Source organism: Corynebacterium sp. HMSC11D10, assembly GCF_001806995.1.
Lineage (GTDB): Bacteria > Actinomycetota > Actinomycetes > Mycobacteriales > Mycobacteriaceae > Corynebacterium > Corynebacterium coyleae.
The window spans coordinates 115,343-171,923 of sequence record NZ_KV787053.1; the positions used below are offsets into that span (position 1 = coordinate 115,343).

Genomic DNA, 56,581 nt, shown 5'->3' on the forward strand with positions numbered 1-56,581 from the left:
TGATGGGCGCATCCGCGCACAGCGGGGCTGGGTCGTGGAAAAAACGGGCGATGAGCCCGGAGCCGCAGAACGTCTGGAGGAAGGCCAGACCGACCCAACGTTGCCAACGTTGATGCAGAACTTCCTGGTCCAGTACTACTCGGATGCGGTCGAGCGAGTGAAGCAGGAGCGTGAAGAGGATCGCAAGATCGAAGCGCAGAAGGTTCGTCGCCGAGGCGTAGATCAGGAGTCACGTGCACAGGCGGCGGCACCGATGCCGGTGCCGCGTGAGATTCTCGTCGAGACGCTGCCCGCGGAACTGCCGGAAGTGACCCAACTTCTCGAAGAACTACGTGGCGGGCCTGTGGACCTTCGCGTGCCGCAGCGCGGTGATAAACGTGCACTGATGGAAACAGTGCACAAAAACGCCGCCGAAGCGCTCCACCAGCACAAGTTGAAGCGGGTCGGTGACCTGACCGCACGATCGCAGGCCCTGCAAGATATCCAGGACGCGCTCGGGATGGACGAAGCGCCGCTGCGTATTGAATGCACCGATATTTCCCACATCCAAGGCACCGACGTTGTAGCCTCCCTCGTGGTGTTCGAGGACGGTTTGCCCAAAAAGAACGACTACCGTCGATACCGCATCAAGGAAGCAGCCGGCGATGGTCGATCCGACGACGTCGGGTCCATCGCCGAGGTCACACGCCGGCGCTTCAAGCGCTACAACGAGGACAAACTCGCCAACCCTGATGAGGTCGCTGAGGCGCAGACCTTCGAGGACGAGGCCGACGAATCGACCGGTGCGAAACGCTTCGCTTACCCTCCTCAGTTGTTCATCGTCGACGGTGGCAAACCCCAGGTTAATGCCGCACAGGCTGTGTTCGACGACCTCGGCATCGTCGATGTACAACTCATCGGATTGGCCAAACGCCTCGAGGAAGTGTGGGTGCCGGACGACGACGAGCCGGTGATCCTGCCGCGAAACTCCGAAGGCATGTATCTGCTCCAGCAGGTGCGTGATGAGGCCCACCGGTTCGCCATCACCTACCACCGCCAGCAACGCTCGAAGCGCATGCGAGCGTCCGCCCTCGACGCAGTCCCGGGACTAGGCCCCGCGCGGAGAACCGATTTGGTGAAGCACTTTGGCTCGGTGAAGAAGATCAAAGAGGCTTCTATCGAGGAGATCCAGGAGGTTAAAGGCGTCGGTCCGAAACTCGCTGCGACGATCTACGAGCACCTTCATACGTAGCTGGTTGTGAGGCTGGTTGTGAGGCAGCTTTTGCGGAACCGCGACGCGGCTCGCTGCGCTTCGTTAGGATGAGCGCCATGTCCACAGCTTCTGCTCAAGCATTGCCACACGATTTGCGTTCCGCCAGTTGGCGTCCGGTGATCATCACCGGCTTGTCCGGTGGCGGATTGTCCACTGCAGCGAAAGTATTCGAGGACAAAGGTTTCTTCGTTTCTCAGAATCTGCCACCCCAGTTAATTCTGGAGCTTGTGGACCTTGCAGCAGCGGACGATTCCCCAGTGGAACGGCTGGCGGTCGTGTCGGACGTGCGCGCAGACCGGTTCAACGGTTCATTGGCCGACACCCTTGAGGGGCTCCGTCGACGTGGTTACTCACCGTTCGTGCTGTTTCTTGAGGCGCGTGACGATGTGCTGATCCGCCGATTCGACTCCGTGCGGCGCACGCACCCGCTGCAGGGCGATGGTACCTTGCAGGACGGCATCGATCGCGAACGCGAGGAAATGGAAGGCATCCGTTCGGCCGCAGATGTCATCATCGACACGTCCAATTTGTCTGTGCACGACCTACGCCGCGCTGTTGAGGCATCGGTCGGCGAGCTGCCGGTGGAGCGTCAACACGTCACTATTGAGTCTTTCGGATTCAAGCATGGTTCGCCACGTGACGCTGATCTAATCATTGATATGCGATTCCTACCCAACCCATACTGGGTTGAGGAGCTGCGCGACTTCCGCGGTATCGACGCACCTGTAGCAGACTATGTCCTGTCGCAGGATGGTGCGAAGGAATACGTGGATCATTTCGTTGATCTGTTGTCGAGCACGTTGAAGGGCTACCGCCACGAAGGTAAGGACTTCATCACTGTGGGCGTTGGCTGCACAGGTGGGCACCACCGCTCGGTTGCGGTCGCAGAAGCGATCGGGAGGCGACTGCGACAGCAGGGCCAAGTTGATGTCAATGTCATCCACCGTGATTTGGAGAAGCACTAATGCGCGCGACTGATCCCGCGGCGATGACGTACACATGCCTCGGGGGAGGGCATGGGCTCTACCAGACGCTCACGGCCGCGCGCGTTGCCGGCGCAGCTCGTATTAACGCTGTGGTGACAGTTGCCGATGACGGCGGCTCGTCGGGCCGCCTGCGTCGCGAGATGGAGATTGTTCCTCCGGGAGATCTCCGCATGGCGCTGGCAGCGCTTACCGACGACAGCGGGGACGGCGCAATGTGGCGCGACACGCTCCAGCACCGCTTCGGTGGGCATGGCGCAATGGCTGGACACGCCTTGGGAAACTTGATCATCGCCGGACTTGCGGAGCGCCTTGGTGACACACAAGCGGCGCTGGACCAGGTTGGCAAATGGACCGGCTCCCAGGGACGAGTCATTCCAGTGAGCCCACAACCCCTCGACATTGAAGCTGATGTTGCAGGGCTTGACGACGACCCACGGGTGCTGCGCTCTGTACACGGCCAAGTCGCCGTTGCGACGACACCGGGCACTGTGCGCCGTGTGCGGCTGACTCCGTCCGAACCGCCAGCGAGCCGGGACGCCATCCAGGCGATTATGGACGCGGATCTGGTCACCATTGGGCCTGGTTCGTGGTTTTCCTCTGTGATCCCGCACCTGTTGGTGCCTCAAGTGCGCGATGCGCTGAACGAGACCGAAGCGAAGGTGGTTGTGGTACTCAACCTCTCCCCAGAAGCAGGGGAGACCCATGGGTTTACCACCGAGCGTCATATCCATGTCTTTGCGCAACACGCCCCCAACCTGCGGGTTGATTGCTTCCTGGCGGACAGTGACATGGTGACTACGCACGGTGAACGTGAAAACGTCCGCCGTGCGGCGGAACGGCTCGGCGCGGACGTCGAGTACCGCTCCTTACGCGTCGAAGGCGACGATGGTGTGAAGCGCAACCTTCATGATCCGTTGAAGCTTGCCGCGGCGCTCAAGGACCTCTCGACGAGCAGCTAACAGCTGCAAGCTAGACTGCTCCGGGTTGAAGGGGGCGATGAAAGGACGGAAACATTGGCGCTTACGGGCAAGGTGAAAGAAGAGCTACTCGCCGTTTCTTGTGGTACCACCGAGGCTCGGGCGGCGGAAGCCACCGCGCTTATTCGTTTCGCCGGCTCGATCCAGCCTTCCGATAACGGTCTGGCCATCGTCGCAGAATTCGGCGAGAAGCCGGTGGCGGTGAGGCTCGCGGAATCCATTCAAGAACTCTGCGCAGTCCAGCCTGCCATCGAGACCGTACCCCCTGTCCAAGGCAGTAAAGACACCACGTATGTCGTTCGGGTGGAACGTGACGTGGCTGATGTCATCCGCCGGCTGAGGCTTGTGACAGCGTCTGGTCACCCGGTGGTTGGTATGCCGCGACAGGTGATTTCAGGATCAATGGCCGGCGTTGAGGCAGCTTGGCGTGGCGCGTTTCTCGCGCGAGGAAAGCTGATGGAGCCTGGCCGTACCGCGACCCTTGAAGTGGCGTGCCCGGGCCAGGAAGCTGCGCTCGCACTCGTTGGGTTGGCCCGTCGTCTGTCGGTGACCGCGAAGACCCGTGAAACCCGAGGTGTGGAGCGAGTGACTATCCGCGACGGCGAGACCATCGGAATCCTGCTGAGTCGTATGGGGGCACCACTGACCCGCCTGGAGTGGGACCGCAAGCGCGCGGCGAAGGCTGTGACAGCGAAGGTAAACAACCGCTTGGCTACCTTCGATGACGCCAATACGCGCCGTTCGGCGCAGGCTGCAGCAGCTGCTGCAGCACGGGTGGAGCGTGCGATGGACATTCTTGGCGACGATGTTCCTGAGCACCTTGCGGAAGCGGGCTACCTCCGCGTGGAACACCGCCATGCTTCACTCGAGGAACTTGGTCGTTTGGCTGACCCGCAGATGACCAAGGACGCCGTTGCAGGACGTATTCGACGACTGCTGTCGCTCGCTGATCGTCGAGCAGCCGAGATGGGGGTCCCGGACACACACGGAGTGGAAACGGCTCCGAATCCTGTGAATTCAGATTAACGCCCAGAACGTGTTCGGAATCACAGTTTCCTCTGGGGTACATGAGATGCCCTGAGCGGGCGGTATTTTCCCCAGGGGGAGTGGGGGTGCTGAGGTGTCGTGGTGTGGGAAACCACATTCAGAATCGGCACGGCGGGGGAATGCTCCCCCTGGTTGCGGGGAGGGGGCCTTGGGGCGAATTTGCGCCCTGCAGGCTGTGAGAGGCGCAGATACACTGGCTTGCGTACGAGGTTTTCTACAACCATCGAGGAGAAAATACAGTGACTACGCGCATTGGCATTAACGGTTTCGGTCGTATCGGACGTTCCGCGCTCCGCATCATCGAGGACGAGTACAAGGGCGAGCTCGAAGTCGTCAAGATCAATGACTTGACGAACAATGAGACTCTCGCACACTTGCTGAAGTACGACACGGCCTACGGCCAGTTCAAGCACGACATCGAGTACGACGACCACTCGATCTCTATCGATGGCCGCCGTATTGAGGTCTCCGCTGAGAAGGACCCGGCAAACCTCGCCTGGGGTGACCTGGATGTTGACATTGTGCTGGAGTGCACCGGCGTATTCCGCAAGGGGCCGGAGGCTCAGGCGCACATCGATGCCGGCGCGAAGAAGGTCATCATCTCCGCACCGGGCAAGGAAGTTGACGGCACCTACGTGTGGGGCGTGAACCACGCCGACTACACGGGCAAGGAGAACATCATCTCCGCGGCATCGTGCACCACGAACTCGCTCGCGCCGGTTGCGAAGGTCCTCGACGAGGCGTTCGGTATCGAGCGTGGCCTGATGACCACCATCCACGCTTACACAGGTGACCAGCGCATCCAGGATGCTCCGCACAAGGACCTGCGTCGCGCCCGCGCGGCAGCGCAGAACATCGTTCCGACGACCACCGGTGCAGCTAAGGCTGTGGCGCTCGTGCTCCCGAGCCTTGAGGGCAAGCTCGATGGCTTCGCAATGCGTGTGCCGACCATCACCGGTTCCGCCACCGACCTCACCGTGACCCTGGGCAAGGATGTCACTGTCGAGGAGGTCAATGCGGCAGTGAAGAAGGCTGTGGAGGACAGCGAGTTCGGCCAGGCGCTGAAGTACACCGAGGACCCGATTGTCTCTTCCGACATCATCGGTGACCCGCACGGCGCTATCTTCGACGCTGGCATGACTCGCGTCATCGACGGCAACCTAGTCAAGATCATCTCGTGGTACGACAACGAGTGGTCTTACACCGCCCAGTACATCCGTCTGACCAAGCTGGTTGCGGACAAGCTCTAAGTTATGGCACCCCCGGGTCCGTGGCGCTTCCAGCGCGGCGGACCCGTTTTTCATACGATGGGATGCGTTCACCGAACTAAAAGGAGAGACCCCTTGACTAAGAACTTGCAGCAGCTTCTCGACGAAGGCGTCGACGGCCGCCACGTCCTCGTTCGTTCCGACTTCAACGTTCCGCTCGACGAGAACGGCAACATCACCGATGCCGGTCGCATTGACGCGTCGCTGCCTACGCTGAAGGCGCTTCTCGACGGCGGCGCGAAGGTCATCGTTATGGCACACCTCGGCCGCCCGAAGGGCGAGGTGAACCCGAAGTTTTCTCTCGCACCGGTTGCAGAGGCACTGTCGGAACGTCTCGGGCAGTTTGTCCCGCTGGCAGGCGACGTCAGTGGCGAGGACGCCCACGAGCGTGCCAACGGCCTGACCGAGGGCGAGATTCTGCTCCTGGAGAACGTCCGTTTCGATCCGCGCGAGACTTCAAAGGACGAGGCGGAGCGCGCGGAGTTCGCAGCTGAGCTCGCTGCGTTGGCGGCTGACAACGGCGCGTTCGTCTCTGACGGTTTCGGCGTTGTGCACCGTGCCCAGGCGTCTGTGTACGACGTTGCGAAGAAGCTGCCGGCGTACGCCGGCTTCCTCGTCGATAAGGAAGTAGAGATCCTGTCTGCGGTCAAGGACAAGCCAGAGAACCCCTACATTGTGGTGCTCGGTGGCTCGAAGGTGTCCGACAAGCTCGGTGTGATCGAGGCGCTTGCAGAGAAGGCAGACAAGATCATCATCGGTGGTGGCATGTGCTTCACCTTCCTTGCGGCCCAGGGCCACAACGTGCAGAAGTCGCTGCTGCAGGACGACATGATCGATACCTGCAAGGAGCTCATCGCACGTTTCGGCGAGAAGCTGCTTCTGCCGGTTGATGTCGCTGCGGGTGCTGGCTTTGACAAGGACACCGAGAAGAATGTCGTCGGTCTGGATGAGATTCCGGAGGGCTGGATGGGCCTGGATATCGGACCGGAGACCGCAAAGAACTACGCCGAGGCAATCAAGGGCTCCAAGACGGTGTTCTGGAACGGCCCCATGGGTGTGTTTGAGTTCCCGAACTTCGCCGACGGCACCAAGGCAGTGGCTGAGGCAATGATCGCAGCGACCAAGGACAACGGTTCCTTCACGGTTGTCGGCGGCGGCGACTCGGCGGCATCCGTGCGCACTCTGGGCCTCGACGAAGAGGGATTCTCCCACATTTCGACCGGCGGCGGCGCTTCCCTTGAATTGATTGAGGGTAAGGACCTGCCTGGCGTTTCTGTTCTGCAGTAAGGAGGTCTATCCATGGCACGTACACCACTCATCGCGGGCAACTGGAAGATGAACCACGATCACCTTGAGGCGATCCAGAGCGCGCAGAAGCTTGTCTTCGCGTTCCCGAAGGATGGTTACGAGGTAGTCGATATCGCCCTGACCGTCCCGTTCACAGACCTTCGTTCAATCCAGACGTTGGTGGAAGGCGACAAGCTCCAGATCACCTACGGCGCGCAGGACGTGTCTGAGCACGACAACGGCGCGTACACCGGCGACATTTCTGCCGCGATGCTGGAGAAGCTGGGCTGCACCTGGGTGGTCGTCGGCCACTCGGAGCGTCGCGAGTACCACGGCGAAACCAATGAGCAGGTCGCTGCCAAGGCGAAGAAGGCCCTTGAACACGGCATCACGCCAATCGTCTGCGTCGGCGAGCCACTCGAGGTCCGCGAGGCGGGCGACCACCTCGACTTCGTGGTCAAGCAAACGCGTGAGTCGTTAGCTGGTGTGGATGCGTCCAAGGTCGTCATCGCCTACGAGCCCGTCTGGGCAATCGGTACTGGCAAGGTAGCCTCCGCCGCAGACGCCCAAGAGGTCTGCCACGGCATCCGTGAACTTGTCCGTAAGCTTGCGGGCGACGACGCAGCCGAGCAGGTCCGCATCCTCTACGGCGGTTCGGTGAAAACGGACACCGTCGCAGAGATCGTGGGCCAGCCCGACGTCGACGGTGGACTCGTCGGCGGCGCCTCCCTGGATGGCCAGGAGTTTGCGAAGCTTGCCGCCGCTGCCGCGAACGCGTCGATGTAAGTTCCCACCAGAAAGTGGTGTAGGCTCAACAGAGTTTGCACCAATGTGATTTGGAAAGGTATCGCAGATGGCTCTTGCTCTCGAGATCGTGCTGGTGATTTCGGCGATCCTCATGACCGTGTTCGTCTTGCTGCACAAAGGCAAGGGCGGCGGTCTGTCCAGCCTCTTCGGTGGCGGTGTTCAGGCGAACCTGTCCGGCTCCACCACCGTGGAGCGCAACCTGGACCGCGTGACCGTGCTGATGGCGATCATCTGGATCGCCTGCATCATCGGTCTGAATCTGATCCAGACGTTCGCGTCCTAACAGCGAATTAGTTCAACGGTCCTGCTGCATCCTCGGTGATGCGCAGGACCGTTTCTTTACGCCCAACTGCGCCGGCGACCGGCCAATCCTGAGCTGCCGTAACACCGTCACCTGCGTGGGAGGCAGCCTCGGCTTTCTCTGCGCCGGAAACGAGCAACCACACACGGTCGGCTGACTGGACCGCAGGCAGGGTCAGGGTCGCCCGCTCGGCTGGTGGCTTGGGGGAGTCAGTAACCGTGACGACCATGGCATCATGTTCGCGCACGGCGCTGGTGTGAGGGAACAGCGAGTTGATGTGACCCTCGCCGCCCATACCGAGCAAGTGGAGGTCGAAGCCATCCGGCGCAAACTCCGCTAAGGCTGCTTCATAACGCGCTACCGCGGCATCCATGGGCCCACCGTCCAACCCGTAGCCGTGGATGTTCGCTTCGGGTATGTCGACATGGTCAAGCAACGCCTCCCGGGCCTGGCCCTCGTTGGACTCGGGGTGGTCTACCGGTACGTTGCGTTCATCGCCGAAAAACACGTCTACGTTTGCCCAGTCGATCGCTTCGGTGCGCAGACGTCGCAGGAGAGCGATGCCCGCAGTTCCGCCGGTCAGTACCACTCGAGCGCGGCCGTCGCCTGAGCGCTGAGCGTCGCGGATGACGGCCGCAACGTCGGCGGCGGTGTCGTCGATAAGAGCCTCGAGATTCGGGTAAATCATGCGTGTCGTACCTTTCCTAAGCCGTTCAAAGCGTTGCCGTAGATGGCATCGGGACCGAGGTGGCGAAGTTCTTCGGCAAGACATTCGGCGTCAGTGCGCTCACCCATTGCGACGCGCGAGTCAGCCATGTCTGGTACCGAAATGCGTACCGTGTACTCACCCTCAGCAACGACTTCAACATCGCCGCCGTCAGTGTGGATGATGGTGTGGGCGATGGGGAAGCCGGAGATATGCTCATCGCAACGTGTTACCTCCACATCGAGGCTGTCAGCGAGCCAGCCGGCCGCAAGATCCACGCTGGGGTCTCCAGGAGCACCGGCGACCTCTGCACCCGTGATTGTGTGCTCAGGGAACCGGTCAAGCGCCGAAGCGAGAATTCCCCTCCAGGGAGTGATTTGAGACCACAACATATCGGAATCGCCGGGCGTATAGCCTGCCGCCAACTCCGCGAGCGATCCATCGCGGCTCGCACCACGAATGTTGGTAATGCGACGTTGCGCAATGTGTCCCAACTGATCTTCGGCGGGCCGTTTTGGAGCAGCGCCTGGCCAATATGAGACGACGGGGGTGTCGGGAAGCAGAAGGGGTGTCACCACGGCACCGAGGTGCTGCGTCAATTCCCCGCGCAGATGCATGACGACGACCTCGGAGGCGCCTGCGTTAGACGCAACCATCACTTGGGCGTCGAGACGCGATTCCTTAGCCGGGTCGCCGGAGACCAGCACGAGTACACGTGCTGGGTGCTCGAAAGAGGCGTCCCGGAGGGTGGACAAGGTGTCGTCGAGAAGCTCGCTGTCTTCATCTACCGCAACCAAAAGCGTCAGGACGCGACCGGTAGCTAGCGAATGGCTCTCGCGCACGCGTGCGAGTGACGTCTCAATCAGTTTCGTGGTGGTGTTAGGAAGATCGATGATCATACGTCGAACCCTTTCTGCTCCGTTACGGACGACGCCACGCCCGGCCCTCGCGGGCAAGCATCTCATCAGCGGACGCAGGACCCCAGGTGCCTGCCTCATAGTCTTCAGGGGCGCCATGTTCCGCCCAGTAGTCCAACACCGGATCCAGAATCTGCCAACTGCGCTCCACCTCGGCGTTGGTGGGGAACAGGCTGGACTCGTCAAGCAGCGCATCAAGGATGAGACGCTCGTACGCCTCTGGGGACTGTTCCGTGAACGCCTCCGAGTAGTGGAAATCCATGTTCACGTCCCGAAGCTCCATACCCGCACCAGGGACCTTCGAACCGAAGCGCATGAGAACACCTTCGTCGGGCTGGACGCGGATGACCACTGCGTTGTTGGTCAGCAAATCCGTCTGGCCTTCTGTAAACGGCTGGTACGGGGGTTGTTTGAAGACAAGCGCGATTTCGGTCACCCGTCGGCCTAGGCGCTTGCCGGTGCGCAGATAAAACGGCACACCAGCCCAACGTCGCGACGCGATTTCTAGCGTGCATGCTGCGTACGTCTCAGTTGTCGAATTCGGATCGAATCCGTCTTCCTCCCGCAGCCCTACGACGCGTTCAGAGCCCTGCCAACCCGCGGTGTACTGGCCACGTGCCGTCGTCTCAGAGAACGGACCGACAGCGGTGGTGGCTCGAAGCACCTTAAGCTTCTCCGCGCGCAGCTGCCGTGGCGAGAACGATGTCGGCTCCTCCATGGCAACCAACGCGAGCAGCTGAATCAGGTGGTTCTGGATAACATCGCGCGCTGCGCCGATGCCGTCGTAGTAGCTCGCCCGACCACCGAGGCCGATGTCCTCGGCCATGGTGATCTGCACATGGTCGATGTAGTGCGAGTTCCACACGGGCTCGAAGAGCTGGTTAGAAAAGCGCAGGGCCAAAATATTTTGGACGGTTTCTTTGCCCAGATAATGGTCGATGCGGAACACGGAGCGCTCGTCGAACACGGCGCCTACCACCTCGTTGAGCTGGTGTGCTGACTGCGCGTTGTGCCCAAATGGCTTCTCGATGATCACGCGCCGCCACTCGCCTTCACCTGCGTGGGCCATACCACTGCGATCAAGTTGGTGGATCACATCCGCGAAAAAATCGGGAGGTACCGACAGGTAGTACGCCCAGTTGCCAGCAGTGCCGCGTTCCGCGTCGCTGCGTTTCAACGTGGCCGCAAGGGCGTCGAAGGCGTCGTCGTCATCAAAGTTGCCCTTGACAAACTGAAGACCTTCAGCGAGGCGCTGCCACACATTCTCGTGAAAGCTAGTGCGCGCGCCCGCATCGATTGCTTCACGGACATAGGCCTGAAAATCAGCCTGTGTCCAGTCCCTCCGCCCGTAGCCGACGAGCGTGAACCCGCCGGGGAGCAGACCGCGATTCGCTAGATCATAGATCGCGGGAAGAAGCTTTTTGCGGGCCAGATCGCCGGTCACACCGAAGATAACCATGCCGGAAGGTCCGGCGATCTTGGGCAGCCGCTTGTCCTCAGGGGAACGGAGTGGGTTAGTCACATTAGGCGAGTTTAGCTGTCATCGAATCGAGCAGCTCCTGCCACGCGTCCACAAACTTCTCTACGCCTTCGCGCTCTAGCGTGGCGACGACATCCTCAACGTCAATGCCAACCTCACGCAGCGCCGCAAACACCTCGCGGGAGACAGCTTCGGTGCCGGTGAGCGTGTCGCCGTGCACACCGCCATCCGCGAGCGCCGCGTCAAGAGTCTTCTCCGGCATCGTGTTTACAGTATCCGGTCCGGCCAGCTCCGTGACGTACATCGTCGCAGGGTACTCAGGGTTCTTCACACCCGTTGACGCCCAGAGCGGACGCTGCTTGTTCGCGCCGTTAGGCAGTTCGTCGATGAGCTCCGCCTCGAACTCCTTTTGGAACAGTGCATACGCCAAGCGGGCGTTCGCAATGCCTGCCTTGCCACGAAGCGCGAGAGCCTCGTCGGTGCCGATGACCTCGAGGCGCTTGTCCACCTCGCTATCCATACGGGATACGAAGAACGATGCCACCGAATGGATAGTGCTGACATCGTGGCCGTTCGCGGCAGCCTGACGGATGCCTTCCTTGTACGCGTCGATGACCTGCTGGTAGCGCTCTACCGAGAAGATCAGCGTCACATTGACCGAAATGCCTTCAGCGAGGGCGGCGGTGACGGCCGGAAGCGACTCGTCGGTCGCGGGAATCTTGATCATCAAGTTCTCCCGGTCGACCTGGTTCCAGAGCTCCTTTGCCTGTTCGATGGTCTTTGCCTCGTCGGCTGCGTAGCGAGGATCGACTTCAATGGACACGCGACCGTCCTTGCCACCCGTTGCCTCGAACGTATCGCGGAACAGGTCGCACGCATCTTGAACGTCCTTGACGCTCATTGCGTAAACCGCTGCATCAGCAGCAGATCCAGCAGCCTTCAACTCGGCGAGTTGCTCGTCGTAGTGTGTGCCCGAGCTCATCGCCGCAGCGAAGATCGCCGGGTTAGTGGTTACGCCGACAATCGATTTCGATGCCTTCACTTCAGCAAGGTTGCCGGTAGCAATGCGTTCACGCGACAGATCATCCAGCCACGTTGACGTGCCTACGTTGTACAGATCGTCGATAGCAGTCATGCACTCCTACTTTCCGTCGCCGCGGGTTGGTTCGGACTCAGTTTCGCCGACACGCTGGCTCGTTGGCACGCTGCGGTTATCTCGCACGCATGCAAGAGTCTCGCGGGCGACGCGGACAACGTTGTCGGTGGTGAAACCAAAGCGTTCGAAGAGCTCCGCGCCCGGGGCAGAAGCACCGAAGTGCTCCAGCGACACAGCGCGGCCGAACTCGCCGAGGAAGCGGAACCACGGCATGGAGGTTGCTGCCTCGACAGACACACGGGCCTTGACCTCGCGAGGCAAAACAGCGTCGATGTAGTCTTCGTCCTGTTCCATGAACCAATCAATGGACGGCACGGAAACCACACGCGTTGCGGTGCCATCTTCCTCGAGCACCTTGGCGGCCTCAACCGCGTACTGCACCTCGGAGCCGGTCGCCATGATGATCAGGTCCGGAGTCTCCTTCGAACTCTCAACCAGGACGTAAGCGCCGCGGGCGACACCGTCGAACGCCTTCTCCTTGGTGCCCTCGAGCACCGGCAGGTTCTGGCGCGACAGGGCCAGGGCCTTCGGCTGTTCCTTCGCCTCGAGTGCCGCGATCCACGCAGCAGAAGTCTCGTTCGCATCTGCCGGACGAATCACTGCAACGTCCGGGATAGCGCGCAGCGCAGCCAGAGTCTCCACCGGCTGGTGAGTTGGGCCGTCCTCGCCAAGGCCGATCGAGTCGTGCGTAAACACGTAGTAGCCATCGATGCCGGACAGTGCGGCAACGCGGATGGCGGGGTAGAGGTATTCAGAGAAGATGAGGAAGGTGCCACCGTATACGCGAGTACCACCGTGCAAGGCAATGCCGTTCATGACAGCGCCCATCGCGTGCTCACGAATACCGAAGTGGAGGTTGCGGCCGTACGGGTTCGCCGTGAACATCTCCGTAGAGATCGACTCAGGACCGAACGACGGCTCGCCCTTAATGAGGGTGTTGTTGGAACCAGCAAGATCCGCAGAACCGCCCCAGAGCTCAGGCAGCATAGCGGCCGCAGCCTGGATCGCAGCTTCAGAAGCCTTTCGGGTAGCTAGGCCCTTGGCATCCGGTTCCCAAGTGGGGAAGTCCTTCTTCCAATCCGCAGGCAGCTCACGGGCAGTGAGGCGATCCAGCAGCGCCTTGCGTTCCGGGTTTGCCGCAGCCCAGGCGTTGAACTTCTCATCCCACTGGGCACGCTTTTCGGCTGCGCGCTCACGCAGCTTGCGGGTGTGGTTGATCACGTCGGCTTCCTCAGGGAAGTGAACGTCGGTATCGAAGCCGAGTTCAGCCTTCACCGCAGCTACCTCGTCCGCGCCGAGAGCTGCGCCGTGGATAGCACCAGTGTTCATCAGGTTCGGGGCCGGGTAGCCGATGACGGTCTTCACACGGATAATGGTCGGCTTCGTGGTCTCGGCCTTCGCCTCTGCGACGGCTGCTTCGATTGCCACGACATCCTCGCCCGACTCGACGGTCAGCGTCTGCCAACCGTAGGCCTCGTAACGCTTCATCACGTCTTCGGTGAACGCGATTTGGGTGTCGTCCTCAATGGAGATCCGGTTGTCGTCCCAGAACAAGATGAGGTTGCCCAGCTGCTGGGTACCTGCAAGCGAAGATGCCTCTGCGGTGACGCCTTCTTGGAGGCAGCCGTCGCCAGCGATGACATAGATGTAGTGATCGAACGGGGACTCGCCAGCAGGCGTCTCAGGGTCGAAGAGGCCGCGCTCTCGTCGAGAAGCCATTGCCATGCCCACAGCGGAGGCAAGGCCCTGGCCGAGTGGACCCGTAGTGATCTCCACATGGTCCGTGTGGTTGTACTCCGGGTGCCCCGGCGTCTTTGCACCCCAGGTGCGCAGATCCTTCAAGTCCTGCAGCTCGAGGCCGAAACCACCGAGGTAGAGCTGCACGTACTGGGTTAACGACGAGTGGCCGTTGGACAACACGAAGCGGTCGCGGCCAACCCAATCCTTGTCGGACGGGTCAACATTCATCACACGCTGGAACAGGGTGTAGGCGAGCGGCGCCAGGGACATCGCCGTACCCGGGTGTCCGGACCCGCAGTTCTCCACCGCGTCGGCCGCCAGCACGCGGGCGGTATCAACCGCGCGGGTGTCAGTATCGGTCCAATCCGACGGGTAGTTGCGGACAGTCATGGCTTGCAGCTCGGGTGGCAGCGTCACTTCATTCCTCGCTTAAGTTGAGTCTGATGAGGTCTCCCAAGAGCATACTGCGTGACCCTTATGGCGTGTTCGATTCGTGCCTACAGTGGGGGAACGGCTACCATCGTCCAAAGGTATGAGTGCCCTGCGCCACCTGAAGAATAAAAAGGAGAGAGTTGTTGGAGACCATTAAGGCATATTTCGCGTTGACGAAGCCGAGGGTCATTGAACTACTCCTGGTCGCCGCAATCCCGGCGATGCTCCAGGCTGACCGCGGCGACGTTCACGTTTGGCTCGTCTTCGCAACTCTCCTCGGAGGCTGGATGGGTGCCGGCGCCGCAAACACGTTCAACATGGTGGCCGACTACGACATCGACCAGAAGATGGGGCGTACGCGCGCCCGCCCGCTGGTCCGTCACAAGATCACCAAGCAAAAGGCCGCCGTCTTTGCATGGGCACTGCTGATCATCAGTGTGCTGTGGCTTGGTTTGCTCTGTAAGTCCTGGTTGGCGGCGTTCTTCATCATCTTGACCAACGCGTTCTACATCTTCGTCTACACGAAGTGGCTCAAGCGCCGCACGTGGCAAAACGTGATTTGGGGCGGCGCGGCTGGCTGCATGCCGGTGCTCGTCGGTTGGGCCGTGATCCGCGACAACGTCACCGACGGAACGCCAGACCACTGGTGGCAGGCCATCGTGATGTTCCTGATCATCTTCTTCTGGACGCCACCGCACACCTGGGCGCTAGCAATGAAGTACAGGGAAGACTACGCGCGTGCGAATGTGCCGATGCTGCCGGTGGTGGCCTCGCCAGAAGAAACCAGCCGTCAGATCGTGCTGTACTCCTGGCTGACCGTCATTGTCTCGTTTGGCCTCGTGCCGGCTGCGTCGTGGATTTACCTCGTGATTGCCGTGGTATCCGGTGTCGCATTCCTCGTCATGGCGACCAAGCTGCACAACGGCATCGTCCGTGGCGAGAAGGTCAAGCCGCTAAAGCTGTTCATCTTGTCGAACAACTACCTCGCGGCCCTGTTCCTCGGTCTGTCCTTTGACGCCGTGCTTGGCTGGGAGACTATAGGAGAACTGCTCTTCTAATCCCGCTCGATTAATCCCGCTCGATCTTGAGCACCACAGAACCTGTGGTCTTACGCGCCTGCAGATCCTCATGGGCTTTGCGGGCGTTCTTGAGCTCATACGGCGGGTGGACGCGCATCCTGACGGTGCCGTCCTCGATCGCACGGACAACTGCCTGTGCGCGCATGAGGAACCCCTCGTCTGTGGCAACGTAGTGCTTCAGCGAGGGGCGGGTGAGGAACAGTGCTCCGTGCTGGTTCAACTCTTGAATCTTGAACGGCTCCACGTCGCCCGACGCGGAACCGAAGGAGCACACGAGGCCACGCGGACCTGTGACCTCAAGGGCAAACTGGAAAGTGTTCCTGCCAACGCCGTCGTAGACCACGTTGACGCCCTTGCCACCGTTGGCTTCCTTGATTTCCTCTGCGAGAGCGGAGCCCTTGTCTCCGTATCGGAACACCTTGGTCGCTCCGGCTTTGTACGCGAGATCCTCTTTCTCGTCACTAGAAACAATCGAATAAACCGTGGTTTCGAGCGCCGCAGCCATCTGGGTCAGGATAAGGCCGACGCCACCGGCGCCAGCAGTGATGACCATGGTGTCTCCCGGCCTGGTATCTCGAACACCGTGGAGAAGGTAGTGCGAGGTCATCCCCTGTAGAAGCATGGATGCCGCAACCTCGGGCTGCACGCCTTCCGGCACTGCGACGAGACGGTTGCGGTCGACGGCAACCTTCTCTGCGTAGGACCCTGGAGCGTCGTGCCAAGCGACGAGCGTACCCGGCGCGATTTCCCCCAATGGGTCGTCGACCACTCGCCCGCAACCTTCGGTGCCGGGGATGTAGGGAGGCTCAGAGGCGTACGTTCCGGAGCGGAAGTACGTGTCTATGTAGTTGACGCCGGCATAGTCGACGTCGACAAGCAATTGCCCCTCGCCTGGAACGGGATCGGCGATCTCGGTGTATTCGAGTACCTCCGGGCCGCCATGTTTGGTAACAAGAATTGCCTTCATGTCACACTAGCGTAGGCAAACGACGCTTTCCGTGTGCGAAAAGGAATGCACTAAATGCCACGACCGTTGATGACATGCCGATGTGGACTGGGATTGTCCAGCGTGGAACACCCATCCTGAACTGGATGACGCCGATGGCCCACTGCACAAAAATCAATGCAATGAGCACCCAGACGGTTCGTTTTGCGTCTGCGGGGGCATCAGAGCGGCGCAAGATGAAAGCGACGACGAAGGTTGCGATGAGGTAGACGTACATGCAGATGGCGTGGACATAGGCGAGCATCCGGGTGTCGAGGTCGAGACGACCTTCCATGCCAACACCGGAATCACCCGAGTGTGGACCCGAGCCGGTAACCATAGTGCCGGTAACGAGGACAAAGCAGAGCGCGACGGCGGCGATGACGGTCCAGGTCTGAGCATGTGCGGGGAAGCGGCGCGTCAGCTCGGCCGCATCGGTTTCTGCGATGCGCATGTAGAGCACTGCCGCAACCCACACGAGCAGCATCGACGGCAGGAAGTGCACCGCGACGGACCACCATTGCAGGTCGAGGCGTACTGAAATGCCGCCGATGATGGCCTGGACAACAACGCCGAGGAAGGAAACCCAAGCCATCGTCTTGATTGCGTCGCTGCGCTTCGCTTTGTATACCGCAATTAGGACAAGGACTGCGGCAGCGGCGACGACGAAGGCGAGCAGGCGGTTACCAAACTCGATTGTCTGGTGAATCCAAGGTGCAGCGCCCGCAACCGGCACGAGTGAGCCCTCGTGGCACAGCGGCCAGGTGTCGCAACCGAGACCGGAACCGGTCACGCGGACAAGCGAGCCGGTGACCGTAATGCCACCTTGGCAGATGAGCAGCACCATGCTGAGAACACGCTGCAGGTGAAGCGAGGGATCTTCCCAGGCCTCTTTGAACCGGCTTTGGGACTTTGGTTGGGCAGTGGCGGTCGACAAAACTTCTCCAACTTTCGGATGAATAACGGCTTGAGTGTATCGCGGTTAGTCGTCAAAGCGGAACAGGCGCACCGCCCCGATGATCGCTAGGACAGTCCATACTGCGAGCGAGACCCAAGCCGACACGTTAAAACGCAGGTCAACAGCATCTTCCAAAGCACCGGCTAGCGCGACCGTGGGCACAGCATTCCATACACCGGCACTAGAAAGGTCCCCGGAATAGACCACCCATCCAACGATGCCCATGAACGCAATCCAGATCAGGTTTGCCAGCGCAAGGACTAGCTCGGAGCGCAACGTGCCGCCCATCAGTAGTCCCATGGCGGTAAACGCCGCCACGCCGAACAGCAGGGTAATCAGGCCGAATCCAGCGCCTGCGACCGAAACTCGCCAGCCCAGGTACAGGGCAATTGCGCCGAGGACGACGATCTGTACCAAAACGGTGGCGAGAACACCGAAGATTTTCCCGGCGACGATGGTCCATGGTGGCACGCCCGAGGCGCCCACGCGCTTGAGCGCTCCGTATCGACGATCAAACGCAAGGGCAATCGCCTGGCCCGTAAAGCCAGCCGAGGTAGCAGCAACAGCAAACACCATCGGAACGAGTGCGTTGAAGTCGGTGTCGTCGCCAAACATCGGCATGTGCGTGGCTGCGATGAGCACCGCAGCAGGGATGATGAGGTTGACGAGGAGCTGCTCGCCGTGGCGCAGCATCAGCCTTGCTTCAACGCGGCCTTGTGCCAGTGCCATCTGTGCAAGTGATGCACGTTGCGGGTTCGGCGTGAAAATACCAGGGGTAAGAGCTCGGTCGGTGGTCTGGGCTTGCGTGGTCATTGCGTTAGCTCCTCAACTCTCGTCCGGTGATATCCAAAAAGACGTCCTCAAGGTCGCGGTGCGACACCGACAAATCCCGGATCAGCACGTTTTGCTGGGCAGCACTTCGCGCAAGCGCTTCGATGACGGCCGGGGAACCGGCGCCAAGAATCCGGTAGCGCCGAGGGCTGACTGCCTCGGCGGTAATGCCGAGCGCTCGGAGTTCGTCGTTAAGCAGGTGCACATCGAGCTCACGGTCCGTGCGGACAGCAACAACCGGGTACTCCTCATGACTGGTCAACTCCGCTGGGGAGCCTTGGACGACGAGTTTGCCATGGTCAATGATCGCAACGTCGTCGGCGAGCGTTTCCGCTTCGTCCATCAAGTGGGTGGTAAGGAGCACAGTGGTGCCGTCACGCTTCATCGCCTGGATGATGTCCCATACTGCGAGGCGCGACTGGGCATCCATGCCCGCGGTGGGTTCGTCGAGGAAGATGAGTTCCGGGCGACCAATCATCGCGAGCGCGAGCGACAGTCGCTGCTGTTGGCCACCCGACAGGCGGCGGTACGTGGTCTTCGCTACGCCTTCGAGCCCGAGCAGCTCTATAAGCCAGTCCGGGTCGTGAGGATTGGTGTTGTACCGCGCAGCGAGCTGCAGGATCTCGCGAACCTTTAACGACGCATAGGATCCGCCCCCTTGCAGCATGATGCCGATGCGGTCACGGACCTTCTGCGGTTGCGTGACAGGGTCGATGCCAAGCACCCGGATAGACCCGGAGGTTGGTTTGGTAAACCCCTCGCACATCTCAATCGTCGTCGTTTTGCCGGCACCATTCGGGCCGAGCAGTGCCAAAAGTTCACCACGGCGCGCGGTAAACGTCAGTCCGTCGACAGCCCGCTTTTCGCCGTACTCCTTGACGACATTGTCGACTTCAAGAGCAAGATCACTCATGGCCGATCAGTCTAGCCCGCGGCCCCGCCAGTACCGGAAACCCAACCAGGCAACAAGCACTAACGCAGCGAACGCAACAGCAGCTGACCCGTAGATTGTCACCACAGCAAACGGCGGCAGTGCCAGCCCGCGCGGGAGCACGAGGAAGCTAAAAACCGCGCTATAAGACGCCACAATCACCCGGAAAAAGAACCGGTTCGCCCAGGCCGCTAGCGGCAAGATCGCCCAGAGCGGATACCAGGGGTGCACCACCGGGAACAGGATCACGAGCACCAGCATGGATACGCCGAGCCCGCCAACGGGGTGGATCGTGCCTTTAAACGTTGCCCACAACATTCGCACCGCGAACGCCGCCGCGACGGCGAGCCCTGCGCCACGCGTCATGACGAGTATCGCCTCGGTCTGATCGCCAAGTCCCAGCAGCATCCCAATGAATCCACTGATGACGCCGATGTCGGTGGTCAGCGAGAGCCAACTGCGTATCGACGCAGCACCGCCCTGTCCCGTCACCCACCCGAACCCGATGCCGGTACCGAGGGAGACGAGTGTGATCGTCGCTAAGAAAATAAGCGTTTGCACGGCGACTGCCCGCGCAATGGAGCGCACCGTAGAGACTCCCCTGAGGTGAAAACTGCGCGCGAGCGCCATGCCAATAAACCCCAGCGGGATGAACCCGGTCACCTTCACCAACCCCGCACAGGAGAGGAGGGCGCCCGATGCTATCAGGATGATCCAAGTACGGAAGGTTGCATCGCCAGTTCGGATCGGATCGACTGCTCTGAGCCCGAGCTCGAGGCCGACGAGGACGAAGCCGACCAGTAACGCCTCGTTGTGAATACCTCCGACCAGGTGCAGGATGGTCAGTGGGTTGAGCAGGCCGAGCCACAGCGCAGCCGAGGCGTTGACGCCACACCGTTGCGCAAGGGCACGCAACCCCCACGATGCTGCGAGCAATCCCGCGACAGAAAGCACACGGTGCAGGAAGACCCCCCAAAACACTGCATCGGCGGTAGCAATGGAAATTAACGCCGCGATGCCGAGTGCAACCGGCCCGTACGGGCTTGGAGAGTGCGCCCAAATGAACGGCACGGACCTGGCCAGTGGGTGGTCGACGCCGAGGATCTCTACTGGCCCGGCGGCGTACGGGTCAAGGCCCATGCGCACAATCGCGCCGTTAGCCAAATAAGAATAAATGTCCTGAGTGAACAGGGGCGCGGTCAACATTAATGGCAGCACCCATGCGACGAACGTGCGCTGCAGCGCCGGTGCTCCGATGCGTGGTGCGTGCCCACCTGCACCGACAAACGGCGCCATAATCAGCCATGACGCGACAAGCATGCCCACGCCGATGAGCACGATGGCGTTAGAAGCCAGCATCATTCGGCTCATGGTGGCCCCAAAGGGGAAGGCGAACCACGGATTATCGACGACTGGGAGCGCCCCGCCACCTAAACCACCTAGCGCGATGAGACACGCGCCCAGGGCTCCGAGCCAGCGCAAAATGAAAAACCGGTCCCGCTCCCGGTAAGACGGTTGTGGAATGGACGAACCACCATCAAACCCGGGCGACGGATTGTGCAGTTCCGAGGAACGCGAACCGGGCCGCCCCATGTGGGGAAACTCCGCAAGGACCGCACGACCAGGGCGCCGCAGACGCGGCAATCTCGGCGAGCGGGGAGGCTGGGCAGTCACGTCGCTAGAGCTTACTTGGTGCACGCCACGCCAAGGAGACCCGCTTCGGCGGGAATAATTACGACACACTAGTGTTGTGTAAAGGCGAGCAGAGAGCCAAGGAAAGGGGTTGCATGGTGGCAGAGAAAGACACTGCATACCGCGCGAACGGAACAACCCGTTCGCAGGTGATGTCTATCCTGCTCAAACAAGGGCCCGTTGCGGCGGCCGAAATCGGCACCGAGCTTGGACTTTCGCCCGCCGGCGTACGACGCCATCTGGACAAACTCGTTGAAGAAGGGATGGCAGAAACCTGCCCGCCGCGTGCGGTAGCAGGGGATCAGGCATCCCGCGGCCGTCCGGCAAAGCACTTCCAGCTCACCGTCAAGGGCAGGGAAGAGTTCGGTACGAGCTACGACACCATCGCACTTGAGGCCGTTGATGTGATCGAATCTATCGGCGGCGAGGAAGCGGTGCGTGAATTCGCTCGCAGGAGGGCCGAACGCATCTTCGCAGATGTCCAGACTGGTGCTGACAGTGACGACCCGGAAGCAGCAGTGCAAGCTGTTGCTGCCGCGCTCGAAGCCCACGGATACGAGCCCACCGTCAGGCGTACGCCAGCAGGTATCCAACTGTGCCAACACCACTGTCCAGTCTCCGCGGTAGCGGCTGAGCATCCAGAATTGTGCGAGGCGGAACACGAGGCCATTGCGCGCATCGTCGATACGCACGTGCAACCGTTAGCCCTTATCGTGGACGGACACGGCATCTGCACGACTAACATCCCTCTCGCCCCAAAGGCGGGAAACGAAACGAAAGGAGCGGCTGACAATGACTGAAGCGAAGCCAACGCCAGGTCTTGAAAAGCCGATGAACGACGACGAGATCATCGAGTCCATCGGCGCTTACAACTACGGCTGGCACGACTCCGACGTTGCCGGCGCATCCGCGCGACGCGGCCTCAACGAGGAAGTTGTCCGCGACATTTCCGGCATCAAGGAAGAGCCGGAATGGATGCTGAACCAGCGTCTCAAGGCGCTCGAGATCTTTGAAAAGAAGCCGATGCCGACCTGGGGCGCAGACCTCTCCGGCATCGACTTTGACAACATCAAGTACTACGTCCGCTCCACCGAGAAGCAGGCGACCTCCTGGGAAGATCTGCCGGAGGACATCAAGAACACCTACGACAAGCTGGGCATCCCCGAGGCAGAGAAGCAGCGCCTCGTTGCAGGCGTTGCAGCACAGTACGAGTCCGAGGTTGTCTACCACCAGATCCGCGAGGACCTGGAGGAAAAGGGCGTCATCTTCGTCGATACTGACACCGCGCTGCGTGAGCACGAGGACCTATTCAAGGAGTACTTCGGCTCCGTCATTCCGGCCGGCGACAACAAGTTCTCCGCGCTGAACACCGCAGTGTGGTCTGGTGGCTCCTTCATCTACGTCCCGCCGGGGGTCCACGTGGACATCCCGCTGCAGGCCTACTTCCGCATCAACACCGAGAACATGGGCCAGTTCGAGCGCACGTTGATCATTGTCGACGAGGACGCGTACGTGCACTACGTCGAGGGCTGCACCGCCCCGATCTACAAGTCGGACTCCCTGCACTCCGCGGTGGTGGAAATCATCGTGAAGAAGGGCGGCCGCTGCCGCTACACCACCATTCAGAACTGGTCGAACAACGTCTACAACCTGGTCACCAAGCGTGCCAAGGCTGAAGAGGGCGCGACCATGGAGTGGGTCGATGGCAACATCGGATCCAAGGTGACCATGAAGTACCCGGCCGTCTGGATGACCGGTGAGCACGCCCGTGGCGAGGTGCTCTCCGTCGCCTTCGCAGGTGAGGGCCAGTTCCAGGACACCGGTGCGAAGATGACGCACATGGCTCCGCACACGTCGTCGTCGATCGTGTCCAAGTCCGTCGCCCGCGGCGGTGGCCGTGCCGCATACCGTGGCTTGGTCCAGGTCAACGCCAACGCGCACGACTCCGCATCTAACGTGGAATGTGACGCGCTGTTGGTTGACAACATTTCCCGCTCGGATACATACCCATACAACGACATCCGCAACGACCGCGTCACGCTCGGCCACGAGGCGAAGGTGTCCAAGGTCTCCGAAGATCAGCTGTTCTACCTCATGTCCCGCGGCATTGCCGAGGAAGAGGCGATGGCAATGATCGTGCGCGGCTTCGTCGAGCCGATCGCCAAGGAGCTGCCAATGGAGTACGCCCTCGAGCTGAACCGTCTCATCGAGCTGCAAATGGAAGGATCGGTGGGCTAAATGGCTGAAACCGTCAAGAACGCCACCACACACAACAACAAGGGCGACCTGTACTCCTCCTTCAATGTCGAGGATTTCGAGGTCCCAGGCGGCCGCGACGAGGTCTGGCGCTTCGTCTCCCTACGTCGCCTGCGCGGCCTGCACAACGGCCAGTTCGCGCCGCAGGCTCCCGCCCAGATCACAGTTGACGCTCCGTCTGAGGTCACCGTTGAGCAAGTTGCGCTTGACGACGACCGCGTGACCGCCGCCGGAGCCCCCGTCGACCGCATCGCCGCCCAGGCGTGGACCTCCTCCGAAAACGCCACCCTGGTATCGGTGCCAGCAAACGTCGAGCTCAACGACACAATCACCATCACTGTGACCGGTGCAGGCGCAGACGTCACGACGTTTGGCACCATCGTTGTCGAGACCGGCGCAAACTCCGGCGCAACCGTGCTGGTGCGCTACGAGGGCTCCGGCACTCACGCCGACAACGTCAACTGGGTCATCGGCGAGGGCTCCCGTGTGAACGCCGTCATCGACGCCAATTGGGATCTTGATGCGGTGCACGTTGGCCAGCAGGCGATCGTCGTCAAGCGAGATGCAACCCTGCGCCACCATGTCGCCACCTTCGGCGGCGAGGTCGTGCGAATCTCCCCACGCGTGTCCTTCGAAGCACCGGGCGGCGACGCCGAACTGACCGGCGTGTACTTCGCCGACGCTGGCCAGTACATCGAAAACCGCCTGCTCGTCGATCACGGTGTACCGAACTGCCGCTCCAACGTGCTCTACAAGGGCGCCCTCCAAGGCGACAAGGCTTCCGGCTTGCCCGAGGCACGCACCTGCTGGGTCGGCGACGTGCTCATCCGCGCCGAAGCGCAAGGCACTGACACCTACGAAACCAACCGCAACCTGGTGCTTACCGACGGTGCACGCGCCGACGCGATCCCGAACCTGGAAATCGAAACCGGCGAAATCGCTGGTGCAGGCCACGCAGCAACCGTCGGCCGCTTCGACGACGACCAGCTGTTCTACCTGCGCTCCCGCGGTATCCGCGAGGAAGACGCCACCCGTCTGATCATCCGTGGCTTCTTTAACGAGGTCCTCAACCAGATCCCAATCGAGTCGGTCCGTGAAGACCTCATCGCCCGCGTCGCCGGCGAACTCGAGCGCAACGAAAACTAAAAGGAGCTTCTATGTCCACCCTCGAAATTAAGAACCTGCACGCCAACGTCCTTCCGTCCGAGGAAGGCCAGGAGCCGACGCCGATCCTCAAGGGCGTCAACCTGACCATTAAGGGCGGCGAAACCCACGCCATCATGGGCCCCAACGGCTCTGGCAAGTCCACCCTTGCCTACACCTTGGCCGGCCACCCGAAGTACGAGGTGACCGAAGGCGAGGTTCTCCTCGACGGCGAGAACATCCTGGAGATGGATATCGACGAGCGCGCACGCGCAGGCCTCTTCCTCGCCATGCAGTACCCGGTCGAGGTACCAGGCGTGTCCTCCTCGAACTTCATGCGCTCCGCTGTCACCGCAGTGCGCGGTGAGGCTCCGAAGCTGCGCGAGTGGGTTTCCGAGCTCAACGCCGCCCGCGAGGCACTCCAGATGGATGCTTCCTTCTCCGAGCGTTCCGTCAACGAAGGCTTCTCCGGTGGCGAGAAGAAGCGCCACGAGGTCATGCAGCTTTCCCTGATGAAGCCGAAGTTCGCCGTTATGGACGAGACCGACTCCGGCCTTGACGTCGACGCGCTTCGCATCGTCTCTGAGGGCATCAACCGCTACCAGGACGAAACCGGTGGTGGAGTGCTCATGATTACGCACTACAAGCGCATCCTGAACTACGTCAAGCCGGACTTCATCCACGTCTTCGCGGACGGCAAGATCGTCAAGACCGGCGATGCTTCCCTCGCTGATCAGCTAGAGGCCGAAGGCTACGAGAAGTTCATCTAATGACGCTCGACGTATCTGCAATCCGGCAAGAGTTCCCGATCCTGGGGCGCACCGTGCGCGGCGGAAAGCCGTTGGTGTACCTGGATTCGGGGGCGACGTCGCAACGCCCGCAGCGGGTGTGGGACGCTGAGCGCGACTTCGTGCTCGGCTACAACGCTCCCGTGCACCGCGGTTCATACCTTCTCGCAGAGGAGGCGACCGACGCCTACGAATCAGCCCGCGAGGCGATCGCGGCGTTCGTAGGCGCGCGTAACGACGAGATCGCGTTCACCAAAAACGCCACCGAAGCCCTGAACTTGGTTGCGTACGTCCTGGGTGACTCGCGGGCGGGCTCGCTCGCGGTCGGGCCCGAGGACACGATCGTGATCACCGAGCTTGAGCACCACGCGAACCTGGTGCCATGGCAGGAGCTCGCCCGTCGCACAGGCGCGACGTTGAAGTGGTACAAGATGACCCCGGACGGGCGCATCGACCTCGACTCGCTCGAGCTCGACAACTCCGTCAAGGTGGTCGCCTTTACCCACCAGTCAAACGTCACCGGTGCGGTTGCAGATGTCGAGGAGATGGTGCGCCGCGCAAAGGCTGTCGGGGCTCTCACCGTGCTCGACGCTTGCCAATCCGTGCCGCACATGCCGGTCGATTTCCACGCCTTGGACGTTGACTTCGCTGCCTTCTCCGGGCACAAGATGTGCGGCCCCAGTGGTGTGGGCGCGGTGTACTCCAAGCACCTCAACGAGCTGCCGCCGTTCTTGACCGGTGGATCCATGATCGAGGTCGTGCGCATGGAGGAATCCACCTTCGCTCCCGCCCCGCAGCGCTTCGAGGCGGGGACCCAAATGACCTCGCAGGTTGTCGGGCTCGGCGAGGCAGTGCGCTTCCTCACCGAGATCGGCATGGACGAGATCCAAGCCCACGAGCATGAGCTCACCGCCTACGCCTTGGAGCAGATGCAGGCGATCGACGGCCTGCGCATCGCCGGGCCGTTGACCGCAGAGAACCGAGGGGGTGCGATTGCCTTCACGGTCGAAGGTGTTCACCCCCACGACTTGGGCCAGGTGCTCGACTCTGAAGGCGTTGCGATCCGCACCGGCCACCACTGTGCGTGGCCAGCGCACCGCGGCCTCAATCTGCAGTCGACCTCGCGGGCCAGCTTCTACCTGTACAACACGCTTGACGAGGTAGACACGCTGGTGGCCTCTATTGCCAAGGCGAAGGAGTTTTTCGCACGATGAACCTCGAATCCATGTACCAGGAAGTCATCCTGGACCATTACAAAAACCCGCAGCACGCCGGGCTTCGCGAGCCTTATGAGGCGGAGGTGCACCACGTCAACCCGTCCTGCGGCGACGAGCTGACCCTGCGCGTGCACCTGTCCGAAGACGGCTCCACCGTCGAGGACGTTTCCTACGAAGCAGTGGGGTGTTCCATCTCCCAGGCTTCGACCTCAGTGATGGCCGAGGAGGTCATCGGCCTGCCGGTCGCCGAGGCAATGAAGAAGCTCGAAGCTTTCGACGAGATGATCACCTCCCGCGGCACCGTTGAAGGCGACGCGGAGATGATCGGCGACGGAGTCGCCTTCTCGGGTGTGTCGAAGTTTCCGGCCCGCGTCAAGTGCGCGCTGCTCGGCTGGAAGGCATTCCAGGCGGCAACGTCGGATGCATTGGAAGAAAAGGAGTAACTGTGACCGAATCGAACAAGCAGTCCGAGCGACCACAGCAAACCGAAGAGCAACTCAAGTTGGTCGGTGAAGTAGAGGAGTACCTCCACGATGTCATCGACCCGGAGCTGGGTATCAACGTTGTTGACCTCGGTCTGGTCTACGACCTGTGGATCGAGGAGCGCGAGGGCAAGACCGTCGCGGTGCTCAACATGACGCTCACCTCGCCGGCGTGCCCGCTCACCGACGTGATCGAGGAGCAGGCCACCTCAGCCGTGGTTTCGAACACTGCCGTCGACGAGCTCGAGCTCAACTGGGTCTGGATGCCGCCGTGGGGCCCGCAGTTCATCACGGAAGAGGGACGCGAGCAGTTGCGCGCGCTCGGGTTTGCTGTGTAGAGACCTACAAAAGTCAGAAGCTCCGCCGTACCGTAGAAAAGGTACGCGGGAGCTTCATTCTGCGTTGAGGCTATGTCTTAGAGGTCCTCAATACCGTACTCGGACTTGCCGCCGTATACGACGATGAAGGCATACTTGCCATTACGCTCAGCCACCGCGGTGCCTGCGTAGTGCCAGTGGTAGCCTCCGGGATTGAAGTACTCTTCATTGCCGGCGCGCAGCTTGTCTTCCATTTCGCTGTGGGGTTTGTCGCTCGTCTCCCAGATTGCGGCGTGGAATTCGAATGGTGCAGGCGTCCGGTAGTTTTCGATTAATCCGTTGATATTTGTGTTGCCGTTGACAGCCTCATTCGCTATTCGCTGTGCCATTGCGTCCAGCTGCGGGCTGCGCTTCATTGTACTCGGACGGGAAAACGCGCCCACTGTTGGCACTGGGTGCGCCCGGTTGTAGGTATCGACGCCCGCATTGATCGCGTTGAAGAGAGAATTTGCGGTGGTCCTCGGTCCTGCGACAGGCTTCCGGGGAGGGAGGAACTGTGCGACCAGCGGATCGAGGACCGGCTTGAGCTGCGGGAAGGTACGAATCAGCTGCTCGTAGGGGCCCCACAGATTCATGAGCGCGTTGCGGGTAGTGGCGTCAATCTGCTTCTGGATCTGTTGGAAATTCGGCGCTGCCGGCTGAGCTTCAGCAGGTGTGACAACCAGCGTGGTAGACATGGCCACGCTCAGCGCGAGCGCGGAAAGGGGGGGTCTTCTTCATGGAAACCTCTCGAAAAGGAGAACAAGACGTGCCGACGACACGTAAAGAAGATTATGAATTGATGCACAGGCTGCGTCAAGCGGTTTTACAGATTCTTTTTCGTGGTTTGACCGGGCTTGTAAGGTAGCAACCCGTGATTGTCACCAATGATCTCGAGGTCCGCGTCGGCGCGCGCACGCTTCTCGACGCACCAGGCCAGCACCTCCGCGTCCAACCCGGCGACCGCATCGGACTCGTCGGCCGCAATGGTGCCGGTAAGACAACGACGATGCGCATCCTGGCGGGGGAGACCGAACCATACGGCGGCTCGGTGACCCGGGCGGGCGAGATCGGCTACCTTCCGCAGGACTCCAAGGAAGGCGACATCGAGCAGACCGCTCGGGACCGTGTGCTTTCGGCCCGTGGGCTTGATCAGATTCAACGCTCCATGGCGAAGCAGCAGAAGATCATGGAGGAGACCGACGGGACGGAGCGCGACAAGGCGATTGCGAAGTTCTCTCGCCTGGAGGAGCGCTACCAGGCTCTTGGCGGTTACGAGGCCAACGCTGAGGCTGCGCAGATCTGTGACAATTTGGGGCTGCCGGCGCGGGTGCTTGATCAGAAGCTCAAGACGCTTTCGGGTGGCCAGCGTCGCCGCGTCGAACTGGCCCAAATCTTGTTTGCTTCCCGGCAGGGCTCGGGTAAATCGAAGACGACACTGCTTCTCGACGAGCCCACCAACCACCTCGATGCCGACTCCATCACTTGGCTGCGTAACTTCCTGTCCAAGCACGAGGGCGGGTTGATCATGATCTCGCACGACGTCGAGCTTCTCGACGCTGTCTGCAACAAGGTCTGGTTCCTCGACGCCGTCCGCGCGGAGGCCGACGTGTACAACATGGGCTTTTCCAAGTACAAGGACGCACGCGCCCTCGACGAGGCCCGGCGGCGCCGCGAGCGCGCCAACGCGGAGAAGAAGGCCTCGGCCCTGCAGAAGCAGGCCGCCAAGCTCGGTGCGAAAGCCACTAAGGCGGCCGCCGCGAAGCAGATGCTGGCGCGTGCCGAGCGCATGATGGGCGAGCTCGATGAGGTCCGCGTCGCCGACAAGGTCGCCTCCATCTCCTTCCCGGAGCCGGCGCCGTGTGGCAAGACCCCGCTCTTCGGCAAGGGGTTGACAAAGATGTACGGTTCGCTCGAAGTCTTCGCGGGCGTCGACCTTGCGGTGGACAAGGGATCCCGGGTGGTTGTCCTCGGCACGAATGGTGCGGGTAAGACCACGTTGCTCAAGCTGCTCGCCGGGGTGGAGCGCACCGACGGGGAGGGTGGCGTCGTATCCGGCCATGGGCTCAAGATCGGGTACTTCGCGCAGGAGCACGACACGATCGATGGCTCGAAGTCGGTGTGGGAAAACACGATCGAGGCTTGCCCCGACGCTGGTCAGCAGGACCTGCGTGGTCTCCTGGGTGCCTTTATGTTCTCCGGCGACAAGCTCGATCAGCCAGCAGGTACGCTCTCCGGCGGTGAAAAGACCCGTTTGGCGCTGGCGACGCTTGTATCGTCGCGCGCGAACGGGTTGCTTCTCGACGAGCCTACTAACAACCTCGACCCACAATCCCGCGAACAGGTCCTCGACGCGCTGAAAACCTATACGGGCGCGGTGGTGCTGGTCACGCACGATCCAGGGGCGGTGCGGGCGTTGGAGCCTGAGCGCGTCATCATCATGCCAGAGGGCGATGAGGACATGTGGAGTGACGAGTACATGGAGATCGTCGAGCTGGCGTAGCAATTCGCCATTGGGGCTTGGGCAGGCTAGCGCCCACCAACGTTCGAGGCAGGCGAGTTTCCGGTGGCAGCCTAAAACGGCGGGTAAGGGGATTGGTGTTTAGCCCATGATGGCGGCTCGGCAGGCTCGCGCGGTGGTGGTTTCGCTGTGGCTGTGTTCAGTCGGTGGTTTCGTTTACGGATCCGATTGACGGCTGAGTTTTCTGCCGCATCTGCATGATTGAACCTAATCTTGGTGGATCCGGGTTGCTTCACACCCACGCGGCCAGTTGCGTGGTCCCGTTCGATGTGACTCGTGTTGCCTCTGTGGTCTTTGAAGTCGTTGTTACATCGGTGATGGGTTCTACAAAGTGCGGCGAGGTTGTCGATGTTGGTATCGCCGCCCCGAAGCCACGAGGTGATGTGGTGGATCTCGGCCTGGGTCAGCGGGGCGGTGCACCCCGTCCAGGCACATACGCCCTGCACCGCGAGCAGTGTGATCCTCTGCGCCAGTGATGCAAGGCGGTTTGTGCGGTAGAGGTTCAACGGCAGTGCGGTGGCGCCATCAACGGTCAGGATGAAGTCAGCGGTACCGTCCATGCCGAGGCGGACGAGGTCGAACGCGGTGAGGTCGATGCCGGTATTGGTTTGAAACCTTGTGGTTGGGGAGGCATCGGCGATCTCGTCGAGCGTCACGGAGACGACGACAGATGCGCAGCCGCCACCCGTTGGCTTCTGGCACGTGTCGTAGTGCTTCAGCATTTTTGCGAACTGGTCGTAGGCCCGTTGTGCTGGGGACCGGTAGTCGTCGACATCCTTTGGCATGTTTGAGTTTGGCGCTAGCCCCTTATCGGTGAGCGCCTTGAACAATGCGGTGTCGCTGGCGGTTGCGTCGATGGTGATCTTGTGGGTGCCGTCGGCACGCTGCGGCCCGATATGGAGTCCGCGCTTTTCCATCCCTGCGTTCGGATTCGCCGGGTCGAGGTGTTCGCGGTTGGCTTCTTCGACCCAGCGTCGTACGGTTGCGCGGAGGTCTTTGACGGTACGGCGCGGAGCCTCCTCGAGCGCCTTAGCCTGGAGGCGAGCACGAGCACCTTTAGCAGCCTCAACGAGGCGATCCAGTTCGAGGCGGATCACGCGCTGTTTCTCGGCGTTAACGCGCTCGGCGTTTCGGCGTGCCGTTTCCTGCTCGCGGCGCGCCTGTTCGCGTGCCGCTTGCTGCGCAGCTGCTTTCGCTGCCGCCTGTGCGGCATCGTCCGACGTGGAATCTGCGTTGGAGTCGAAGAGGTCAGCATCAGCAGCGTCGTCTGCGGTCTCCTCGACGGCCGGCTCCCCGTAGTAGTCGCGGCCACGGGCGAGACGGTCGTAGGCCTCCTTGGGCTCAAGGCCAAGCTTCTTCTGTAAGTACTGGGTCGGATGTTTCGCGCCGACGGTGCGGCCAGCTTCATCGCGCTCGCAGAGGAATGCGAAGAAAGCGTCGAGGCTTGCCTTTACGTTGAAGGCTGCTTCGAAGCGTTCCATCTCTTTGTGGATGTCGTCGAAGTGCAGCGTTGCTGGGTCGTGAAAGAGGTCCTTGATTGCGAAAAGGGCATGGGAGATGGTGTCGACGTGGCGCGAAAGCTCCGTTGACATGGTTTCTCTCCCTTAACGCAATCGGAATTAGTGTTAGAACGGACCTTTAACAGTTGTAGGGCTGGAGTCAGCCCAGGATGTGTCGGCAAGAAAGTCAACTGTGATGGATTCTCGGCGTGGTTGTGTCAGCCGTTCATGTACGCGCTTCATCGAGTCTTCGTTGACGTCGACTACCATGATCAACCTGCCGGAACTATCGCTCAGGCGCAATGAATTTTCCGGCGAATCAATGGTGAGGAATGGATAGTCGCTCGGGAAGTGTGGCTTCACTACCGTCTCGTATTCGTCGCCAAGCAATGCGTCCTGGAAGGGGCGAATCTGGACGTGTGGTGGCTTCCAGTGGAATAGGTATTGCGCCAAAATCTCCGCAGTAACGGATCCTTCATCCCGGAGTGAAAGCAGATTGGTCAGGATCCTGTCTCCGCCGGCGGGGAGCAGGATATCCATGCCTGAACAGTACTCGCCGTTGCGCTTTGAGATAACCCGTATGACTTTGCGTTCAAGAAGTGGCGGTAGCTGCAAGTACATGTCCGTGTTGCTAGCGCGAGCCAATTCGTAAAGGGGCTTAACGTTTTCATGATCAAACGTGCAGCGGTCCGGCTTATAGTTGTCGATCCTGAGCGTCACTTCGCGTCGGGCGTAGTCGAGGATGAGGTAGTCTTCGCACAGCTCGTCGAGGTACGGGGTGTCCACATATTGCGTGGATAGTGGCGCTGGAAATTGGGCGAGAAGATTTGCGATGTCTCCGAGTCCCCGAGTGGGATTTCTTGTGTCGATCCTATATGCGTAAATAGATTCGAGTATGAATGCGAATCCATCCCCGTGAAGATGAAATGTTGCGCCGACAGGCTCGCATTCATTGCGTTCGGTTATGACATGTAGCAGCGGTTCTGGGAATATTATTGCGCTCCTTGGGGTATGGAAATTGTGTTACCAGCGACCGTAATCAACTAAAAGCAATTCGCACAAGTGTTTGCTCATTATATTGTGCATTAACCTCTAAATAAACGCAATATCCAAAATGGATGGGATAAGGGCAGTACACTTATCGACGATCCACCTGACCGGCTACACTCACCTCCATGGCAATTAGCAATGAGTTCATCGACACCATCAAGGACGCATGGAACAGCTTGTCCTCGGATCAGAAGACAATCGCTGGCGTCCTGGCCACAATCGATACAGCAGGCAAAGCCTTTGCGCTTCGCGACCTCGCTCGGACCAATTCCAAGAGGATTCGTGGCCCGAAGTGGCTGTGGACTCCGATTATCGGTGCGGTGAACACGTTGGGCTGGGTCGGCTACTTCATCATTGGGAAGAAGCGCTAGGTCCCACGGCAGAGGATCCGCGGTAAAAGCGGATCTTGCTGATGTTTTGGGGGTCGGGCCGCTGCCAGGGATAGCGGTCGGGGTAGGCCCGTACCTCTTCGCTCAGGCGCATGAGTGTGTCTGTTCCAGCAGGACCGCCCAGAGTAAGCACTCCGTCGACGATCTCGACCGCCGATGAGTAAGAAGGTTCGTCCGACATGCTTTGCACCGAAGCCGTTGGGAATTCCGCGAAGAGTGTCCGGCCGCGCCTGAAAACGAAGACGTTCTCGTCGTAATAGCTAGGACGAATTCGCTCCGCGGCGATCAAGCCCCACACGTACACCACTGCCCACAGCGACACCAGCAACGCGGCAATACGAAGGGCCCCTGCAGGCAGTACAAGGTGGACAACGACTGTCTCGACGGCAAGCACCGCTGTGACCATCCCAAGCAATTGCAATCGACCAGGTTGATGGGGCAGCGCCGTAGCCTCTTCGGGGATGAGTGTCTCCCGGCGGATCCAACGCAAGAGATCTCGGTATAGACCGAGTTCATACTTGGCCAGGCGGAAGCCGGGGTGTTTTCGGAACAAGCGGAGGAAGCTACGCAAGGGGATCACCTGCCAGCACTTGAAGCACTAATCCCTGTGCGCCCTTCGTAGGTACATCCGACGACGCAAGTGGCACGTCTCCGGGGCTGAGGGTGGGGAAAATGTCTCGCATCAGTCCGGCTTGCGCCAGCGGGCGCAGCCTATCGACGATTACTTCGACGGAAGGGTCTCCAGGCCGCAATTCACCGAGTTTTAGCCAGAGGTCCGCAGCCTTTCGAGCTGCGGCGAGACAGCTGGGATCTTGAAGATTCTTCCGGAGCTGCTCCCAAGTGTCCGGCGTAGCAACGCCGGTAAGGGCCATGAGATCCCATGAATCCAGTTCGATCCGCAAAAGTGACGAATCATCGATTAAGGAGCCGAGCGAAAAACGGATGTCGTCCGGGGTCCCATGTGGCGATATAGACAGAGCGAGAAGGCGCCGTTTCTGGCGCTGGAGCTGTGCAATGCGCTCGTCGAGAAGTGCGAGCGATTCCTCAACAGCCTTCGGGCTTCGGACTTCGGAAACGGGAACTCCGGCGTCGATAAGTGCTCTCGCACGAAGGACCGCCGCGAGATCGGATACGGAATAGTTGCGGTAGTTACCACTGGTCCGAGCAGGTTCGGGAACTGCGCCACTCGTATGCAGGTGACGCACGGCCCGCACGGAGCAGCCTGCGACTGCAGCGACTTCTGAAATCTTCACACGACCATTCTCAACCCTGACACTGTGTCAGGGTCAAGAAGTCGGAGGAACTAATTAGTTCCTAAACCCGTGCACCGGTGCGGGGATGAATCCGCCACGGTGGATGAATTCGTCGTTGCCCACCTTGTTTACCGGAATGACCGGTGCGTAGCCGAGGAGGCCGCCGAAGTTGACTTCGTCGCCAGGCTTGGTGCCCGGCACGGGGATCAGGCGTGCTGCGGTGGTCTTATGGTTCATGACACCGATTGCCGCTTCGTCGGCAATCATGCCGGCGATGAGTTCGGCAGAAGTGTCGCCTGGGATTGCGATCATGTCGAAGCCGACGGAGCAGATGGAGGTCATTGCCTCGAGTTTGTCCATGGAGATCGCACCGGAGTTTACGGCGTCGATCATGCCTTTGTCCTCGGAGACCGGGATGAACGAGCCTGACAGGCCACCGACGCGGGAGCATGCCATCATGCCGCCCTTCTTCACGGCGTCGTTAAGCAAGGCTAGCGCTGCGGTTGTGCCGTGGGTGCCGACCTGGTCGAGCCCCATGCGTTCGAGGACGTGTGCGACGGAGTCGCCCATTTCGGCGGTCGGTGCAAGCGAGAGGTCGACGATGCCAAACGGGACGCCGAGGCGCTCAGCAGCAAGAGTGCCGACGAGCTGGCCCGCACGGGTGATCTTGAACGCGGCCTTCTTGATCTCCTCGGCGACTTCGTTGAGCGTCGCGCCCTTGAGCGGAGCGATCGCATTGTCAACGACACCTGGGCCCGACACGCCGACAGAGATGACGGTGTCTGGCTCTTCGATGCCGTGGAATGCGCCGGCCATGAACGGGTTGTCGCCGACCGCGTTGGCGAAGACGACGAGCTTCGCACAGGCGATGGAGGAGCGGTCCTTGGTCAGTTCCGCCGCTTCCTTCACAATCTCGCCCATCTTGGCCACGGCGTTCATGTTGATGCCGGCGCGCGAGGATGCGATGTTGACGGAGCTGCAGACGTTGTTGGTCTCCGCCAGAGCTTCCGGGATGGAGTAGATCAGGTTCTTGTCGGCACGCGTGCCGCCCTTTTCTACGAGCGCCGAGTAGCCACCGACAAAGTTCACACCAAGTTCGGCTGCAGCGCGATCGAGAGCTCGCGCAATCTCGACCGGGCTACCCTCTACACCTGCTGCAACAAGTGCGACGGGGGAGACCGAGATGCGTTTATTCACAATCGGGATGCCGAGCTCGCGCTCGATGCCTTCACAGACGGGAACGAGGTCGCGGGCGCGTTCGGTGACGCGGTCGTAAACCGCCTGTGCGGTGGCCTCCATCGTGGCGCGGGTGCAACCGATGAGTGAGATGCCCATGGTTACGGTGCGGATGTCCAGGCGGTAGTCCTCGATCATCCGGATGACGTCGAGGAATCGTGCGTCAGAAAACTCGAGTTTCACGGAACTCCCTTAGATGTCGTTGATAGCGCTGAAGAGTGCTTCAGATTGGATCCGGACTACCATGCCGAGCGGCTTGCCGCAGGCGTCGAAGGCGTCCTGGAGGACACCCATGTCAACATTTCCTTCGGGGAGCTCGACGCGCATGATCATGGTGAAGAAGTCATCCATGATGGTTTGCGATACATCTACGATGTTAAGGCCCTGGTCGGCTGCGGTTTTCGATACCGCTGCAATCACGCCCGGGCGATCCTTACCTGTGGTTGTAATAATTGCATGCATGCGAAAAGTATAGATCGAGAATCGTCGTTAGAGTCGGGTTTATGAAAACTCAGCATGTCCTCGTTCTTGGTGCAGGCGGTAACGTCTCGCGCTTCACTGTGCCCAAACTAGTGGGCAATGGCCATAACGTTAGTGCTCTTGTCCGGAATCCTGACCACGCCAAGCAGCTTATCGACGATGGCGCCACCGTCATCGTTCGCGATCTCACCACTCTCGACCAGGAGGGATGGGCACGCCTCCTTACACCATTCGATGTGGTTGTCTGGTCTGCGGGCGCAGGCGGGGGTTCTGCGGAGCGGACCTGGGCGGTGGATCGCGACGCTGCGATGACGATGATCGACGCGCTCGAAGAGCTAGACGAGTTCGCCCCTTTTCTCGTCATGGTGTCCTATGCAGGTGCTACCGAGGCCTCCACTGAGGATGATGGCGGTCCGTGGTACGCCTACGTTGAGTCAAAGAAGGCCGTTGATCGGCGACTGCTTGATTCGAGCCTGCCACACCAGATCCTTGGCCCAACGCTGCTGACCGATGACCCAGCAGAGGGCATCGCGCTTCTCGACGAACCACGTGGCACCGAATCCGAAACCCCTCGAGAGCTCGTAGCAGATGTGATCGTCGAATCGGTTGGCCGTGGCGAGCCGTTTGCACGTAACCCGCTGGACTTTGAGGGTGGCAGCGGGTCAGTCGCAGGACTTTAAATGTCGAGGGAAAAGTAGTCCTCGCGGCACAGCCGGGCGAAGTTGCGAAGAAGCAGGTTTGCCCGGCTGACGTCGTGATTGGGCAGATCTGCGACGATGCGGGCGTACTCCTCGGCAGGGAAGTAGCCGTAGTCGTGGAAGAAATCCATACGTGTACGCATGGCGTCGGCGTCCATTTCGGCGTGAAACTGTGTGGCCCACACGTGGTCGTCGTAACGCACCATCTGCACTGGGCAGGAGGGACCTGTAGCGAGTACGGTCAACGAATTGGGCAACTCTACAGGGTTCTCTGTATGTCCCGTCAGCGCGGTAAACGTGCCGGAGCCACTGACTACGGGGTCAAGTTCTCCTTCGGCTGTCACGTCAACGATGGTAGGTCCAGAAGGCTCAGGCGAGGTGCGCCCAACGGTGCCGCCGAGGTGGTCGACGAGCCAGGAGATGCCGAAGCAGACGAAAAAGACAGGCTTGCCAGATGTAACCACGGTGGATAGCACGTCGTCGATATGCAGGTGCCAGGCACCACGTTCTTCATTGGTGACGTTCAGCGAGCATCCGCCGACGATAATCCCGCTGACCGTGTCGAGCGGGCCTAATTCAGGGTCAGGCGAATTGATGATGCGAAGCTCCATATCCAATTCGCTCAGGCCAGTTGCGCGCAGCGTGTCGTGATACTCGGCGTGCGCGACATCTGGGCCGATCTCGCCGTTGCGAAGTGAAAGGAAAAGGAGCTTAGCCATGCCGGCTACTCTATACCGCTCGGTCTAGTCCTGATTCATTGGGTGCCGAACGGCTTGCTCCACGATGTCAAGCATCGATTCGAGGCGTTCCACAGGATCACCGGCAGCGAGTTTGGTGATAAACCCTTCGAGAACAGTCTCCAGGTAGGTCTGCACTACCTCCACGGGGACGTCGTCGCGCATATGCTTGTTCGATTCCAAGCGCGTGCGCACCGCCTGGTCGAGCACCTCTTGATGTTCCCGCCAGCGTGCTTCGAACTTCGGGTCAGTTCGCAGTCTCCGCAGGATTTCCGCACGGGTGGTGAACCAATCGTTTGCTTCAGTGTCGTGGAGCATCCCACGCATGACCTCAACCAAACCCTGCTCACTGACCACTTGTGCCTGGCGCTCCGCGTCCGCTTTCGCAATAGCAAGGAACAGTGATTCCTTGTCGCCGAAGTGATGGAAGATCGCGCCACGGGTTTTACCGGTGGCTTCCTCGAGCCGTGCAACAGTGGCGCCCTCGTAGCCGTAATGGGCGAAGCATTTGCGTGCGGTATCGATAATCTCGCTACGGCGGCGTGCGAGCTCGGCCTCGCTCACGATAGGCATGTCAGTGCTCCTTGGCGTAGTTCTAGGTCAAAAGTGGTCGAAGACTAGCGGAGTGCGGAAACAAAGGATTAGGGGGTAAAAATGCGGAAGGGGCCCCGCGTAGTGCGGTGGCCCCTTCGCGGCGATGGCGTCAGGAGAGCTGACTAGCTCTTGACCATCTGGCGAAGCACGTACTGCAGAATGCCGCCGTGGCGGTAGTACTCAGCCTCACCTGGGGTGTCCACGCGGACAACAGCGTCGAACTCGACAGCGTCAGCGCCGTCCTTCTCAGCCTTGACGTGAACCGTTGCCGGGATGTCACCCTTGTTGAAGTCGGTGATACCGGACAGGGTGAAGGTCTCGGTGCCGTCGAGGCCGAGGGACTCGTGGGACTGGCCCTCCGGGAACTGCAGCGGCAGAACACCCATACCGATCAGGTTGGAACGGTGGATGCGCTCAAAGGACTCGGCGATAACTGCCTTCACACCAAGCAGGTTGGTGCCCTTAGCAGCCCAGTCACGGGAAGAACCGGTGCCGTATTCCTTACCAGCAAGGACGACGAGCGGAATGTTCTTCTCGGCGTAGTTCATCGCAGCATCGTAGATGTATGCCTGCGGTGCACCCTCCTGGGTGAAGTCGCGGGTGAATCCACCCTGCTCATCAACCAGCTGGTTGCGCAGACGGATGTTTGCGAAGGTACCGCGAACCATGACCTCGTGGTTGCCACGACGGGAGCCGAAGGAGTTGTAGTCCTGGCGTTCAACACCGTGGGAATCGAGGTAGTTCGCAGCCGGGGTGCCCGGCTTAATGGAGGAAGCAGGGGAGATGTGGTCCGTGGTGACCGAGTCGCCCAGCTTCGCCAGAACGCGAGCACCCTCGATGTCCTTGACATCCTCCGGCTCCTCCGGCATGCCGTCAAAGTACGGTGCCTTGCGGATGTAGGTGGAGTCTTCGTTCCACTCGAAGGTCTTGCCGGTCGGGATGTCGAGACCCTGCCACTGTGCGTCGCCCTTGAAGACGTCGGCGTAGTCAGCCTCGTACATCTCACGGGAGATGGTGCCAGCGATGGTCTCTTCGATCTCCTCGGTGGACGGCCAGACGTCCTTGAGGAAGACGTCGTTGCCGTCTGCGTCCTGGCCGAGCGGCTGGGTTTCGAAGTCGAAGTCCATGGTGCCGGCGATTGCGTATGCAATGACCAAGAGCGGGGACGCGAGGTAGTTCATCTTCACGTCCGGGGAGATACGACCCTCGAAGTTGCGGTTGCCGGAAAGCACTGCGGTTGCGGTGAGGTCAAACTCGTTGACAGCCTCGGAGACCTCAGCCGGCAGCGGGCCAGAGTTGCCGATGCAGGATGCGCAGCCGAAGCCGGACAGGTAGAAGCCAACAGCCTCGAGGTCCTTCCAGAGGTCTGCGCGCTCGTAGTAGCCGTCGACAACCTGGGAGCCCGGAGCCATGATGGTCTTGACCCACGGCTTAGCCTTCAGGCCCTTCTCAGCAGCCTTGCGTGCGAGCAGGGCAGCGCCAACCATGACGGACGGGTTGGAGGTGTTGGTGCAGGAGGTGACTGCAGCAATTGCGACGAAGCCGTGGTCGAGGGTGTACTCGCCACCCTGCGGGGACTCGACGATGACCGGCTTGGAAGCGCGGCCCTCAGCACCCACAGCAGCGGACTCGCCGTTTGCCGGCCAAGACTCGTTGTAGGAGACGCTGTCGACCTTTGCTGCACGAACCGGCTCGGACGTGCCCTCGCCAGCGGTGTTGTAGTCCGGCAGCTGCTTGCGGAAGGTCTCCTTGGACTCCGCGAGCAGGATCCGGTCCTGCGGGCGCTTCGGGCCAGCGATAGACGGCTTGACGGTGGAGAGGTCGAGCTCGAGGTACTCGGAGTACTCAGCTTCCTCAGCGTCCTGCTCAAGCCACATGCCCTGTGCCTTGGCGTATGCCTCGACGCGGTCGATGTCCTCCTGGTTACGACCGGTCAGGTGCAGGTAGTTGATGGTCTCCTCGTCGATCGGGAAGATCGCGCAGGTGGAGCCGAACTCTGGGGACATGTTGCCGATGGTGGCGCGGTTTGCCAGCGGGATCTGCTTGACACCGTTGCCGTAGAACTCGACGAACTTCTGGACCACGCCGTGCTCACGCAGCATCTCGGTGATGGTCAGCACCACGTCGGTTGCGGTCACGCCGGTCGGAATCTCGCCGGTGAGCTTGAAGCCGACAACGCGCGGGATGAGCATGGAGACCGGCTGGCCAAGCATCGCTGCCTCAGCCTCGATACCGCCGACGCCCCAGCCAAGGATGCCCAGGCCGTTTTCCATGGTGGTGTGGGAGTCGGTACCAATGCAGGTGTCCGGGTATGCAACGCCGTCGTTGTCAAAGACAACGCGGGAGAGGTACTCGATGTTGACCTGGTGGACGATGCCGGTTCCCGGTGGGACAACGCGGAAGTTAGAGAAGTTCTCTGCACCCCAGCGCAGGAACTGGTAGCGCTCCTCGTTGCGCTGGTACTCAATCTCTACGTTCTTCTCGATGGCGTCGGTGGAACCAAAGGCCTCGATGATCACAGAGTGGTCAATAACCATCTCTGCCGGGTTCAGGGGGTTGACCTGATCCGGGTTGCCGCCGAGCGACGATACGGCCTCACGCATGGTGGCAAGGTCGACGACACACGGCACGCCCGTGAAGTCCTGCATCAGCACACGTGCTGGGGTGAACTGGATCTCAACGCTCGGCTCTGCCGACGGGTCCCAGTTTGCAATGGCCTTGATGTGGTCTTCGGTGACGTTCTTGCCGTCCTCGGTGCGCAGGAGGTTCTCGCCCAACACCTTAAGGGAGTAGGGGAGTTTCTCCATGCCTTTAACAGCATCGAGAGCGAAGTAGTCGTAAGACTTACCGCCAACCTCGAGCGTCTTCTTGGCACCGAAGGAATTCTTGCTTTCTGCCACGGTGAGCTCCATTCCTCGTCGTAATCAAAAACAGGGATGATGACCCTATGGTCAAGTCCCATACTAAGCGACCCGCCATAGATCCGTACTGATGATAACAGTACGTTCGTTATGTTTTCATATTTTGCTTATCGGCTACAGCAAAATCACTCAGATTAGAATCGGCCCAGCAGCTTGACATGAAGGAGTAATCGTGGAGCCGGAGACGACATTGGACGAGCTAATCGGCCAGCTTGAAACCTCTGCCGTGGCTTTTGGTACGGAGAATCCGGTAAACGATGACCTGCGAAATGGCATTGAAGGCGTGCTGAGCTCGCCGCATTCGGATTCGATCGACCCTGCCGCAGTAGTCGTTTTAGAGCGCACTCCAGAAAAGGTTGCCCAGCTCCGAGATCTTGCCCAGGACATTGCAAACGCTACGGATTATTCAACGGTGCTGATCCGCACACCCCACACCGCAGTGGGGGTAAGCGAAGAGTTGAGTCGTGCGCAAATAGAGACGGGGGAGCTCGCGATGATGTCGCATGCGGATTATGTCGAAGGGCTGAAAGCGTTTACAGGGGAGGCGAGTTCCTTCTCTCCAATGTGGCCGGTAGTTGTTGGGGTGGTGCTAGTCGCGTTTGCCCTCCTCGCGATCGCTGCGCGGCGCCCAAAGCCGTCACGCTAGACAAGTTGCAAGACTTGACGGAGTTAATGTCAGGAGTATCTCGGGTTGCTAAAGGGTACCTGCTCCGCGGCTCTTTTTTCGCCATTTTCCCACGTCAAAACGTATAAGTAACGGTTCGGTAACCTTGGGTGTGAGCAAACTCACACATCAAATAAGCGTGTCAATACATGCAGGTGAGGCGCGTGTGAATCATGTGACAAGACTTGACTTGATCAACTTTATGTAACGAAAGGGATACAAGTCGGTTGGCTTGACGTATGGTGCTCCTATCGGCTCGCGGGTCGATAGTTGTCACACGTTTCGCGTGAAGCTTCATTGAGCGCTCTAGTCAAGCGTTCGACTGATGGATCGGGCTTGTGGGGAAGCACGCCGAGATCCTGAAACATTGTCAAAGCAACACGGATCCTTGTGATGGCTACTTCTTCGCGCTGCCGCGTTAGTAGTCAACATCGAGGCCGCACGTTCTTACCCCTAGTCAGGGTTTATGTGTGCCTTGGCGCGCCTGCAGGTTTCTTGATCACCTGCGGGCCTGCCACGGTATGCGCGTGCGGCGTGAAGGAGCACCTTCGTGGCAAATCCACTTAGGGGCACCCGGTTTGGACGTGCACGTAATGTGTTCGGTACTGCCGCGTGTGTCGTTACCGTGTCGTTGGCGGTGGGCCTCGTCAGCCCGGCTGCCTCTGGTCAGAGCTCGACGTCTACCGTCGGCGAACTCGTTTCCGCAGTCACCCGCGCTCAAGCGGATGTGGACGCCCGAAACTTGAACCTCGGCGAACTGCAAGAGGCGGTGAACCAGTCGCTCGTCGATTTGCACGACGCTCATGCAAAGGCCCAGCAGGCCCGCCTCGGCGAAGAGGAAGCTAAGCGTCGCCTGGACGAGGCTCAGGCTCGCGTCGAAAAGCTGCGCACCGAGCTTGATGAGTTAAGCCGTTCCCAGTATCGCGGGGCGTCGACAAGCGATGTGCTCACGTCGATTAGCGGTAAGGACACGCAGCGCGACGTGCTGGATCGCTCGCTGTTCCTGCGCCAGCGTTCTGAAGAAAAGCGTGCGAAGCTGCAGGAAGCGGAGCAGGCCCGTGCAGAGGCGGCGAACGAAGAGTCGACGCTGCGTCAGACGCGTGAGCTTGCCGACTCGGCTGCTCAAGAAGCCGAGGCTGCGGAGGCGCAAGCGCGTCAGCTTCTCGACGACAACCGCGCAGCGCTCGAGGCAAGCACGGCTGAGCGCGACGCCGCGCAACGCGAGCTTGAAGCAGCGCAATCTGATCTCCAGGAGCAGCGTGCGCCTGAGCAGCAGGAAGCATCCGATGAGGCAACGGAGGGCCCTGTGGCCAGCCCGTACGCTTCAACCCTGACCATTTCGCGCGGCGATGCCACCTATGAGGTCCCAGAAGAGGTCGTGGACCGTGTTCGGGAGCGCATCTCTGGTACCTCCCCTGAAGCCGGTGAGCCGAGTCGTGAGGCCATCGTGGATGCCGTGCGTGTTGTCGCCCAGACTTCTTCTTCAGATACGACGTCCGACGACGTGTCCCAGGTTGCTGCGCTTTCTTCGGCAGCAGGCTTGCCACAGCTTGACGACGACGCCATCGCGAAGGCTGGTGCCATCGCCGTCGGCGTGGCCCTGGTTGGGGGTGTTGCTGCGAACCACGGCTCCTTCTCTGATGCAGTGAATAGCGGTGACGCAGGCCAACTTGTGACTGCGTTCGCAGAGGGCCTCACTGGTGCCTTGGGCAATGTCGATAACACCTCAGGCACCGTGGCTGACGTATTGCCGCAGGTGCAGACTGCGGCAGATCTTACTGAGAAGGCTCGTGCTGCCTCTGCGGCCGTATCCGACGCCTCTCAGGTTGAGACGGTTATCGCACGGGCTCAGTCGATGATCGGCACGCCGTATGTCTGGGGTGGTGGCGATGCAAACGGTCCAACCACGGGCTTGGAGGGTGGCGGCCAAGCTGGCTTCGACTGCTCCGGCCTCGTGCTTTACGCATTCGCCGGCGCTGGCATTGCATTGCCCCACTACACGGGCTACCAGTACCAGCGCGGCACGCATGTGCCGGCGAGCGAAGCGCAGCGCGGCGACTTGCTGTTCTGGGGACCGGGCGGCAACCAGCACGTTGCTATCTACCTCGGCGACGGCACCATGATCGAGGCACCCCAGTCTGGCATGAACGTGCAGATTTCTCCGGTCCGTTGGTCCGGCATGGCGCCTAACGCGGTCCGCCTGCTCTAATTTTTCGGGGCCACAGTCTAGGCTCAAGGCTATGGCTCTCAACGACTACGACGCACTCCTCGTCCTTTCCTTCGGTGGACCCGAAGGAAAGGACGAGGTTATTCCTTTTCTAGAGAATGTCACCCGTGGCCGCGGGATTCCGCGTGAGCGGCTCGCCAAGGTAGGGGAACACTACTTCCACTTCGGTGGTGTTAGCCCGATCAATGAACAGAACCGAGTGCTGATTAGCAACATCGAAAAACAGTTGGAGGCTCGGGGGATTGAACTTCCGGTGTACTTCGGCAACCGGAACTGGCACCCCTTTGCGGAAGATACTGCGAAGCAGCTGGAGGCTGACGGGCATAAGCGCGTGCTGGTGTTCGCGACCTCGGCATGGGGTGGGTACTCGGCCTGCCGACAGTACGACGAAGACATCCAGAGGATCCGCGAAGTGACACCGCAGCTTGAATACACCAAGCTTTGGCAGTTCTACGCCCACCCGACGTTCGTGCGGCTTATGGCGAACGTGTTGCGTAGCGCCGTCGATGCAGCGCCGGCTGGTGCAAAAGTACTGTTCACTGCTCACAGTGTTCCGAATGCTGCGGATGATGTCTCAGGTGGCCCGGAGGATGCCAACCTGTACTCACGGCAGGTGCATGAGGCGGCCCGGCTGGTCGCTGCAGAGGCCGGCGTCGAAGAGTACGAGGTTGTCTGGCAGTCTCGCTCCGGCAATCCGGCAACGCCGTGGTTGGAGCCGGACATCGTAGATCGCACCGAGGAGCTTCATGATCAAGACAGCACCTTTACGCACTTGATCTGTGTGCCACTCGGCTTCATCACCGACCACATGGAGGTGATCTGGGACCTCGACACCGAGCTGCGACAGGCCTGCGAGGCACGCAACATCACGCTAGATCGCGTTGCGACGGTGGGGCTCGAGCCCGATTTCGCTGGCATGGTCGTCGATATCGCACGAGCTATCACCGATGGTGACAAGCCTGAAACCTTGTCTAACGTTACTGTTCAGGGTTGTACCGTCAACGGCGCGCCGTGCAAGCCGCATTGCTGCGAGCCGTTGAAGCACCCGGGCCGACCGGGTAGCGCAAACTAATTCGCTAGATATTCGCGCCGGTAATCGATCACTGCGTCTGCGACCCCCGCCATGCGGGCGGTGCGGACGTGCCGCCACAGTGCAAACAGGTGAGGGTCGAAGGAGTGGTCGTCGAGGCGCTCCGTTACCGTCTCGATCGTCGCGGCAACACGGTCAGCCCTGGCAAAAAGCTTTGCCGCTCGCGCAGTCACCCCAGCCGGCAGCCCAGGGGTGTCGTAGAAATCAGCGAGCGTGCCGACGGTAAGCCGGGGATTTGGCAATTCCTTCGTGGTGCCACCAGCCGCCTCAATCAAAACGGCGGCTTCATCGGTTGCGCGCGACAGCAGTTGATCTGCCTCACCCGGAGTTAGCCAATCCGGTTCCGGCAGCCGCTCAGTTTCTTCAAACCAACGCCAGCGCACTTCCGCCCCCGAGTAGTCGGGGACAAGGATGTGGCTGATCCCATCTCCCCGGACAACCAACGCACCGGCCTGGGAGAGGGCGTCCATTGCGGGGGATCCAGCTCGGAGGCGCGGTGCCTGTCCTGGTCCCCACAGAATCAAGCGGACAACTGGATCCGGAGACTCAAGGTCGGCGACGGCGCGGACGTCGCTAAGCAATTGCACCATGGGCGCGCCGCAATAGGTGTGGGTGCCGCCAAGGTCTGTTAACGCGTCGAGGGTGTCGTCCGTGGACTCGACGTTGTACAGCCAGGCGGCAAGCCAGACTGCAGTGTTTTGGAGAGGCGAGTAGACCTGAGCGCGCGTGTGCATCCAGTTGAGTCTAGCTAGGGGGATAGAATACGGAGCCACTATGGGAGATAGCCGGTATAGCGGAGATATTTTTCAAGGCCACGCGCGCAAGAGGAGGCCAACGTATCCAGAGATGCCTGCAGAGCCAGGCATCATCGTGGAGATCGTCGGCAACGACTTTGTCGGCGCAGTGGTTGGATTCGAGCGAACCTACGACGGCGACTTCGTCCGCCTGGAGGACCGCTATGGAACCCAGCGGCTGTTCAAAATGCTGCCGGGGGCATTCATGGTCGAAGGGCAGCGTGTCACCCTCACCCGATATGTTGCACCGCGTAACGACGAACCAAAGCGCTCCAACTCGGGCTCACGCAAGGTTGCTAACGTGCAGGCGAAGGTTGCAATGCCGTCACGCATCTGGGTGGAGGGCATCCACGATGCTGCGATCGTTGAGCAGGTGTGGGGGCACGACCTGCGTGTTGAGGGGGTTGTCGTCGAGTATCTGGAAGGGCTAGACAACCTGCAGATGCGTCTCGACGAGTTCCAGCCTGGACCGGACCGTCGCGTCGGTGTGCTCGCCGATCACCTCATTAGGGGGACTAAGGAGGCTCGGCTCGTCGAAAATGTAGGACCTCATGTGTTGGTGACGGGGCACCCCTACATCGATATCTGGGCTGCGGTGAAACCGAAGAGCGTCGGCATCGCCGCCTGGCCGGAGGTTCCGTACGGCGAAGACTGGAAGACGGGCGTGTGCCGTCGCTTGGGTTGGTCTGATCCAAAGGAAGGCTGGCGCCGCGTTTCATCGTCCGTGCGCACTTTCCGCGACTTGGATTCAACACTTATCGGTGCAGTTGAGAGACTGGTGGACTTCGTCACTAATCCCGAGCTCACGAAGGAAGATCTCACACACATGTAAGATTTGCGCCGTGGGAGCATTGATTTGGTTTATTGTCGCGGCAGGTTTCGCGCTACTCGAGCTTGGCGTGGGCGAATTGACGCTGCTCATGCTCGCTGCGGGTGCGTTGACAACATCGGGGGTCGCCTTATTCGACGTTCCACTTGCAGCTGAAGTCGCGGTGTTTATCGCTTCCTCGTTGCTGTTCTGGTTCTTCCTAAGGCCACGTCTGCGCAAGCGGATGGATAAGCCGCTGGTGCTCGATGAGACGCCACGCGCGCTCGTCGGAAGTCGTGCAGAGGTTGTCGAGGACATCGGCCCCGGGGGTGGGCAAGTGCGTTTCGACGGCAGCCTGTGGTCGGCACGCGCCCTGGATCCGGCAAAAACTATTCCTGCAGGTTCCCACGTGACCGTTTACGATATCGACGGACCCGTAGCCGTCGTTTGGAAGGAGTCCTAAATGGGTGGGTTAGTTACCTTCGCCGTCATACTTATTCTGTTTATCGCGCTGCTTACAGCGTCGATCAAACTGATTCCGCAGGGAGAAGCTGCGGTTATTGAGCGTCTGGGACGCTACACGCGCACTGCGTCCGGTGGGTTGACGTTCCTGGTGCCGTATATCGACCGCATCCGTGCGCGCGTAGACACGCGTGAGCGCGTGGTGTCGTTCCCGCCCCAGGCAGTAATTACCCAGGACAACCTGACCGTGGCGATTGACACGGTGGTGACGTTCCAGATCAACGAGCCTGCGAAGGCCATCTACGGCGTGGACAACTACCTCGTCGGTGTGGAGCAGATTTCGACGGCAACGCTGCGTGACGTCGTTGGTGGCATGACGCTTGAGGAGACGCTGACCTCTCGCGAAACCATTAACCGCCGCCTGCGCGGTGAGCTAGATGCTGCGACCGCAAAGTGGGGCCTGCGCATTAGCCGCGTGGAGCTCAAGGCGATTGATCCGCCACCGTCGATTCAGCAGTCCATGGAGATGCAGATGAAGGCGGACCGCGAAAAGCGCGCGATGATCCTCACCGCTGAAGGTAAGCGCGAGTCCGACATCAAAACCGCTGAGGGTGAAAAGCAGGCTCGCATTCTTTCTGCCGAGGGTGAGAAGCACGCAGCGATTCTCGCCGCTGAGGCTGAGCGTCAAGCAATGATGCTGCGCGCCGAAGGTGAGCGTGCCGCGAAGTACCTCGCTGCGCAGGGTGAGGCGCGTGCGATCCAAAAGGTGAACGCCGCGATTAAGTCCTCTGGAGTGACGCCGGAACTCCTGGCATACCAGTACCTGGACCAGTTGCCGAAGATTGCCAACAACGAGGCGGCCACGATGTGGATGATTCCGTCCCAGTTCGGCGATTCGTTGCAGCAGTTTGCCAAGGCGTTTGCCAACAAGGACGACGACGGAGTGTTCCGCTACGAGGCGGCGCAGGTTGACGAGCGCGATCTTGAGATGGCCGATGAGGGCAATCCGGAGCGTTGGTTCGACACCTCGACCGACCCGGAGCTAGCCAAGGCGCTTGCAGAGGCCCGCGCGGTGGCGAACAAACACGTAGACGATCCAGATCCGACCCAACCTACCGCTGGCACGGCTTCCAGCGACTCGGGGTTGCGAGAGATCAGTGCCCCTGCGAACGAGCCGACCGATTTCGGGTTCAATGACCAGGTGTCGAACCCGCTTAATCAGCCAGATCAGCAGCCCGAGTAATCAGGTTGAGGGCCAGTTGCCAGCCGGCTTGTTCGGCTGGCCATCCCGCTGCCTGGAGCCTCTGGCTGATTGCCTGCTTGGATATGCCGAGCTCGGCTGCTGCTTCATTCTGATTCAGCCCGCGGCGCACGAGCGAGGTCGCTTCTCGTCCCTCGAATGTCCGCTTGTGCAGCACGTGGGCTAGCAGGGCGAATGCGGCAGCGATATCCGCAGCCTCAGTAGTTGCGCCTTGCTTGTCGACGACCACACGCACCTGGCCCGCTTTCACCCCAACCGCCTTTGAGGCAGCTTTCAAGGCATCGCTGTTGCTTGCAGCGACCCCTAGGCCGATGGCCCAGTTGCCGTCGGAGAGCAGCGCCATGATCAGGTTTAACGAAGCCTCAGCGTCATCCACCAGGGTGCGGATATCTTCAACACCGAGCACTTCAAACGGGCTGATGCCTGGGAGAGTGCCAAGCGCCTCCGCGGAACGCTCGACGACGGCAGCACGCCCTTTTTCGCGGCCCCTGTATTTCGCATGCACGGCAATCATGGCTGCCAATACTACGCGGGTCTACCCGTGAGCCTTTACTTACGCGCCGGAAGTCGTGCGTCGAGAATCAACCCGCTAAGGCCAATCACTGCCAATACAGCCATCACTGCGATGACCACAGGGTTTGCCTCACCCGTGAGGGTGTCGCCAAAGATAGTGACCAACACGGTTCCTGGAAGTGAACCCGCAAACGTTGCGATGGCAAACGGCAACACCGGAACGCGCGTGAGCGCTGCTGCGTAGTTGAGGACGGAAAATGGAACGGCTGCAATGAGGCGCAGGCTGAAAATCGCGAGCCAGCCGCGTTCTTCGAGGCGCCGGTTGATCTGCTCAACAGCAGGATGTGTCAGCCGCGGTTCTACCCAATCCCGCAGCAGAGTGCGCACGATCAACAGTGAGATAACTGCGCTGACTGTCGTCGCGGTAATCGCGATCAAGATCCCTTGTACCGAACCGAAAAGAATGCCGGCAGAGACGGTCATCACGGTGCGCGGGATAGGGAATTGGGTAATCAAGATATAGAGCAGCCAGAACGCTACTGGGAACCAGGGGCCGAGTGTGTCAGCCCAGGTGCGAAGTGTGGAGAGTGGTGGGACGTCGAGAAACACCCAGCCCGCTATGAACACGACGATAAGCGCTGCGAGTACGAGCTTGTTGCGGGCGGAACCCGATATCTTGGGCATACGCACTCCTCGACCATGTCTGTAAATATAAATGTCCCGCTCCGCAGTTCTATTGACTGCTGAGCGGGACTTATCTGTGCCCGGAGGGGGACTTGAACCCCCACGTCCGTTAATAGGACACTAGCACCTCAAGCTAGCGCGTCTGCCATTCCGCCACCCGGGCTAGGGTGTTTGTTCAGCCTCTCGGCTGGGCACCTGCACTACTATAGGGTCGGTTCTTGCAGGTACCAAATCGCCAGCATAACGCGCAGATTCTGCTAAATTTTGCGGGGTGATAGCTCCACCGCGCAGAATGCTGACGTACCGCTGGTTCGTCCCACAAGTTCCGCCTGCTCATGACCCCGCCCGGCTCCACCCGGCGCGATGGGAGGAAGGTAACCGGGTCGTTCGGGACATGGTTTCCGCGTATCCGGGTGTGCTCGCACTGCATATTCTGAGCTACCTTTTTGGCTCCGGTATCGCAGCGTTCGTGCCGGTGGTGATCGGCATGATCGTGGACGGTCTCCTTGGCGAAGAAACGTTTAACGCGTGGTGGCTGTTTGCGGTACTGGTGGGCATTTTTGTTTTGTCGTTCATTGGTGAGGCAACCGGCGACGGCCTTGCGGCAGCGTCGGTTGGCCGGGTTACCCACAACGCCCGGTTACACTTATCCTCCGGAGTGCTGCGCGATGGTGCAGGCGCGATGAGCCCGGGTACGGTGCTCAACACGATCGATGCAGACGCAAGCACGGTCGGACGGTACCGCGAACTGCTGTCGTTTCCGCTTATGGCGATCGGTTATGCCGCGGGTGCAGTGGTGGCGATGTGGTCTGTGTCCCCGTGGGTGGCACTTGCCATTCCGGTTAGCGCGATGATCATTGGGCTTTTTGCGGCGTGGACCGCAGGACCAGTGACACGGATCTCGTTGAAGCGTCGCGCTGCGGAAGCGGATGTCGCGGGCTTGGCCACGGATGTCTCTCAAGGCATTCGTGCTGTGAAGGGCCTTGGCGCGGGTGCATCTGTTGCACAACGTTTTGCAGTTGAGACGGCCAACGCCAGGACATTGATCTTGAAGCACCTGAAGGTTGAAGTCGGGCTGGGCTTTGTTCGTCTTGTGGTGGCTTGGCTGTGCAATCTGGCGATCGTGGCACTTGCTGCCTGGTTGACGCTTCGCGGAGAGATCACGCCTGGGCAGATGACATCGGTTGCGCTGCTAGTGCCGCCTGCGCTGAATATGGCGGGATTTGCCTTCGGTGACCTAGCTAGTGGGTGGGGCAGGGCGGTTGCCAGTGGCAAGCGCATCGTGGAGTTGCACCATGCAGCCGAAAAGGTGTCTGAGCCGCAGCCAACCTCCAACGCGATCCCCGGTCCAGGGCTGTGGATCCTCGCTCCGGATGAGCGATCGTTTGCGGTCGTTGAGGCATGGGCGGAGCGTGAGGGGGTGCTGTTCCCACCGCACACCGTCAACGTATTTGAGGGCACGATCGCGGATAACGTGAATCCGCGCGGTGATTTGCCGGCAGTCGTCGTCAAGCAGGCGCTCGCTGCGGCGCATTGCCAGGACATTCTGCGTCGCCTCGGAGGTGTCCGAGAGAACGGTGAATTGCCTGATGCGCCGCTGGGGGAGGCGGGGCTGAATTTGTCGGGCGGGCAGCGGCAACGTGTGGCACTTGCACGCGCACTCGCAGCGGATCCGGACGTGCTCATTTTGGACGACCCAACAACAGGGCTGGACTCTGTCACCCAAGCTGACGTCGTTGCGGCGGTTAAGACGCTACGCGCGGACAAAACAACCATAGTGATCACTGGAAATGCCGCGTGGCGCTCTGCAGGTAACGCATTGGAGGTGCAGTAAATGAAGCGTGAATACGAGCGCGTCGATGCCGTTGCCCCCGCTGGGGTGAAGGAGACCTTCGCGTACCTTGCGGAACTGCCGAACGCACTGGATCGTCGGTGGTGGGTAACGCTGTTGAGTATCCAGGCTGTGATCGTTGCTGTGAACACGACACAGTCGAACCTGTTTGGGCGCAGCGTTGACCCGTTGATCGGTGGCTCGATACCCGGGCTCGGCTCTGGCAGCAGTGCTTTTATTTGGGCCATCGCATTGGCAATGTTTTGCATGCTGATCGAGCTGTCCCTCCGTGGTCTGGGCAACTATGTGGTGGGCCAGAAGGTCGCCCGTGCGTCGATCGATCTGCGCCGTCGTTGCCTCGACGCTATCTTGCGCGCGCCTGTGCCGCGGGTGATGGAGTTGGGCACCGGCAACGTGATTACGCGCATGACGAAGGACATCGATGATGTGGTGCAAACGATCACCGCGATCGGATCCAGGGTCCTCACCACAGCCTTCGTGTTTCCGATTACCTTTCTCGGGCTTTTGCTTATCGACGTCCGCTTTGCCCTCATCCTCGTCATAGTCGGTATCTGCACGTACCCGTTCGCGCGTGCCGTTGTGCGTGCAATCCCTGCTGCGTCGAACGCAGTGAGTGTGGCGGAGGCTCGTAGAAACGCAGTGCTGCTTGATACGGTGCGTGGCCTGCCGACGCTTCGCGCGTTCGGACTAGAACGTTGGGCGCTTGGGCGCATGCGTCGCACCTCCTGGGGTGCGGTGGAGGCGACGATGGATCGTGTGCCCTGGTTCATTCGTCTCATGGGCATCGGACAGTTCGCCTTCGCAGCATGGGTGCTGCTCACTCTTGGTGTGGGTGCCTGGTTGGTGTCTACAGGCGCTGTGACACCTGGGGAGGCCAGCGCTGCTGTGTTCATGGTGATCCGTGCTGAGGTTGTCGTGTTTAATGCGCTGTTTTTCATCGGAGAGCTCCAAAGCGCCGCCACGTCTGTTGGGCGCGCGGTGAGTTTGGCCAAACTGGCGGACGGCCGAGCGGCCACCGTGGTACCTGATGACCTCGATGTGCCTGAAGACGTTGAGATCAACCACGTGTCCTTTGCCTACCCCGGCGGAGCTAACGTTCTTGAGGACCTCTCGGTGACGCTCGCAGCGGGCACGATGACGGCGCTCGTCGGCACGTCTGGCGCGGGCAAATCCACGCTGGCAGCGCTTATCGCAGGCTTAGTGGAGCCGACTTCGGGGAGCATCCGAGTTGGTGGGGTAGATACCTCCCAAGTCAGCGACGTCTGGACTGCGAAGAACGTCACCCTGCTCACCCAGGACGTGCATATCTTCGCGGGCACGCTGCGCGAAGACCTGTCTATGGCTGCTCCGGGAAGTGACGACACTGTTTTGCTCAAGGCGCTCGCCGGTGTCGGGTTGGATCCGAACAGCACGCAGTTTGCCCGACTCTTCCCCAATGGGCTCGACACCGCTGTGGGAGCAGGCGCAGATGACCTCCCACCCGAGGTGGAGCAACAGGTCGCGCTCGCGCGTGTGGCGTTGGCAGGTCCGAAGATCCTCATCCTGGACGAAGCGACGGCGGAGGCGGGCAGTGATGCCACAAACATGCTCGAAGATGCTGCTGCAAGGATTACTGAAGGCACGACGGCGTTGGTTGTCGCGCATCGCCTCGATCAAGCTGCAACCGCTGATCGCATCCTGGTGATGGAAGCAGGACGCATTATCGAAGACGGCACCCATGCCGAGCTTCTTGCTGCCGGCGGGAGATACGCACAACTCTTTGAGGCGTGGAGTGGCGAGGGTCACTGATTTTCGGGTAGGAATGGGTCTATGACTGCTTCCTATGTTTCAGACCGTTTCCCCGGCCCCGACCCATATGAGCCCCTGGCGGACGTGCCTTCGTTCACGGTGACCTCGGATGACATTGTTGACGGCGAGCGTCTCAACGACACACTTGCCGGCGATAACGCCACCAGCCCGCAGCTTGCGTGGGAAGGTGCGCCTGAGGGGACGAAGACCTACGCAGTGACGTGCTTCGACCCGGACGCACCAACCGCGTCAGGTTTTTGGCACTGGTCCGCGTTCAACATCCCGGCAGATATTACCGAGCTGCCTGCTGGCGCAGGCGCCAAGGAAGACCTGGGCGTCGGCGCGGTTGTGCTCACCGGTGATTCCGGAGTTAAAGGGTTCTACGGCGCAAACCCGCCGGCAGGCCACGGGCCGCACCGCTACCTGTTCGTAGTCCACGCGGTGGACACGGAATTGCCGGCAGATCAGATCGCGAACCCAACGCAGCTCGGGTTCAACCTGAACTTCCACTCGTTGGGCCGGGCAATCATCTGGGGTTGGTACGAGAACCAGTAGTATTCGGCGAATGGTACCTGTGCAGCTTCGCGTCGGCGGTGCCTTTTTAGGTCTTGCCGCCGCACTCGTCCTCTATGCAGTCGTCGGATTTACCCGTGGTGATGAGGGGTTTGTGATCACCCCTCAGGTGCTCACGGTGCTTGTGGCTGTCGCTCTCGTCGGTGCGTTTGCGACCACGAACAAAGAGCAGCAAGGCTCGCGCACGCAGGTTATCGCCCTTTTCATCGCGATCGTCTTGATCGGCCTTGGGGTAATTTTGCCGAACACCGCATTATTCACGACGACGCCGGTGTGGCTTGTCGCTTGGGCTATCGCCGCGGGCTTCTGCGCCGTGATTCTACGGCGCAGCGTGCAACCGAAGGCCTAGAGCGCTTTCCACTCAAGCCCACTGCCCACGGCCTGCTCAATAGAGTTCAGACCGTGGGCCTTAATCTGTGCAGCAATGCCCCGGTGGATATCCCGGATCCAACCCGGGCCGCCGTAGATGAATGGCGTGTAGCCCTGCAACAGATTGGCACCTGAAGTGATGCGTTCCCACGCCTGTTGGGGTGTGGAGATACCGCCAACACTGATGATCGCCAATTGGCCGCCGATGCGGTCGTAGAGGCGCTTGAGCACCTCGAGTGAGCGTGCCGCAACGGGTGCACCAGAGATGCCACCCGCACCCATGGCTGCAACCTCGTCTGCATTGGTGTGCAGCCCGTCGCGGGAGATCGTGGTGTTGGTCGCCACGATGCCGTCGAGTCCAAGTTCGGCAGCGAGGTCTGCAACAGCGTCGATGTCCTGGTCTGAAAGATCTGGCGCGATCTTGACCAGCACCGGGGTGGTGGTCGACTCTTTCACCACGGAAAGGATGGGGCGAAGCTCCTCCACCGCCTGCAGGTCGCGAAGACCCGGCGTGTTCGGGGAGGACACGTTGACCACGAGATAGTCGGCCAGCGGGCCAAGGGCGGTAGCGGTTGCGCGGTAGTCGGCGACAGCGTCTTCGGCGGTCTTGTTCTTGCCGATGTTAATCCCGACGATGTCGTCGGACTTCCTGCTGCGCAGGTTATCTGCGACAACGAGTGCACCCTTGTTGTTGAACCCCATACGGTTCAAAATTGCCTTGTCCGCGGGAAGGCGGAACAGGCGTGGGGCGGGATTACCCGGCTGCGGCTTCGGGGTCACCGTGCCCATCTCTGCGTAGCCGAAGCCAACGGCGCCCCAGGCGTCGATAGCTTCAGCGTTTTTATCAAACCCAGCCGCAAGTCCGAGCGGGGCAGGGAAGTCAACGCCGAACACTGTCTGGCGCAGCACGGGGTCGTGGACGCGTACAACCTTCTCGAGTGCGCGGTTGATGGGACTCGCGGCATCCAGCACACGCAGGCCACCGCTGATGATGCCGTGGATGCGCTCCGGCGGGATGCGGAACATCAGTTGCAGGGCGCGGTCGTAAAGACTCATGTTGGTCTCCTAGTTAATCTGCTCGTCGGGTGCGACGATTTGGATGCCATCGCCGGTGGCGGATGCGAGGACGACGGTGCCGTCGTCAAGCGAAATGATGCTCTGAGCGTTCGCGACAGTGGCGAAACTCTTCTTCTCAACCGGCACACCCTGGGAGATGTCGTATCCGGTTGCGGTGTTTTCAGCCAAGGAACTTACCCAAGCAAGGCGTTGCGACGAATCCCACGCGACGTCCCACGGGCCTTCCGGCACAGGTGCGCTCTGCTGGAGACGAATGATGTCGTCGGTGGTGTAGACGTGGATCTGGTTGCCGGTGGAGTCGGCAGCGAGCACAAGCCCGTGCTCGCCTGCGGCAACCTTGCCCACGCCGAGGCCAACACGCAGCGTGCCGCCCTGGCGGGAGCCCTGCCAGTCGATGTCCTGGATGGTGGTGTCGAAGCTGCTGATGCGAACTACCGCGTCATCTTGGCCGTCAAGAGCAACCGCCTGCAGCTGGTCGGTCTCGCGGGCAACATCGATCGTGTCCGACAGTTCCCCGTCCTTAAACACCCACACTTTGCGCTCCGTATCGCTTGCAGCGAGCACTTCACCGCTGGAAACAACAGTCGCCGAAGTCACCGGAAGGTCGGTGCTAATAGTTTGCGCGACTTGGCCGAAGACGTTGACAGCCCCATCACACGCCACTGCGAACGACCCATCGCTGGCAGATACATCCCCGCACGACGCGTCGAGTGGATGCTCTTCAGCCTTGCCGTTGGCAATGTCGTCGATCGACCCAATCAGTAGAGCGTTTTCTGTGCGCACCCCGACAACACCGTTTGTCGTGTCGAGGTCGCGCACAGCCTCAAACTGCACTACACGCCCAGCCGGGTTGTTGCTCGCAGGGGACTGGGCGGGTTCGGCGCTGCCCATGTTGGCTGCGGCGTCGCCACCCGCCTCCTCGATTTTTGCGTTCGGGGTGGCGCTGCATGCTGCCAGCGCGAGCGGTAACACCGCGCTAAGGCAGAGTGCGGCAGTAAAACGGGAAGCAGTACGTCGAACAATCACGCACGTAAGCCTAGCAATCAGCCTGCTGCGTTCAGTGATCAAGCGCGGTGCGGAGTAGGGTGTGCAGCCATGATGTCGTGGCTACAGGTGATCGTCCTCTCCATCGTGCAGGGCTTGACGGAGTTTCTCCCGGTGTCCTCGTCGGGTCACCTCCGTATCGTCTCAGAGTTGTTTTGGGGGGAGGACGCTGGCGCAAGTTTTACCGCTGTGATCCAGCTCGGTACCGAGCTTGCCGTACTTGTGTACTTTGCCAAGGACATTTGGCGGATTCTCACCGCGTGGTTCGCTGGACTGTTCGACAAGGCCAAGCGAGGGTTTGATTACCGCATGGGCTGGATGGTCATCGCCGGCACGATCCCAGTCGGGTTGGCAGGTGTGTTGCTGAAGGACCTGATTCGCGAAAACTTCCGCAACTTGTGGATCACCGCGACCGTGCTCATTTTGTTCTCTCTGGTGTTCATTCTTGCGGAACGCCGCGGCAAGAAGTCTCGTGGGTTTGAGGAGCTGACCATGAAGGACGCCGTTCTCATGGGCCTGTGGCAGTGCCTAGCGCTGATTCCTGGTGTGTCGCGCTCCGGCGGAACGATCTCGGGTGGTTTGTTCCTCAACCTCGACCGCGAGGTTGCTACCCGGTTTAGCTTCCTTCTGGCTATCCCCGCGGTACTCGCGTCTGGTCTGTTCTCCTTGCCCGATGCGTTTGACCCGCAAGCGGGACAGGCTGCCTCCGGAATGCAGCTGCTTGTCGGCTCCGGAATTGGCTTTATCGTCGGTTACATCTCCATTGCGTGGTTGCTGAAGTTCGTTTCTAACCACTCGTTTGCCTGGTTCGCTGCCTACCGCATCCCACTCGGTGTCATTGTGATGATTCTGCTTGGCACTGGTGTCATGCAGCCTGTGTAGGGTTGGGCGCATGCAAGCTTGGCCGAACCCAATTGTTCCTC

56 protein-coding genes and 1 tRNA gene (2 of these 57 cut by a window edge) are annotated in these 56,581 nt (G+C 60.6%); 31 read left to right on the top strand and 26 right to left on the bottom strand.

Annotation, left to right across the window (positions count from 1 at the left end):
- From uvrC to secG, 8 genes are all read left to right on the top strand, one after another.
- A protein-coding gene (gene uvrC, locus HMPREF3120_RS06225) for an excinuclease ABC subunit UvrC (protein WP_070451404.1) crosses the window boundary here: on the top strand, window positions 1-1,231 show its 3' portion. 830 nt of this gene lie to the left of the window's left edge; the window shows 1,231 of its 2,061 coding nt (coding positions 831-2,061); the start codon falls outside the window, past its left edge; the stop codon is at window positions 1,229-1,231.
- A gap of 77 nt (window positions 1,232-1,308) precedes the next feature.
- A complete protein-coding gene (gene rapZ / locus HMPREF3120_RS06230; protein ID WP_070451406.1) occupies window positions 1,309-2,217 on the top strand; it encodes an RNase adapter RapZ in 909 nt (302 codons plus the stop codon).
- Window positions 2,217-3,197, top strand: a complete 981-nt coding sequence (gene yvcK / locus HMPREF3120_RS06235; RefSeq protein ID WP_070451408.1) for a gluconeogenesis factor YvcK family protein — start codon at window positions 2,217-2,219, stop codon at window positions 3,195-3,197. Before rapZ ends, yvcK begins: the two co-directional genes overlap by 1 nt.
- A 54-nt stretch (window positions 3,198-3,251) precedes the next feature.
- A complete protein-coding gene (gene whiA / locus HMPREF3120_RS06240) occupies window positions 3,252-4,241 on the top strand; it encodes a DNA-binding protein WhiA (RefSeq protein ID WP_070451410.1) in 990 nt (329 codons plus the stop codon).
- A gap of 260 nt (window positions 4,242-4,501) precedes the next feature.
- A complete protein-coding gene (gap, locus tag HMPREF3120_RS06245) occupies window positions 4,502-5,512 on the top strand; it encodes a type I glyceraldehyde-3-phosphate dehydrogenase (protein WP_070451412.1) in 1,011 nt (336 codons plus the stop codon).
- Between the two features lie 93 nt (window positions 5,513-5,605).
- On the top strand, window positions 5,606-6,817 hold the full coding sequence (gene pgk, locus HMPREF3120_RS06250; RefSeq protein ID WP_371441194.1) for a phosphoglycerate kinase: 1,212 nt from the start codon (window positions 5,606-5,608) through the stop codon (window positions 6,815-6,817).
- Window positions 6,818-6,829: 12 nt separating this feature from the next.
- Complete coding sequence (gene tpiA / locus HMPREF3120_RS06255) at window positions 6,830-7,603, top strand: triose-phosphate isomerase (RefSeq protein WP_070451414.1); 774 nt, start codon at window positions 6,830-6,832, stop codon at window positions 7,601-7,603.
- Window positions 7,604-7,670: 67 nt separating this feature from the next.
- Entirely contained in the window at window positions 7,671-7,907 is a 237-nt protein-coding gene (gene secG / locus HMPREF3120_RS06260) for a preprotein translocase subunit SecG (RefSeq protein ID WP_070423126.1), read from the top strand.
- Between the two features lie 7 nt (window positions 7,908-7,914).
- On the opposite strand, the gene pgl is transcribed toward secG, so the two are convergent.
- From pgl to tkt, 5 genes are read right to left on the bottom strand one after another with little or no spacing between them, the layout of a single operon-like run.
- Entirely contained in the window at window positions 7,915-8,613 is a 699-nt protein-coding gene (gene pgl / locus HMPREF3120_RS06265) for a 6-phosphogluconolactonase (RefSeq protein ID WP_070423127.1), read from the bottom strand.
- Window positions 8,610-9,530 carry a glucose-6-phosphate dehydrogenase assembly protein OpcA gene (locus HMPREF3120_RS06270; RefSeq protein ID WP_070451416.1) on the bottom strand — a complete coding sequence of 307 codons (921 nt, stop codon included), beginning with the start codon at window positions 9,528-9,530 and terminating at the stop codon, window positions 8,610-8,612. Before HMPREF3120_RS06270 ends, pgl begins: the two co-directional genes overlap by 4 nt.
- Window positions 9,531-9,552: 22 nt before the next feature.
- The gene (gene zwf / locus HMPREF3120_RS06275) at window positions 9,553-11,070 is read right to left on the bottom strand and encodes a glucose-6-phosphate dehydrogenase (protein ID WP_070423129.1); all 1,518 of its coding nucleotides are present in this window, start codon (window positions 11,068-11,070) and stop codon (window positions 9,553-9,555) included.
- A gap of 1 nt (window position 11,071) precedes the next feature.
- Window positions 11,072-12,163 (bottom strand): transaldolase, encoded by a 1,092-nt coding sequence (tal, locus tag HMPREF3120_RS06280; protein WP_070451418.1) that lies wholly within the window; start codon window positions 12,161-12,163, stop codon window positions 11,072-11,074.
- 6 nt (window positions 12,164-12,169) lie between these two features.
- Window positions 12,170-14,341 carry a transketolase gene (gene tkt / locus HMPREF3120_RS06285; protein ID WP_371441195.1) on the bottom strand — a complete coding sequence of 724 codons (2,172 nt, stop codon included), beginning with the start codon at window positions 14,339-14,341 and terminating at the stop codon, window positions 12,170-12,172.
- 155 nt (window positions 14,342-14,496) lie between these two features.
- Here tkt and HMPREF3120_RS06290 point away from each other — a divergent pair, with 155 nt between their 5' ends.
- On the top strand, window positions 14,497-15,414 hold the full coding sequence (locus tag HMPREF3120_RS06290; RefSeq protein WP_305764019.1) for a heme o synthase: 918 nt from the start codon (window positions 14,497-14,499) through the stop codon (window positions 15,412-15,414).
- Between the two features lie 10 nt (window positions 15,415-15,424).
- Here HMPREF3120_RS06290 and HMPREF3120_RS06295 read toward each other — a convergent pair whose 3' ends face one another.
- Genes HMPREF3120_RS06295 through mptB form a run of 5 tightly spaced genes read right to left on the bottom strand, consistent with a single transcriptional unit; the run spans window position 15,425 to window position 20,733 of the window.
- Window positions 15,425-16,402 (bottom strand): quinone oxidoreductase family protein, encoded by a 978-nt coding sequence (locus HMPREF3120_RS06295; protein ID WP_070451422.1) that lies wholly within the window; start codon window positions 16,400-16,402, stop codon window positions 15,425-15,427.
- A 1-nt stretch (window position 16,403) separates the two neighbouring features.
- Entirely contained in the window at window positions 16,404-17,357 is a 954-nt protein-coding gene (locus HMPREF3120_RS06300) for a COX15/CtaA family protein (protein WP_070451424.1), read from the bottom strand.
- A gap of 45 nt (window positions 17,358-17,402) precedes the next feature.
- A complete protein-coding gene (locus tag HMPREF3120_RS06305) occupies window positions 17,403-18,191 on the bottom strand; it encodes an ABC transporter permease (protein WP_070451426.1) in 789 nt (262 codons plus the stop codon).
- A 4-nt stretch (window positions 18,192-18,195) separates the two neighbouring features.
- Entirely contained in the window at window positions 18,196-19,122 is a 927-nt protein-coding gene (locus HMPREF3120_RS06310) for an ABC transporter ATP-binding protein (RefSeq protein WP_070451428.1), read from the bottom strand.
- 6 nt (window positions 19,123-19,128) lie between these two features.
- The gene (gene mptB / locus HMPREF3120_RS06315; protein WP_070451430.1) at window positions 19,129-20,733 is read right to left on the bottom strand and encodes a polyprenol phosphomannose-dependent alpha 1,6 mannosyltransferase MptB; all 1,605 of its coding nucleotides are present in this window, start codon (window positions 20,731-20,733) and stop codon (window positions 19,129-19,131) included.
- Between the two features lie 194 nt (window positions 20,734-20,927).
- Between mptB and HMPREF3120_RS06320 the strand changes: the two genes are divergently transcribed.
- The 7 genes from HMPREF3120_RS06320 to HMPREF3120_RS06350 are packed head-to-tail and all read left to right on the top strand — an operon-like array spanning window position 20,928 to window position 27,056.
- Window positions 20,928-21,632, top strand: coding sequence for a helix-turn-helix transcriptional regulator (locus tag HMPREF3120_RS06320; protein ID WP_070423137.1), 705 nt, complete (start codon window positions 20,928-20,930; stop codon window positions 21,630-21,632).
- Window positions 21,625-23,070 (top strand): Fe-S cluster assembly protein SufB, encoded by a 1,446-nt coding sequence (gene sufB / locus HMPREF3120_RS06325; protein WP_070451432.1) that lies wholly within the window; start codon window positions 21,625-21,627, stop codon window positions 23,068-23,070. Before HMPREF3120_RS06320 ends, sufB begins: the two co-directional genes overlap by 8 nt.
- Window positions 23,071-24,234, top strand: coding sequence for a Fe-S cluster assembly protein SufD (gene sufD / locus HMPREF3120_RS06330; protein WP_070451433.1), 1,164 nt, complete (start codon window positions 23,071-23,073; stop codon window positions 24,232-24,234).
- A gap of 11 nt (window positions 24,235-24,245) precedes the next feature.
- Window positions 24,246-25,001 carry a Fe-S cluster assembly ATPase SufC gene (gene sufC, locus HMPREF3120_RS06335; protein ID WP_070451435.1) on the top strand — a complete coding sequence of 252 codons (756 nt, stop codon included), beginning with the start codon at window positions 24,246-24,248 and terminating at the stop codon, window positions 24,999-25,001.
- Entirely contained in the window at window positions 25,001-26,233 is a 1,233-nt protein-coding gene (locus tag HMPREF3120_RS06340) for a cysteine desulfurase (protein ID WP_070451437.1), read from the top strand. The genes sufC and HMPREF3120_RS06340 overlap by 1 nt, the downstream gene beginning before the upstream one ends.
- Complete coding sequence (sufU, locus tag HMPREF3120_RS06345) at window positions 26,230-26,679, top strand: Fe-S cluster assembly sulfur transfer protein SufU (protein ID WP_070451439.1); 450 nt, start codon at window positions 26,230-26,232, stop codon at window positions 26,677-26,679. Before HMPREF3120_RS06340 ends, sufU begins: the two co-directional genes overlap by 4 nt.
- A 2-nt stretch (window positions 26,680-26,681) precedes the next feature.
- Window positions 26,682-27,056, top strand: coding sequence for a metal-sulfur cluster assembly factor (locus tag HMPREF3120_RS06350; protein ID WP_083284807.1), 375 nt, complete (start codon window positions 26,682-26,684; stop codon window positions 27,054-27,056).
- A gap of 77 nt (window positions 27,057-27,133) precedes the next feature.
- Here HMPREF3120_RS06350 and HMPREF3120_RS06355 read toward each other — a convergent pair whose 3' ends face one another.
- Entirely contained in the window at window positions 27,134-27,772 is a 639-nt protein-coding gene (locus HMPREF3120_RS06355) for a hypothetical protein (protein WP_070451441.1), read from the bottom strand.
- A gap of 176 nt (window positions 27,773-27,948) precedes the next feature.
- On the opposite strand from HMPREF3120_RS06355, the gene HMPREF3120_RS06360 reads away from it, so the two are divergent.
- The gene (locus HMPREF3120_RS06360; RefSeq protein WP_070451443.1) at window positions 27,949-29,577 is read left to right on the top strand and encodes an ABC-F family ATP-binding cassette domain-containing protein; all 1,629 of its coding nucleotides are present in this window, start codon (window positions 27,949-27,951) and stop codon (window positions 29,575-29,577) included.
- Window positions 29,578-29,648: 71 nt separating this feature from the next.
- Here HMPREF3120_RS06360 and HMPREF3120_RS06365 read toward each other — a convergent pair whose 3' ends face one another.
- Both HMPREF3120_RS06365 and HMPREF3120_RS06370 read right to left on the bottom strand, forming a co-directional pair.
- Window positions 29,649-31,187: an HNH endonuclease signature motif containing protein gene (locus HMPREF3120_RS06365; RefSeq protein ID WP_070451445.1), complete on the bottom strand. Its 1,539-nt coding sequence runs from the start codon at window positions 31,185-31,187 to the stop codon at window positions 29,649-29,651.
- Window positions 31,188-31,220: 33 nt separating this feature from the next.
- Window positions 31,221-31,880: a hypothetical protein gene (locus tag HMPREF3120_RS06370; protein WP_070451447.1), complete on the bottom strand. Its 660-nt coding sequence runs from the start codon at window positions 31,878-31,880 to the stop codon at window positions 31,221-31,223.
- 389 nt (window positions 31,881-32,269) lie between these two features.
- Here HMPREF3120_RS06370 and HMPREF3120_RS06375 point away from each other — a divergent pair, with 389 nt between their 5' ends.
- The gene (locus HMPREF3120_RS06375; protein WP_083284808.1) at window positions 32,270-32,515 is read left to right on the top strand and encodes a PLDc N-terminal domain-containing protein; all 246 of its coding nucleotides are present in this window, start codon (window positions 32,270-32,272) and stop codon (window positions 32,513-32,515) included.
- Here HMPREF3120_RS06375 and HMPREF3120_RS06380 read toward each other — a convergent pair.
- Genes HMPREF3120_RS06380 through HMPREF3120_RS06395 form a run of 4 tightly spaced genes read right to left on the bottom strand, consistent with a single transcriptional unit; the run spans window position 32,496 to window position 35,484 of the window.
- Window positions 32,496-33,104: a hypothetical protein gene (locus HMPREF3120_RS06380; protein ID WP_070451449.1), complete on the bottom strand. Its 609-nt coding sequence runs from the start codon at window positions 33,102-33,104 to the stop codon at window positions 32,496-32,498. The two genes, HMPREF3120_RS06375 and HMPREF3120_RS06380, sit on opposite strands and share 20 nt — an antisense overlap.
- A complete protein-coding gene (locus HMPREF3120_RS06385; protein ID WP_070451451.1) occupies window positions 33,097-33,786 on the bottom strand; it encodes a MerR family transcriptional regulator in 690 nt (229 codons plus the stop codon). The genes HMPREF3120_RS06380 and HMPREF3120_RS06385 overlap by 8 nt, the downstream gene beginning before the upstream one ends.
- A 54-nt stretch (window positions 33,787-33,840) precedes the next feature.
- Window positions 33,841-35,205, bottom strand: coding sequence for a PFL family protein (locus HMPREF3120_RS06390; protein ID WP_083279522.1), 1,365 nt, complete (start codon window positions 35,203-35,205; stop codon window positions 33,841-33,843).
- A 9-nt stretch (window positions 35,206-35,214) separates the two neighbouring features.
- The gene (locus tag HMPREF3120_RS06395; protein WP_070423148.1) at window positions 35,215-35,484 is read right to left on the bottom strand and encodes an ACT domain-containing protein; all 270 of its coding nucleotides are present in this window, start codon (window positions 35,482-35,484) and stop codon (window positions 35,215-35,217) included.
- A 41-nt stretch (window positions 35,485-35,525) separates the two neighbouring features.
- On the opposite strand from HMPREF3120_RS06395, the gene HMPREF3120_RS06400 reads away from it, so the two are divergent.
- Window positions 35,526-36,182, top strand: a complete 657-nt coding sequence (locus HMPREF3120_RS06400; protein WP_070451453.1) for an NAD(P)H-binding protein — start codon at window positions 35,526-35,528, stop codon at window positions 36,180-36,182.
- Here HMPREF3120_RS06400 and HMPREF3120_RS06405 read toward each other — a convergent pair.
- The 3 genes from HMPREF3120_RS06405 to acnA all read right to left on the bottom strand — a co-directional run bounded on the left by HMPREF3120_RS06405 (window position 36,179) and on the right by acnA (window position 40,431).
- Window positions 36,179-36,919 (bottom strand): glutamine amidotransferase-related protein, encoded by a 741-nt coding sequence (locus HMPREF3120_RS06405; protein ID WP_070451455.1) that lies wholly within the window; start codon window positions 36,917-36,919, stop codon window positions 36,179-36,181. The two genes, HMPREF3120_RS06400 and HMPREF3120_RS06405, sit on opposite strands and share 4 nt — an antisense overlap.
- Window positions 36,920-36,943: 24 nt before the next feature.
- A complete protein-coding gene (locus HMPREF3120_RS06410) occupies window positions 36,944-37,510 on the bottom strand; it encodes a TetR/AcrR family transcriptional regulator (RefSeq protein WP_070451457.1) in 567 nt (188 codons plus the stop codon).
- Between the two features lie 143 nt (window positions 37,511-37,653).
- The gene (gene acnA, locus HMPREF3120_RS06415) at window positions 37,654-40,431 is read right to left on the bottom strand and encodes an aconitate hydratase AcnA (RefSeq protein WP_210384499.1); all 2,778 of its coding nucleotides are present in this window, start codon (window positions 40,429-40,431) and stop codon (window positions 37,654-37,656) included.
- A 193-nt stretch (window positions 40,432-40,624) separates the two neighbouring features.
- Between acnA and HMPREF3120_RS06420 the strand changes: the two genes are divergently transcribed.
- The 3 genes from HMPREF3120_RS06420 to HMPREF3120_RS06430 all read left to right on the top strand — a co-directional run bounded on the left by HMPREF3120_RS06420 (window position 40,625) and on the right by HMPREF3120_RS06430 (window position 44,415).
- Window positions 40,625-41,098, top strand: coding sequence for an Rv1476 family membrane protein (locus HMPREF3120_RS06420; RefSeq protein ID WP_083284809.1), 474 nt, complete (start codon window positions 40,625-40,627; stop codon window positions 41,096-41,098).
- A 568-nt stretch (window positions 41,099-41,666) separates the two neighbouring features.
- Complete coding sequence (locus HMPREF3120_RS06425) at window positions 41,667-43,325, top strand: DIP1281 family NlpC/P60 protein (RefSeq protein ID WP_070451463.1); 1,659 nt, start codon at window positions 41,667-41,669, stop codon at window positions 43,323-43,325.
- A 31-nt stretch (window positions 43,326-43,356) separates the two neighbouring features.
- Entirely contained in the window at window positions 43,357-44,415 is a 1,059-nt protein-coding gene (locus HMPREF3120_RS06430; protein ID WP_070451465.1) for a ferrochelatase, read from the top strand.
- On the opposite strand, the gene HMPREF3120_RS06435 is transcribed toward HMPREF3120_RS06430, so the two are convergent.
- Window positions 44,412-45,167 carry a hypothetical protein gene (locus HMPREF3120_RS06435; protein ID WP_070451467.1) on the bottom strand — a complete coding sequence of 252 codons (756 nt, stop codon included), beginning with the start codon at window positions 45,165-45,167 and terminating at the stop codon, window positions 44,412-44,414. The genes HMPREF3120_RS06430 and HMPREF3120_RS06435 overlap by 4 nt on opposite strands.
- Window positions 45,168-45,207: 40 nt before the next feature.
- Here HMPREF3120_RS06435 and HMPREF3120_RS06440 point away from each other — a divergent pair, with 40 nt between their 5' ends.
- From HMPREF3120_RS06440 to HMPREF3120_RS06450, 3 genes are read left to right on the top strand one after another with little or no spacing between them, the layout of a single operon-like run.
- Window positions 45,208-46,059: a DUF3097 domain-containing protein gene (locus tag HMPREF3120_RS06440; RefSeq protein WP_070423154.1), complete on the top strand. Its 852-nt coding sequence runs from the start codon at window positions 45,208-45,210 to the stop codon at window positions 46,057-46,059.
- A 10-nt stretch (window positions 46,060-46,069) separates the two neighbouring features.
- Entirely contained in the window at window positions 46,070-46,498 is a 429-nt protein-coding gene (locus HMPREF3120_RS06445) for an NfeD family protein (protein ID WP_070423155.1), read from the top strand.
- Complete coding sequence (locus HMPREF3120_RS06450) at window positions 46,499-47,740, top strand: SPFH domain-containing protein (RefSeq protein WP_083284810.1); 1,242 nt, start codon at window positions 46,499-46,501, stop codon at window positions 47,738-47,740.
- Here HMPREF3120_RS06450 and HMPREF3120_RS06455 read toward each other — a convergent pair.
- From HMPREF3120_RS06455 to HMPREF3120_RS06465, 3 genes are all read right to left on the bottom strand, one after another.
- Window positions 47,712-48,272 carry a MarR family transcriptional regulator gene (locus HMPREF3120_RS06455; RefSeq protein WP_070423156.1) on the bottom strand — a complete coding sequence of 187 codons (561 nt, stop codon included), beginning with the start codon at window positions 48,270-48,272 and terminating at the stop codon, window positions 47,712-47,714. The two genes, HMPREF3120_RS06450 and HMPREF3120_RS06455, sit on opposite strands and share 29 nt — an antisense overlap.
- A gap of 35 nt (window positions 48,273-48,307) precedes the next feature.
- Window positions 48,308-48,955 carry a TVP38/TMEM64 family protein gene (locus HMPREF3120_RS06460; protein WP_070423157.1) on the bottom strand — a complete coding sequence of 216 codons (648 nt, stop codon included), beginning with the start codon at window positions 48,953-48,955 and terminating at the stop codon, window positions 48,308-48,310.
- 77 nt (window positions 48,956-49,032) lie between these two features.
- Window positions 49,033-49,118: transfer RNA gene (locus HMPREF3120_RS06465), tRNA-Leu, on the bottom strand.
- Window positions 49,119-49,349: 231 nt separating this feature from the next.
- Between HMPREF3120_RS06465 and HMPREF3120_RS06470 the strand changes: the two genes are divergently transcribed.
- The 4 genes from HMPREF3120_RS06470 to HMPREF3120_RS06485 are packed head-to-tail and all read left to right on the top strand — an operon-like array spanning window position 49,350 to window position 53,517.
- Entirely contained in the window at window positions 49,350-50,789 is a 1,440-nt protein-coding gene (locus tag HMPREF3120_RS06470) for an ABC transporter transmembrane domain-containing protein (RefSeq protein WP_371441196.1), read from the top strand.
- A complete protein-coding gene (locus HMPREF3120_RS06475) occupies window positions 50,790-52,595 on the top strand; it encodes an ABC transporter ATP-binding protein (RefSeq protein ID WP_070451471.1) in 1,806 nt (601 codons plus the stop codon).
- A 21-nt stretch (window positions 52,596-52,616) separates the two neighbouring features.
- Window positions 52,617-53,150, top strand: a complete 534-nt coding sequence (locus HMPREF3120_RS06480; RefSeq protein ID WP_070451473.1) for a YbhB/YbcL family Raf kinase inhibitor-like protein — start codon at window positions 52,617-52,619, stop codon at window positions 53,148-53,150.
- Window positions 53,151-53,160: 10 nt separating this feature from the next.
- Entirely contained in the window at window positions 53,161-53,517 is a 357-nt protein-coding gene (locus tag HMPREF3120_RS06485; protein ID WP_070423161.1) for a hypothetical protein, read from the top strand.
- Here the strand turns inward: HMPREF3120_RS06485 and HMPREF3120_RS06490 are convergent.
- Window positions 53,514-54,593, bottom strand: a complete 1,080-nt coding sequence (locus HMPREF3120_RS06490) for a quinone-dependent dihydroorotate dehydrogenase (RefSeq protein ID WP_070451475.1) — start codon at window positions 54,591-54,593, stop codon at window positions 53,514-53,516. The genes HMPREF3120_RS06485 and HMPREF3120_RS06490 overlap by 4 nt on opposite strands.
- A 9-nt stretch (window positions 54,594-54,602) precedes the next feature.
- Window positions 54,603-55,640, bottom strand: coding sequence for a YncE family protein (locus HMPREF3120_RS06495; protein ID WP_246815433.1), 1,038 nt, complete (start codon window positions 55,638-55,640; stop codon window positions 54,603-54,605).
- 72 nt (window positions 55,641-55,712) lie between these two features.
- Here HMPREF3120_RS06495 and HMPREF3120_RS06500 point away from each other — a divergent pair, with 72 nt between their 5' ends.
- A complete protein-coding gene (locus HMPREF3120_RS06500; protein WP_070423249.1) occupies window positions 55,713-56,540 on the top strand; it encodes an undecaprenyl-diphosphate phosphatase in 828 nt (275 codons plus the stop codon).
- A gap of 10 nt (window positions 56,541-56,550) precedes the next feature.
- Window positions 56,551-56,581, top strand: partial view of a cysteine--1-D-myo-inosityl 2-amino-2-deoxy-alpha-D-glucopyranoside ligase gene (gene mshC / locus HMPREF3120_RS06505; RefSeq protein WP_070451477.1) — the 5' end (the start) only. It continues 1,184 nt past the right edge of the window; 31 of the gene's 1,215 nt are visible here — the first part of the coding sequence; its start codon is at window positions 56,551-56,553; its stop codon lies off the right edge, out of view.

Excerpts from the sequence above, each read along its gene's own strand:
- HMPREF3120_RS06270 (WP_070451416.1), bottom strand. The coding sequence starts at position 9,530 with ATGATCATCGATCTTCCTAACACCACCACGAAACTGATTGAGACGTCA.
- tpiA (WP_070451414.1), top strand. The coding sequence starts at position 6,830 with ATGGCACGTACACCACTCATCGCGGGCAACTGGAAGATGAACCACGAT.
- pgl (WP_070423127.1), bottom strand. The coding sequence starts at position 8,613 with ATGATTTACCCGAATCTCGAGGCTCTTATCGACGACACCGCCGCCGAC.
- HMPREF3120_RS06310 (WP_070451428.1), bottom strand. The coding sequence starts at position 19,122 with ATGAGTGATCTTGCTCTTGAAGTCGACAATGTCGTCAAGGAGTACGGC.
- HMPREF3120_RS06460 (WP_070423157.1), bottom strand. The coding sequence starts at position 48,955 with ATGCCCAAGATATCGGGTTCCGCCCGCAACAAGCTCGTACTCGCAGCG.
- HMPREF3120_RS06395 (WP_070423148.1), bottom strand. The coding sequence starts at position 35,484 with ATGCATGCAATTATTACAACCACAGGTAAGGATCGCCCGGGCGTGATT.
- HMPREF3120_RS06485 (WP_070423161.1), top strand. The coding sequence starts at position 53,161 with ATGGTACCTGTGCAGCTTCGCGTCGGCGGTGCCTTTTTAGGTCTTGCC.
- HMPREF3120_RS06455 (WP_070423156.1), bottom strand. The coding sequence starts at position 48,272 with ATGATTGCCGTGCATGCGAAATACAGGGGCCGCGAAAAAGGGCGTGCT.
- HMPREF3120_RS06355 (WP_070451441.1), bottom strand. The coding sequence starts at position 27,772 with ATGTCTACCACGCTGGTTGTCACACCTGCTGAAGCTCAGCCGGCAGCG.
- HMPREF3120_RS06470 (WP_371441196.1), top strand. The coding sequence starts at position 49,350 with ATGGTTTCCGCGTATCCGGGTGTGCTCGCACTGCATATTCTGAGCTAC.
- HMPREF3120_RS06320 (WP_070423137.1), top strand. The coding sequence starts at position 20,928 with ATGGTGGCAGAGAAAGACACTGCATACCGCGCGAACGGAACAACCCGT.
- HMPREF3120_RS06430 (WP_070451465.1), top strand. The coding sequence starts at position 43,357 with ATGGCTCTCAACGACTACGACGCACTCCTCGTCCTTTCCTTCGGTGGA.
- yvcK (WP_070451408.1), top strand. The coding sequence starts at position 2,217 with ATGCGCGCGACTGATCCCGCGGCGATGACGTACACATGCCTCGGGGGA.
- HMPREF3120_RS06440 (WP_070423154.1), top strand. The coding sequence starts at position 45,208 with ATGGGAGATAGCCGGTATAGCGGAGATATTTTTCAAGGCCACGCGCGC.
- HMPREF3120_RS06375 (WP_083284808.1), top strand. The coding sequence starts at position 32,270 with ATGGCAATTAGCAATGAGTTCATCGACACCATCAAGGACGCATGGAAC.
- HMPREF3120_RS06400 (WP_070451453.1), top strand. The coding sequence starts at position 35,526 with ATGAAAACTCAGCATGTCCTCGTTCTTGGTGCAGGCGGTAACGTCTCG.
- HMPREF3120_RS06475 (WP_070451471.1), top strand. The coding sequence starts at position 50,790 with ATGAAGCGTGAATACGAGCGCGTCGATGCCGTTGCCCCCGCTGGGGTG.
- HMPREF3120_RS06340 (WP_070451437.1), top strand. The coding sequence starts at position 25,001 with ATGACGCTCGACGTATCTGCAATCCGGCAAGAGTTCCCGATCCTGGGG.
- rapZ (WP_070451406.1), top strand. The coding sequence starts at position 1,309 with ATGTCCACAGCTTCTGCTCAAGCATTGCCACACGATTTGCGTTCCGCC.
- sufC (WP_070451435.1), top strand. The coding sequence starts at position 24,246 with ATGTCCACCCTCGAAATTAAGAACCTGCACGCCAACGTCCTTCCGTCC.
- HMPREF3120_RS06450 (WP_083284810.1), top strand. The coding sequence starts at position 46,499 with ATGGGTGGGTTAGTTACCTTCGCCGTCATACTTATTCTGTTTATCGCG.
- HMPREF3120_RS06410 (WP_070451457.1), bottom strand. The coding sequence starts at position 37,510 with ATGCCTATCGTGAGCGAGGCCGAGCTCGCACGCCGCCGTAGCGAGATT.
- sufB (WP_070451432.1), top strand. The coding sequence starts at position 21,625 with ATGACTGAAGCGAAGCCAACGCCAGGTCTTGAAAAGCCGATGAACGAC.
- HMPREF3120_RS06500 (WP_070423249.1), top strand. The coding sequence starts at position 55,713 with ATGTCGTGGCTACAGGTGATCGTCCTCTCCATCGTGCAGGGCTTGACG.
- HMPREF3120_RS06305 (WP_070451426.1), bottom strand. The coding sequence starts at position 18,191 with ATGACCACGCAAGCCCAGACCACCGACCGAGCTCTTACCCCTGGTATT.
- HMPREF3120_RS06490 (WP_070451475.1), bottom strand. The coding sequence starts at position 54,593 with ATGAGTCTTTACGACCGCGCCCTGCAACTGATGTTCCGCATCCCGCCG.
- HMPREF3120_RS06365 (WP_070451445.1), bottom strand. The coding sequence starts at position 31,187 with ATGTCAACGGAGCTTTCGCGCCACGTCGACACCATCTCCCATGCCCTT.
- tal (WP_070451418.1), bottom strand. The coding sequence starts at position 12,163 with ATGACTGCTATCGACGATCTGTACAACGTAGGCACGTCAACGTGGCTG.
- HMPREF3120_RS06295 (WP_070451422.1), bottom strand. The coding sequence starts at position 16,402 with ATGAAGGCAATTCTTGTTACCAAACATGGCGGCCCGGAGGTACTCGAA.
- HMPREF3120_RS06405 (WP_070451455.1), bottom strand. The coding sequence starts at position 36,919 with ATGGCTAAGCTCCTTTTCCTTTCACTTCGCAACGGCGAGATCGGCCCA.
- secG (WP_070423126.1), top strand. The coding sequence starts at position 7,671 with ATGGCTCTTGCTCTCGAGATCGTGCTGGTGATTTCGGCGATCCTCATG.
- HMPREF3120_RS06480 (WP_070451473.1), top strand. The coding sequence starts at position 52,617 with ATGACTGCTTCCTATGTTTCAGACCGTTTCCCCGGCCCCGACCCATAT.
- mptB (WP_070451430.1), bottom strand. The coding sequence starts at position 20,733 with ATGGGGCGGCCCGGTTCGCGTTCCTCGGAACTGCACAATCCGTCGCCC.
- sufU (WP_070451439.1), top strand. The coding sequence starts at position 26,230 with ATGAACCTCGAATCCATGTACCAGGAAGTCATCCTGGACCATTACAAA.
- HMPREF3120_RS06435 (WP_070451467.1), bottom strand. The coding sequence starts at position 45,167 with ATGCACACGCGCGCTCAGGTCTACTCGCCTCTCCAAAACACTGCAGTC.
- sufD (WP_070451433.1), top strand. The coding sequence starts at position 23,071 with ATGGCTGAAACCGTCAAGAACGCCACCACACACAACAACAAGGGCGAC.